Annotated in this window: 54 protein-coding genes, 1 tRNA gene and 1 riboswitch (1 of these 56 cut by a window edge); of the genes, 39 read left to right on the forward strand and 16 right to left on the reverse strand. The window is 73.4% G+C overall.

Going from position 1 to position 56,971, the window contains the following annotated elements:
* The coding region (locus ICW40_RS04440) for a class I SAM-dependent methyltransferase (protein ID WP_308121626.1) at positions 1-388 on the reverse strand (388 nt) is incomplete at its 3' end.
* Between the two features lie 236 nt (positions 389-624).
* Between ICW40_RS04440 and ICW40_RS04445 the strand changes: the two genes are divergently transcribed.
* The 9 genes from ICW40_RS04445 (at position 625) to pcp (ending at position 11,551) form a co-directional block, all read left to right on the forward strand.
* The gene (locus ICW40_RS04445; protein WP_260458779.1) at positions 625-2,253 is read left to right on the forward strand and encodes an ABC transporter substrate-binding protein; all 1,629 of its coding nucleotides are present in this window, start codon (positions 625-627) and stop codon (positions 2,251-2,253) included.
* Positions 2,254-2,256: 3 nt separating this feature from the next.
* Positions 2,257-3,264, forward strand: a complete 1,008-nt coding sequence (locus tag ICW40_RS04450; protein WP_221652630.1) for an ABC transporter permease — start codon at positions 2,257-2,259, stop codon at positions 3,262-3,264.
* Positions 3,261-4,241 (forward strand): ABC transporter permease, encoded by a 981-nt coding sequence (locus ICW40_RS04455; protein WP_221652631.1) that lies wholly within the window; start codon positions 3,261-3,263, stop codon positions 4,239-4,241. The genes ICW40_RS04450 and ICW40_RS04455 overlap by 4 nt, the downstream gene beginning before the upstream one ends.
* Before the next feature lie 5 nt (positions 4,242-4,246).
* Positions 4,247-5,986, forward strand: a complete 1,740-nt coding sequence (locus ICW40_RS04460; RefSeq protein WP_221652632.1) for an ABC transporter ATP-binding protein — start codon at positions 4,247-4,249, stop codon at positions 5,984-5,986.
* A 160-nt stretch (positions 5,987-6,146) separates the two neighbouring features.
* Positions 6,147-7,172, forward strand: coding sequence for a 6-phosphofructokinase (locus ICW40_RS04465; RefSeq protein WP_221652633.1), 1,026 nt, complete (start codon positions 6,147-6,149; stop codon positions 7,170-7,172).
* On the forward strand, positions 7,169-8,368 hold the full coding sequence (locus ICW40_RS04470) for an FAD-dependent oxidoreductase (protein WP_221652683.1): 1,200 nt from the start codon (positions 7,169-7,171) through the stop codon (positions 8,366-8,368). The genes ICW40_RS04465 and ICW40_RS04470 overlap by 4 nt, the downstream gene beginning before the upstream one ends.
* Positions 8,369-8,605: 237 nt before the next feature.
* Positions 8,606-10,087 carry a 30S ribosomal protein S1 gene (gene rpsA, locus ICW40_RS04475; RefSeq protein ID WP_221652634.1) on the forward strand — a complete coding sequence of 494 codons (1,482 nt, stop codon included), beginning with the start codon at positions 8,606-8,608 and terminating at the stop codon, positions 10,085-10,087.
* A 202-nt stretch (positions 10,088-10,289) separates the two neighbouring features.
* Positions 10,290-10,913 (forward strand): dephospho-CoA kinase, encoded by a 624-nt coding sequence (coaE, locus tag ICW40_RS04480; protein ID WP_221652635.1) that lies wholly within the window; start codon positions 10,290-10,292, stop codon positions 10,911-10,913.
* A complete protein-coding gene (gene pcp / locus ICW40_RS04485) occupies positions 10,910-11,551 on the forward strand; it encodes a pyroglutamyl-peptidase I (RefSeq protein ID WP_221652636.1) in 642 nt (213 codons plus the stop codon). Before coaE ends, pcp begins: the two co-directional genes overlap by 4 nt.
* A 94-nt stretch (positions 11,552-11,645) precedes the next feature.
* Here pcp and ICW40_RS04490 read toward each other — a convergent pair whose 3' ends face one another.
* A complete protein-coding gene (locus tag ICW40_RS04490; protein ID WP_221652637.1) occupies positions 11,646-12,320 on the reverse strand; it encodes a phosphotransferase in 675 nt (224 codons plus the stop codon).
* Positions 12,321-12,399: 79 nt separating this feature from the next.
* Positions 12,400-12,606: a BldC family transcriptional regulator gene (locus ICW40_RS04495; RefSeq protein WP_221652638.1), complete on the reverse strand. Its 207-nt coding sequence runs from the start codon at positions 12,604-12,606 to the stop codon at positions 12,400-12,402.
* Positions 12,607-12,620: 14 nt separating this feature from the next.
* A riboswitch (cyclic di-GMP riboswitch) is annotated at positions 12,621-12,694 on the reverse strand.
* Between the two features lie 193 nt (positions 12,695-12,887).
* Here ICW40_RS04495 and uvrB point away from each other — a divergent pair.
* Positions 12,888-14,990 (forward strand): excinuclease ABC subunit UvrB, encoded by a 2,103-nt coding sequence (gene uvrB, locus ICW40_RS04500; RefSeq protein WP_260458777.1) that lies wholly within the window; start codon positions 12,888-12,890, stop codon positions 14,988-14,990.
* Positions 14,991-15,055: 65 nt separating this feature from the next.
* Here uvrB and ICW40_RS04505 read toward each other — a convergent pair whose 3' ends face one another.
* Complete coding sequence (locus tag ICW40_RS04505; protein WP_221652639.1) at positions 15,056-15,367, reverse strand: YciI family protein; 312 nt, start codon at positions 15,365-15,367, stop codon at positions 15,056-15,058.
* A 157-nt stretch (positions 15,368-15,524) separates the two neighbouring features.
* Here ICW40_RS04505 and ICW40_RS04510 point away from each other — a divergent pair, with 157 nt between their 5' ends.
* Complete coding sequence (locus tag ICW40_RS04510) at positions 15,525-16,892, forward strand: serine/threonine-protein kinase (protein ID WP_308121630.1); 1,368 nt, start codon at positions 15,525-15,527, stop codon at positions 16,890-16,892.
* Positions 16,889-17,437 carry a mucin-associated surface protein gene (locus ICW40_RS04515; protein ID WP_221652641.1) on the forward strand — a complete coding sequence of 183 codons (549 nt, stop codon included), beginning with the start codon at positions 16,889-16,891 and terminating at the stop codon, positions 17,435-17,437. Before ICW40_RS04510 ends, ICW40_RS04515 begins: the two co-directional genes overlap by 4 nt.
* A gap of 99 nt (positions 17,438-17,536) precedes the next feature.
* Here ICW40_RS04515 and ICW40_RS04520 read toward each other — a convergent pair whose 3' ends face one another.
* The gene (locus tag ICW40_RS04520; RefSeq protein ID WP_308121631.1) at positions 17,537-18,229 is read right to left on the reverse strand and encodes an MBL fold metallo-hydrolase; all 693 of its coding nucleotides are present in this window, start codon (positions 18,227-18,229) and stop codon (positions 17,537-17,539) included.
* A gap of 2 nt (positions 18,230-18,231) precedes the next feature.
* Positions 18,232-20,112, reverse strand: a complete 1,881-nt coding sequence (locus ICW40_RS04525) for a glycoside hydrolase family 15 protein (protein ID WP_221652642.1) — start codon at positions 20,110-20,112, stop codon at positions 18,232-18,234.
* 131 nt (positions 20,113-20,243) lie between these two features.
* Between ICW40_RS04525 and uvrA the strand changes: the two genes are divergently transcribed.
* The gene (gene uvrA / locus ICW40_RS04530; protein ID WP_221652643.1) at positions 20,244-23,105 is read left to right on the forward strand and encodes an excinuclease ABC subunit UvrA; all 2,862 of its coding nucleotides are present in this window, start codon (positions 20,244-20,246) and stop codon (positions 23,103-23,105) included.
* A gap of 36 nt (positions 23,106-23,141) precedes the next feature.
* On the opposite strand, the gene ICW40_RS04535 is transcribed toward uvrA, so the two are convergent.
* Positions 23,142-23,657 carry an OsmC family protein gene (locus tag ICW40_RS04535; RefSeq protein WP_221652644.1) on the reverse strand — a complete coding sequence of 172 codons (516 nt, stop codon included), beginning with the start codon at positions 23,655-23,657 and terminating at the stop codon, positions 23,142-23,144.
* 104 nt (positions 23,658-23,761) lie between these two features.
* Here ICW40_RS04535 and uvrC point away from each other — a divergent pair, with 104 nt between their 5' ends.
* The 9 genes from uvrC to ICW40_RS04580 all read left to right on the forward strand — a co-directional run bounded on the left by uvrC (position 23,762) and on the right by ICW40_RS04580 (position 33,094).
* Positions 23,762-25,903: an excinuclease ABC subunit UvrC gene (gene uvrC, locus ICW40_RS04540; protein WP_221652645.1), complete on the forward strand. Its 2,142-nt coding sequence runs from the start codon at positions 23,762-23,764 to the stop codon at positions 25,901-25,903.
* Entirely contained in the window at positions 25,900-26,832 is a 933-nt protein-coding gene (gene rapZ, locus ICW40_RS04545; RefSeq protein WP_221652646.1) for an RNase adapter RapZ, read from the forward strand. Before uvrC ends, rapZ begins: the two co-directional genes overlap by 4 nt.
* Positions 26,833-26,921: 89 nt before the next feature.
* Positions 26,922-27,902 (forward strand): gluconeogenesis factor YvcK family protein, encoded by a 981-nt coding sequence (locus ICW40_RS04550; protein WP_260458783.1) that lies wholly within the window; start codon positions 26,922-26,924, stop codon positions 27,900-27,902.
* A gap of 17 nt (positions 27,903-27,919) precedes the next feature.
* The gene (whiA, locus tag ICW40_RS04555; RefSeq protein WP_221652647.1) at positions 27,920-28,900 is read left to right on the forward strand and encodes a DNA-binding protein WhiA; all 981 of its coding nucleotides are present in this window, start codon (positions 27,920-27,922) and stop codon (positions 28,898-28,900) included.
* 241 nt (positions 28,901-29,141) lie between these two features.
* Entirely contained in the window at positions 29,142-30,149 is a 1,008-nt protein-coding gene (gap, locus tag ICW40_RS04560; protein ID WP_221652648.1) for a type I glyceraldehyde-3-phosphate dehydrogenase, read from the forward strand.
* Positions 30,150-30,302: 153 nt separating this feature from the next.
* A complete protein-coding gene (locus ICW40_RS04565) occupies positions 30,303-31,508 on the forward strand; it encodes a phosphoglycerate kinase (RefSeq protein WP_221652649.1) in 1,206 nt (401 codons plus the stop codon).
* A complete protein-coding gene (gene tpiA / locus ICW40_RS04570) occupies positions 31,508-32,308 on the forward strand; it encodes a triose-phosphate isomerase (protein ID WP_221652650.1) in 801 nt (266 codons plus the stop codon). The genes ICW40_RS04565 and tpiA overlap by 1 nt, the downstream gene beginning before the upstream one ends.
* A gap of 180 nt (positions 32,309-32,488) precedes the next feature.
* Complete coding sequence (secG, locus tag ICW40_RS04575) at positions 32,489-32,734, forward strand: preprotein translocase subunit SecG (protein ID WP_221652651.1); 246 nt, start codon at positions 32,489-32,491, stop codon at positions 32,732-32,734.
* Positions 32,735-32,746: 12 nt separating this feature from the next.
* On the forward strand, positions 32,747-33,094 hold the full coding sequence (locus tag ICW40_RS04580) for an RNA polymerase-binding protein RbpA (RefSeq protein WP_221652652.1): 348 nt from the start codon (positions 32,747-32,749) through the stop codon (positions 33,092-33,094).
* 129 nt (positions 33,095-33,223) lie between these two features.
* Here ICW40_RS04580 and ICW40_RS04585 read toward each other — a convergent pair whose 3' ends face one another.
* The 6 genes from ICW40_RS04585 to tkt all read right to left on the reverse strand — a co-directional run bounded on the left by ICW40_RS04585 (position 33,224) and on the right by tkt (position 40,627).
* Entirely contained in the window at positions 33,224-33,880 is a 657-nt protein-coding gene (locus ICW40_RS04585; RefSeq protein ID WP_221652653.1) for an O-methyltransferase, read from the reverse strand.
* A gap of 3 nt (positions 33,881-33,883) precedes the next feature.
* Positions 33,884-34,654, reverse strand: a complete 771-nt coding sequence (pgl, locus tag ICW40_RS04590) for a 6-phosphogluconolactonase (RefSeq protein WP_221652654.1) — start codon at positions 34,652-34,654, stop codon at positions 33,884-33,886.
* The gene (gene opcA / locus ICW40_RS04595; protein WP_221652655.1) at positions 34,651-35,571 is read right to left on the reverse strand and encodes a glucose-6-phosphate dehydrogenase assembly protein OpcA; all 921 of its coding nucleotides are present in this window, start codon (positions 35,569-35,571) and stop codon (positions 34,651-34,653) included. Before opcA ends, pgl begins: the two co-directional genes overlap by 4 nt.
* A 49-nt stretch (positions 35,572-35,620) precedes the next feature.
* Positions 35,621-37,162, reverse strand: coding sequence for a glucose-6-phosphate dehydrogenase (gene zwf / locus ICW40_RS04600; protein ID WP_221652656.1), 1,542 nt, complete (start codon positions 37,160-37,162; stop codon positions 35,621-35,623).
* Between the two features lie 37 nt (positions 37,163-37,199).
* The gene (gene tal / locus ICW40_RS04605) at positions 37,200-38,384 is read right to left on the reverse strand and encodes a transaldolase (RefSeq protein ID WP_221652657.1); all 1,185 of its coding nucleotides are present in this window, start codon (positions 38,382-38,384) and stop codon (positions 37,200-37,202) included.
* A gap of 68 nt (positions 38,385-38,452) precedes the next feature.
* Complete coding sequence (tkt, locus tag ICW40_RS04610; protein WP_221652658.1) at positions 38,453-40,627, reverse strand: transketolase; 2,175 nt, start codon at positions 40,625-40,627, stop codon at positions 38,453-38,455.
* A 296-nt stretch (positions 40,628-40,923) separates the two neighbouring features.
* On the opposite strand from tkt, the gene ICW40_RS04615 reads away from it, so the two are divergent.
* From ICW40_RS04615 to ICW40_RS04670, 12 genes are all read left to right on the forward strand, one after another.
* The gene (locus ICW40_RS04615; RefSeq protein ID WP_374199129.1) at positions 40,924-41,928 is read left to right on the forward strand and encodes a heme o synthase; all 1,005 of its coding nucleotides are present in this window, start codon (positions 40,924-40,926) and stop codon (positions 41,926-41,928) included.
* 4 nt (positions 41,929-41,932) lie between these two features.
* Positions 41,933-42,904, forward strand: a complete 972-nt coding sequence (gene xerD / locus ICW40_RS04620) for a site-specific tyrosine recombinase XerD (protein WP_221652660.1) — start codon at positions 41,933-41,935, stop codon at positions 42,902-42,904.
* A gap of 94 nt (positions 42,905-42,998) precedes the next feature.
* Positions 42,999-43,874 (forward strand): ParA family protein, encoded by an 876-nt coding sequence (locus tag ICW40_RS04625; protein ID WP_374199130.1) that lies wholly within the window; start codon positions 42,999-43,001, stop codon positions 43,872-43,874.
* A complete protein-coding gene (locus tag ICW40_RS04630) occupies positions 43,864-44,886 on the forward strand; it encodes a segregation and condensation protein A (protein WP_221652661.1) in 1,023 nt (340 codons plus the stop codon). The genes ICW40_RS04625 and ICW40_RS04630 overlap by 11 nt, the downstream gene beginning before the upstream one ends.
* Positions 44,883-45,599, forward strand: coding sequence for an SMC-Scp complex subunit ScpB (gene scpB, locus ICW40_RS04635; protein ID WP_221652662.1), 717 nt, complete (start codon positions 44,883-44,885; stop codon positions 45,597-45,599). The genes ICW40_RS04630 and scpB overlap by 4 nt, the downstream gene beginning before the upstream one ends.
* Positions 45,596-46,378 (forward strand): pseudouridine synthase, encoded by a 783-nt coding sequence (locus ICW40_RS04640; protein ID WP_221652663.1) that lies wholly within the window; start codon positions 45,596-45,598, stop codon positions 46,376-46,378. The genes scpB and ICW40_RS04640 overlap by 4 nt, the downstream gene beginning before the upstream one ends.
* A 73-nt stretch (positions 46,379-46,451) precedes the next feature.
* A complete protein-coding gene (gene aroH / locus ICW40_RS04645) occupies positions 46,452-46,814 on the forward strand; it encodes a chorismate mutase (protein WP_221652664.1) in 363 nt (120 codons plus the stop codon).
* Between the two features lie 71 nt (positions 46,815-46,885).
* Positions 46,886-47,965, forward strand: coding sequence for a prephenate dehydrogenase (locus ICW40_RS04650; protein ID WP_308121627.1), 1,080 nt, complete (start codon positions 46,886-46,888; stop codon positions 47,963-47,965).
* Positions 47,962-48,675: a (d)CMP kinase gene (gene cmk, locus ICW40_RS04655; RefSeq protein WP_221652665.1), complete on the forward strand. Its 714-nt coding sequence runs from the start codon at positions 47,962-47,964 to the stop codon at positions 48,673-48,675. Before ICW40_RS04650 ends, cmk begins: the two co-directional genes overlap by 4 nt.
* A gap of 7 nt (positions 48,676-48,682) precedes the next feature.
* Positions 48,683-49,390 (forward strand): lysophospholipid acyltransferase family protein, encoded by a 708-nt coding sequence (locus ICW40_RS04660; RefSeq protein WP_221652666.1) that lies wholly within the window; start codon positions 48,683-48,685, stop codon positions 49,388-49,390.
* Positions 49,391-49,432: 42 nt separating this feature from the next.
* Positions 49,433-51,031 (forward strand): ribosome biogenesis GTPase Der, encoded by a 1,599-nt coding sequence (gene der / locus ICW40_RS04665; protein WP_221652667.1) that lies wholly within the window; start codon positions 49,433-49,435, stop codon positions 51,029-51,031.
* Between the two features lie 16 nt (positions 51,032-51,047).
* On the forward strand, positions 51,048-52,133 hold the full coding sequence (locus ICW40_RS04670) for a hypothetical protein (RefSeq protein ID WP_221652668.1): 1,086 nt from the start codon (positions 51,048-51,050) through the stop codon (positions 52,131-52,133).
* A gap of 27 nt (positions 52,134-52,160) precedes the next feature.
* Here ICW40_RS04670 and ICW40_RS04675 read toward each other — a convergent pair whose 3' ends face one another.
* The gene (locus ICW40_RS04675; protein ID WP_221652669.1) at positions 52,161-52,313 is read right to left on the reverse strand and encodes a hypothetical protein; all 153 of its coding nucleotides are present in this window, start codon (positions 52,311-52,313) and stop codon (positions 52,161-52,163) included.
* Positions 52,314-52,570: 257 nt separating this feature from the next.
* On the opposite strand from ICW40_RS04675, the gene ICW40_RS04680 reads away from it, so the two are divergent.
* Positions 52,571-52,810 carry an acyl carrier protein gene (locus tag ICW40_RS04680; RefSeq protein WP_221652670.1) on the forward strand — a complete coding sequence of 80 codons (240 nt, stop codon included), beginning with the start codon at positions 52,571-52,573 and terminating at the stop codon, positions 52,808-52,810.
* 40 nt (positions 52,811-52,850) lie between these two features.
* On the opposite strand, the gene ICW40_RS04685 is transcribed toward ICW40_RS04680, so the two are convergent.
* Both ICW40_RS04685 and ICW40_RS21425 read right to left on the reverse strand, forming a co-directional pair.
* Positions 52,851-53,411 (reverse strand): arsenic metallochaperone ArsD family protein, encoded by a 561-nt coding sequence (locus tag ICW40_RS04685; protein WP_221652671.1) that lies wholly within the window; start codon positions 53,409-53,411, stop codon positions 52,851-52,853.
* Positions 53,412-53,567: 156 nt separating this feature from the next.
* Complete coding sequence (locus tag ICW40_RS21425) at positions 53,568-54,074, reverse strand: superinfection immunity protein (protein WP_221652672.1); 507 nt, start codon at positions 54,072-54,074, stop codon at positions 53,568-53,570.
* A gap of 184 nt (positions 54,075-54,258) precedes the next feature.
* Here ICW40_RS21425 and ICW40_RS04695 point away from each other — a divergent pair, with 184 nt between their 5' ends.
* The 4 genes from ICW40_RS04695 to ICW40_RS04710 form a co-directional block, all read left to right on the forward strand.
* Positions 54,259-54,786 (forward strand): DUF4262 domain-containing protein, encoded by a 528-nt coding sequence (locus ICW40_RS04695; RefSeq protein ID WP_221652673.1) that lies wholly within the window; start codon positions 54,259-54,261, stop codon positions 54,784-54,786.
* Between the two features lie 160 nt (positions 54,787-54,946).
* Positions 54,947-55,020 (forward strand) — tRNA-Pro (locus ICW40_RS04700).
* 183 nt (positions 55,021-55,203) lie between these two features.
* Positions 55,204-55,890, forward strand: coding sequence for a hypothetical protein (locus tag ICW40_RS04705; RefSeq protein ID WP_221652674.1), 687 nt, complete (start codon positions 55,204-55,206; stop codon positions 55,888-55,890).
* 95 nt (positions 55,891-55,985) lie between these two features.
* Positions 55,986-56,971, forward strand: partial view of a hypothetical protein gene (locus ICW40_RS04710; RefSeq protein WP_221652675.1) — the 5' portion only. It continues 85 nt past the right edge of the window; the window shows 986 of its 1,071 coding nt (coding positions 1-986); it begins with the start codon at positions 55,986-55,988; its stop codon lies off the right edge, out of view.

The raw sequence follows: 56,971 nt of genomic DNA on the forward strand, positions 1-56,971 counted from the left end.
GCGCGGGCTCGGTGTGCCGCGGCGCGGCGTCGGCGGCGTCGGTGGGGCGGTGCGCGCCCTCGTCGTCGAGCCGGCGGCCCGCGGCGAGCATCCCGAAGGACACGTCGGTCGCGACCACGTCGGCCCCACGGCCGCGGAGCCAGCGCGAGCACTGCGCCGCACCGGACCCGACCTCGAGCACGCGACGACCCCCGACGTCGCCCAGCAGGCGCGCCTCCTCCTCGCGCAGGCCCTCGGGGCACCAGCGGAAGTCGGCCGGGCCGAGGAACTCCCCGTGCTCGGCGAGGTACTCCGCGGCGTTCTCGTCCCACCACCCGCGGGCGGCGCCGCCCCCGGCCTCGTCGGGGACCGCGGCGAAACCGGCCTGGTTGGGCAAGAGAGGGTCCATGGCAGTAGTTTCGCCGAGTCCCTGATGTGACCGACCGGTAACAACGGCGTGACACGGTGCGGTTACGTTCGGCGCGTCCGGACGCGAAGGTGGCGCCGGGACGTGCAGGACCGAGGACGAGCAGGACCTGACGCATCAGAGCCCACGACATGCAGTACCCCAAACATGTTGTACCCACGAGAGGTGATCGTGTGAGGACCGTAGTGAGGGTGACGGCGCTGGCCGCCGCAGCCGCGATGGCGCTGACGGCGTGCGCGGCAAGTGAACGAGAGGGCGGGGGCGGCGAGGCCACCGGCAGCGACGAGGGCGGACGGGACACGTTCATCTTCGCGGCGTCGGCGGACCCGGCGTCGCTCGACCCGGCCTTCGCCAACGACGGTGAGTCGTTCCGCGTGGCCCGGCAGATCTTCGAGGGGCTCGTCGGCACGCAGCCGGGCACGGCGGACCCCGCGCCCCTCCTGGCGGAGGACTGGGAGGTCAGCGAGGACGGCCTGACCTACACGTTCGACCTCAAGGAGGACGTGACGTTCCACGACGGCACGCCCTTCGACGGCGAGGCCGTGTGCGCCAACTTCGAGCGCTGGAACAACTTCACCGGGATCCAGCAGTCGGAGAGCCTCTCCTACTACTGGCAGAAGGTGAACGGCGGCTTCGCGTCGAGCGACGTCCCCGAGCTCGACGGCACGGGCAAGTACGACAGCTGCGAGGCGCCCGACGCCTCGACGGCCGTCATCACGATGAAGAGCCCGCTGCCCGAGTTCATCTCGGCGCTGTCGCTGCCGGCGTTCTCCATGCAGTCGCCGACGGCGATGGAGGAGTACGGAGCCGACGACGTCACCGGCGCCGCCGACGCCCCGATCCTGCCCGAGTACGCGACCGCGCACCCGACCGGCACCGGCCCCTACGTCTTCGAGTCGTGGACCTCCGGCCAGGAGGTCGTGCTCGTCGGCAACCCCGACTACTGGGGTGAGCAGGGCCAGATCCAGCGGATCGTCTTCCCCGTGATCTCCGACGCCACGGCGCGCCGCCAGGCGCTCCAGGCCGGCGACATCGATGGCTACGACCTGGTCGGCCCGGCCGACGTCGTCGCGCTCGAGGAGGAGGGCTTCCAGATCGTCAACCGCGAGCCCTTCAACATCCTCTACCTGGGCATGAACCAGGCGAACCCCGAGCTGGCGGACCTCAAGGTGCGTCAGGCGATCGCCCACGCGATCAACAAGGAGGCGCTCGTCGCGCAGACGCTGCCCGAGGGCACCGAGGTCGCGACCAACTTCGTGCCGCCGTCGGTCGCCGGCTGGAGCGACCAGGTCGCGACGTACGAGTACGACCCGGAGAAGGCCAAGGCGCTGCTGGCCGAGGCCGGCAAGTCGAACCTGACCATCGACTTCAACTACCCGACGAACGTGTCGCGCCCGTACATGCCGACGCCGGAGCAGGTGTTCCAGTCGATCAGCGCCGACCTGCAGGAGGTCGGGATCACGATCAACCCGGTCCCCGAGCCGTGGTCGCCCGAGTACCTCGACCGCATGCAGGGCACGCCCGACCACGGCCTGCACCTGCTGGGGTGGACCGGTGACTACAACGACACCTACAACTTCATCGGCGTCTTCTTCGGGGCACCGGCGAACGAGTGGGGCTTCAACGACCCCGAGCTGTTCGAGATGATCGGCGACGCGCGCTACCAGACGAGCGTCGAGGACCAGACCGCGGCCTACGAGGCAGCCAACGAGGCCATCCTCGAGCGCCTCCCCGGGGTCCCGCTCGCGCACCCGGTGCCCTCGCTCGCCTTCAGCCCGAAGGTGCACGAGTACCCGGCGTCGCCCGTGCAGGACGAGGTCTTCAACGTCATCACGCTCGACGACTGATCGATGGCCCGACTCGTCCTGCAGCGGCTCGCGCTGCTGATCCCGACGCTGTTCGGGCTCTCGATCCTGCTGTTCCTGTGGGTGCGCGCTCTCCCGGGAGGCCCGGCAACGGCCCTCCTGGGGGAGCGCGCGACCCCGGAGGCGGTCGAGCGGCTCAACAGGCTGTACGGCTTCGACCAACCGCTGCACGAGCAGTACGTCCGGTGGCTCGGGCAGCTCCTCCAGGGCAACTTCGGGGTCTCGAGCCGCACCCGGCTCCCGGTCCTCGAGGAGTTCCTCAACCGGTTCCCCGCGACCATCGAGCTGACGATCCTCGCGCTGGTCATCGCGGTCGGCGTCGGCATCCCGCTCGGCTACGTCGCCGCCCGGTACCGCGGCAGGTTCCTCGACCACGGGACCGTCGTGGCATCGCTCATCGGGGTCACGATCCCGGTGTTCTTCCTGGCGTTCCTGCTCAAGTACCTGTTCGCGGTCCAGCTCGGCTGGTTCCCGTCGGCGGGCAGGCAGAGCCCCGCGATGATCGCGACCCATCCGACGGGCTTCTACGTCCTGGACGGCCTGCTCACGCGTGAGTGGGACGCGGCGTGGGACGCGCTGCTGCACCTCGTGCTGCCGGCGCTCGCGCTCGGCTCCATCCCGCTCGCGATCATCGCCCGCATCACGCGCGCCTCGGTCATCGAGGTCCAGAGCGCCGACTACGTGCGGACGGCGAAGGCGAAGGGGCTCAAGGCGCCCCGGCTGCGCCGTCGGGTGGTGCTGCGCAACGCGATGCTGCCGGTCGCGACGACGATCGGCCTCCAGGTCGGCCTGCTCCTCTCCGGAGCGGTGCTGACCGAGACGGTCTTCGCGTTCAACGGGATCGGCAGCTTCCTCGCCGACGCGGTGTTCGACCTCGACTACGCGGTGCTCCAGGGCTTCATCCTCTTCATCGCCGTGGTGTACGCGCTGGCCAACCTGGCCGTCGACATCTCCTACGGCATCATCGACCCCCGGATGCGAGCGCGCCGATGACCGACCCGACGAGCGCCGCGGCCGGCCCGACCGGCGTCGCGCTGCCCACCGGCACGGGGACCCCGACGACCGACGCGCCTCGCGGCGGCCCACGCCGCGGTGCGCAGGACGAGGGCGCGAGCATCTGGCGCGTCGCCCTGCGGCGCCTGCGGCGCAACCCCGGCGCGATCATCGGCGCGGTCATCGTGCTGCTCTTCGTGCTGGTCGCGCTCCTCGCACCGGTGCTCGCCCCGTACGCCGAGGGTGCGCTGCCCGGACGTGCGGAGATCCGGCCGACCTTCATCCCCGGGCCGTCCGACGACTACCTGCTCGGGCTGGACCGGTACGGCGGCGACCTGCTGTCGAAGCTCATCTGGGGCGCGCGGGCGTCGCTCCTCGTGGGTGTCCTCTCGACGCTGCTCGGCCTCCTCGGCGGGGCGCTCCTCGGCCTGCTCGCCGGGGCGTTCGGCGGCTGGGTCGACACCGCGACGATGCGCCTGGTCGACCTCATGCTGTCCGTGCCGTCGCTGCTCCTGGCGGTCTCGGTGGCCGCGGTCATCGGCCAGTCGCCGACCGCCGTCGTCATCGCGATCGGCGTCGTGCAGGTGCCGATCTTCGCGCGCCTCCTGCGCGGCACGATGCTCGCCGAGCGCGGCCAGGACTACGTGCTCGCCGCGCGGTCGCTGGGGCTGTCGCGCCGCACGGTCACGATGAGCCACGTGCTGCCCAACAGCCTCGGGCCCGTCATCGTGCAGGCGACGCTCATGCTCGCCACCGCCGTCATCGAGGCGGCCGCCCTGTCCTTCCTCGGCCTCGGCGGCGGCTCGCCGACGACGGCCGAGTGGGGGCGCATGCTCACCGCCGCGCAGAACGAGCTCGAGGTCGCACCGCGGCTCGCGCTGTGGCCCGGCTTCTGCATCGCGGTCACAGCCCTCGGCTTCACGCTGTTCGGCGAGGCCCTTCGCGAGGCGCTCGACCCACGGACGAGGGGACGCTGACCCGCATGACCACCACTTCCGGCCCGGGCGAGGCTCGTCCGGGCGGCACGACGCCGCTCCTGAGCATCCGTGACCTCGAGGTCTCGTTCCGCACGGAGCAGGGGACCACGACGGCCGTCCGCGGCGCGTCGTTCGACGTCCACGCCGGCGAGACCGTCGCGATCGTCGGCGAGTCCGGCTCCGGCAAGTCGACCACCGCGATGGCCGTCATCGGCCTGCTGGCCCAGAACGGCCACGTCAGCGGCGGCCAGATCCTCTTCGAGGGCAAGGACATCACCAGGCTCGGCGGCGCGGGGCTCGCGCGCATGCGTGGGACGGACATCGGCATGGTCCCGCAGGACCCGATGTCCAACCTCAACCCGGTGGTCCGGGTCGGCGCGCAGATCGTCGAGGCGCTCGAGGACAACGGCGTCGCGCGCGGTGCCGAGGCGCGTCGACGCACCGTCGAGCTGCTCGAGGAGGCGGGGCTGCCCGACGCCGAGCGCCGCGCCCAGCAGTACCCGCACGAGTTCTCGGGCGGCATGCGGCAGCGCGCGCTCATCGCGATGGGCCTGTCCTGCCGGCCGCGCCTGCTCATCGCGGACGAGCCGACGTCGGCTCTCGACGTGACCGTGCAGCGGACGATCCTCGACCGCCTCGAGCAGCTGACCGGTGAGCTGGGCACCGCGGTGCTGCTCATCACGCACGACCTCGGCCTCGCGGCCGAGCGCGCGAGCCGGGTCGTCGTCATGTACCGCGGCGAGGTCGTCGAGACCGGGCCGGCGGCCCAGCTCCTCACGGACCCGCAGCACGAGTACACCCGGCGGCTCCTCGCGGCCGCGCCGTCGCTCGCCTCGCGGCGCATCCAGATCGCGAAGCAGTCGGGCGCGACCGAGGCCGTGGCCGACGACCTCCTCGCGGCGTCCGCCGAGGCGCCCCCCGCGGCGGCGGACGACCCGATCGTCGAGGTCGACGACGTCACCAAGGTGTTCCACCTGCGCGGCGAGGGGCTGTTCTCGCGCGGGACGGACTTCACGGCCGTCGACCACGTGAGCTTCACGATCCCGCGCGGGTCGACCATGGCGATCGTGGGCGAGTCCGGCTCGGGGAAGTCGACCGTCGCGCGCATGATGCTCGACCTGCTCCCGCCCACGTCCGGGACCATCCGCTTCAACGGCGAGGTGGTGGGCGGCGAGCGTGCCGACCGCCGGGCGGAGGTGAGGTTCCGGCGGCAGGTCCAGCCGATCTTCCAGGACCCGTACTCGTCCCTCGACCCGCTGTACACGATCTACCGGACCATCGAGGAGCCGCTGCGGGCGCACGGCGAGGGCTCGGCCGCGGACCGCCGCGAACGCGTGCTGCAGCTCATGGACGACGTCGCGCTCTCACCGGACCTGCTGCGCCGGTACCCGGGCGAGCTCTCGGGCGGTCAGCGGCAGCGCGTGGCGATCGCGCGTGCCCTCGCGCTGAACCCCGATCTCGTGGTGTGCGACGAGGCGGTCTCGGCGCTCGACGTCATCGTGCAGTCGCAGATCCTGCACCTGCTCGCGGACCTGCAGCAGCGGCTGGGACTGAGCTATCTGTTCATCAGCCACGACCTCGCGGTGGTCCGGCAGATCGCGGACCAGGTGTGCGTCATGGAGCGCGGCCGCATCGTCGAGCAGGGCTCGGTCGACGACGTCTTCGACAACCCGCAGCAGCCGTACACGCAGGCCCTCCTCGACGCGATCCCCGGGCGCAGCCTGGCCCTCGCGGTCGGCGACTGATCTCACGTCACCGGGCAGGACCGGACCTGGCAGTGCCGGACCTGACAGGACCGGGACGGACGGCCCGGCCGGTCGACCCGTCGCGTCGCTAGGGTGACGGCGCGGGCCGAGCACCGGTGCCGGCCCGCGCCCCCCCACCTCGCGACGAAGGAGCTCGCCCATGCGCGTCGGACTGCTCACCGGAGGCGGGGACTGCCCCGGGCTCAACGCGGCGATCCGCGCCGTCGTCAAGCACGGGGAGGGCACCTACGGGCACTCGATCATCGGCTTCCGCAACGGCTGGAAGGGTGTCGTCGACGGTGACGTGCTCCCGCTCGGGCGGGCGCACATCCGCAACGTCCTGCCCACGGGCGGGACGCTCCTCGGCACCGCGCGGTTCCACCCCCACGCGGACGACGGCGGGATCGACGCCGTGCTCGCGACGCTCGAGGCCGAGCGCATCGAGGCGCTCATCTGCATCGGCGGCGACGGCACGCTCCACGCGGCCAGCAAGGTCGCGGACGCGGGCGTCCGCATCGTCGCCATCCCCAAGACGATCGACAACGACGTCGAGGGGACCGACCTGTCGATCGGTTTCCACACCGCGGTCAACATCGCCACGGAGGCGATCGACCGGGTGCACACGACGGCGGAGAGCCACAACCGCGTCATGGTCGTCGAGGTGATGGGCCGGCACGCGGGCTGGATCGCCGTCAACGCGGGCATGGCCGGCGGCGCGGAGCTCGTGCTCGCGCCCGAGGAGCCGTTCGACATCGACCAGGTGGTCAAGTTCCTCAAGCACCGGCACCGCGCGCACGCGAGCTTCTCGATCGTCGTCGTGGCCGAGGGCGCCATGCCGCGCGAGGGCGGCTCGATGGACTACCGCACGCAGCTCGGGAAGTTCGGCGAGATCGTAGCCGGCGCGATCGGCGAGCGGCTCGCCTCCGAGATCGAGCAGCGCACGGGCTTCGAGACGCGGGTCACGATCCTCGGGCACGTGCAGCGCGGCGGCGCGCCGACGCCGACCGACCGCATCCTGGGCAGCCGCTTCGGCGTCGCGGCGATGGACGCGATCTCGGCAGGGACGACCGGTGTCATGACCGCGCTCCGCGGCGACCGCGTCGAGCTCGTCCCGCTCGCCGACGTGGCCGGACGGGTCAAGCGGGTCCCGGCGGACATGCTGCGCACGGCCAAGGTGCTCGCCTGAGCACGACCGGCGGGCCGGGGCGGCGCGTCGCCGTCGTCGGGGCGGGCGTCAGCGGCCTGGCGCTCGCCACGTTCCTCGCGCGCGACGGGTGGCACGTCACCGTGCTCGAGCGCACGCCCGACCTCGGACCGGTCGGTGCCGGGATCCTGCTGCAGCACCTGGGTCAGCAGGTCGCCCACCGGCTCGGCATCGGCGAGGCGCTGCGCGCGCTGTCCGCGCCGGTCCGGCGGGTCGACGGCGCGACGACGTCGGGCATGACGACGATGAGCTTTGCGTACGCCGACGGCGTGCCGGGCGCGATGGGGTGGGGCGTGCACCGGGGCGACCTCTTCACGCTGCTCCACGAGGCCGCGGTCGACGCGGGGGCCGTCGTGGTGCCGCGCTGCGAGGTCGTCGGCCTGCGCCGGAGCGGCACGGGGTGGTCTGTCGAGGCGGCCGACGGCGTCGTGCACGGACCGTTCGACCTCGTGGTCGGGGCCGACGGTGCCGGCTCGCGGGTCCGCGCGCTCGCCTTCGAGCCGCGCACGGACCGACGGTACGGCTGGGGCGCGGTGTGGGCGATCGTGCCCGACCCCGAGCACCTCGCGGGCGACGCGCTGGTGCAGCGCTGGCGCGACACGCGGACGACGCTCGGCCTGCTGCCGACCGGACGCGACCGCGTCTCGATCTTCTGGTCCGTCCGAGCGCGCGAGGCCGACGCCGTCGTCGCCGCCGGACCGGCGGCGTTCGTCGACCGGGTGGCGCCGCTCGCCGGCCGCTTCGCGCCGCTCGTCGAACGAGTCGCGGACGTGGGGCTGCTCCCGGCCCGCTACCGCGACGTCGTCGTGGGCTCGCCGGTGGGGGACCGGGTCGTCCTCGTCGGCGACGCCGCGCACGCGATGAGCCCGCAGCTCGGCATCGGGGCCAGCATGGGCCTGGCCGACGCGTGGTCGCTCGCGTGGGCCCTGCGTGAGCACCGCGACGTCGGTGCGGCGCTCGCCGCGCACGCGGACCTCCGACGCCGCCACGTCACCGCCTACCGGTGGCTGTCGATGCTGCTGACGCCGGTGTTCCAGTCCGGCCTCGTCCCGATCGGCCCGCCGCGGGACGCCGCGCTCGCCGTCGCGTGCCGCACCGGGTTCGTCCGGCGCCAGGCGGTCTCGCTGCTCATGGGCACCCGGCTCCTGCCGCGGGGGACGTGGTCGCTGCCGGGCTGACGCGGGCTGACGCGGGCGCGGGGGCCGGCGAGGTCCGGCGTGCATGCACCCGCGCGGCAGTCTTTGCCCTCCTTCGTGGCACCGCGTAAGATCGACGGCGGTGTGACGTGCCTTCGTCACGCTGGTCTGCCGGTCCGTCCGCACGTGCCCGCCTCGCGGCCCGTCGCCCCGGTCCCGGCGCATCCCGCACCATCCCTGTCCGCACTACTCCCTGTCCGCATCGGAGCTCGACACTCAATGACCATCTCCACCCCGACGAAGTCGGCCCCTCAGGTCGCGATCAACGACATCGGCTCGGCTGAGGACTTCCTCGCCGCCATCGACGCGACCATCAAGTACTTCAACGACGGCGACATCGTCGAAGGCACCATCGTCAAGGTCGACCGGGACGAGGTCCTCCTCGACATCGGTTACAAGACCGAGGGCGTGATCCCCTCCCGCGAGCTCTCCATCAAGCACGACGTCGACCCCGACGAGGTCGTCAAGGTCGGCGACGCGGTCGAGGCCCTGGTGCTCCAGAAGGAGGACAAGGAGGGTCGCCTGATCCTGTCCAAGAAGCGCGCGCAGTACGAGCGCGCCTGGGGCACGATCGAGAAGATCAAGGAGGAGGACGGCGTCGTCACCGGCACCGTCATCGAGGTCGTCAAGGGTGGCCTCATCCTCGACATCGGCCTGCGCGGCTTCCTCCCCGCGTCGCTCGTCGAGATGCGTCGCGTCCGCGACCTCCAGCCGTACGTCGGCAAGGAGATCGAGGCGAAGATCATCGAGCTCGACAAGAACCGCAACAACGTCGTCCTCTCGCGCCGTGCCTGGCTCGAGCAGACGCAGTCCGAGGTGCGCTCGACCTTCCTGCAGACCCTGCAGAAGGGCCAGGTCCGCCCCGGTGTCGTCTCCTCGATCGTCAACTTCGGTGCGTTCGTGGACCTCGGCGGCGTCGACGGCCTCGTGCACGTCTCCGAGCTGTCCTGGAAGCACATCGACCACCCCTCCGAGGTCGTCGAGGTCGGCCAGGAGGTCACGGTCGAGGTGCTCGACGTCGACTTCGACCGCGAGCGGGTCTCGCTGTCGCTCAAGGCGACGCAGGAGGACCCGTGGCAGGCGTTCGCCCGGACGCACGCCATCGGCCAGGTCGTGCCCGGCAAGGTCACCAAGCTCGTCCCGTTCGGTGCGTTCGTGCGCGTCGAGGACGGCATCGAGGGCCTGGTCCACATCTCGGAGCTGGCCGTGCGCCACGTCGAGCTGCCGGAGCAGGTCGTCAACGTCGGTGACGACACGTTCGTCAAGGTCATCGACATCGACCTCGAGCGTCGCCGCATCTCGCTGTCGCTCAAGCAGGCCAACGAGGGTCTCGACCCCACCAGCGAGGACTTCGACCCCGCGCTGTACGGCATGGCCGCCGAGTACGACGAGAAGGGGAACTACAAGTACCCCGAGGGCTTCGACCCGGAGACCAACGAGTGGCTCGAGGGCTTCGAGGCGCAGCGCGAGGCCTGGGAGGCGCAGTACGCCGCCGCCCACGCCCGCTGGGAGGCGCACAAGAAGCAGGTCGCCGAGGCGGCGCAGGCCGACCTCGACGCCTCGAGCGGCGGCGGCTCGGAGTCGAGCAGCAGCGCCGGCAGCGCGTCGACGTACTCGTCGGCGCCGGTCGAGGAGGCCGCGGGCACGCTCGCGTCCGACGAGGCGCTCGCCGCTCTGCGCGAGAAGCTCACCGGCAACTGACCGCGGTGCCCGGACCCTCGGGTCCGCGGCGCTGCGACGGTCGTCACGACGGGCCGGTCACCTCACGGTGGCCGGCCCGTCGGCGTCTCCGGCCGCGGGGCTGACCGCCCGGCTGCCGCCCGGCTGCCCCGCACGGCTGCCACCCGGCGTGGCGCCCTGAGGACCGCTGCACGCCGTCGGCAGCGCGACCTAGGGTGGGTCCGTGACCGTGCCGTCCCCAGTCCCGCGTCCCCGCCGTCGCGTCGGCCTCACCGGTGGCATCGCCGCCGGGAAGTCGGTCGTCGCCGCGCGCCTCGCCCACCACGGCGCCGCCGTCGTCGACCACGACGTGCTGGCCCGCGAGGTGGTCGCGCGGGGGAGCGCGGGGCTCGCCGCGGTCGCGGAGGCCTTCGGGCAGGAGGTGCTCACGGCCGACGGCGACCTGGACCGTGCGGCGCTCGGCCGCGTCGTGTTCGCGGACGCCGCCGCGCGGGAGCGGCTCAACCACCTGGTCCACCCGCTCGTGCGCGCCGCAGCGCGCCGCGCGGAGGAGGCCGCCGTCGCGGCGGACGCAGGCGTCGTCGTGCACGACATCCCGCTGCTGGTCGAGAGCGGGCAGGCGGGTCACTTCGACGAGCTCGTCGTCGTCGACGCGCCCGCCGAGCTGCGCGTGCGGCGGCTCGTCGAGATGCGCGGGCTGACGGAGGCGGACGCGTGGGCGCGGCTCGCCGCGCAGGCCGACGACGAGGCCCGGCTCGAGGCGGCCGACGTCGTGCTCGACGGGTCGGGCAGCGTCGCCGAGCTCGAGGAGCAGGTGGACCGGCTCTGGTCGCGGTGGGCCGCGTGACGCGCACGATCCTCCTCACCGGCTTCGAGCCGTTCGGGGGCCAGACCGTCAACGCCTCGTGGGAGGCCGTGCGGCGGGTCGAGGCAGCGTGGTCCGGTCCGGGGCGACTCGTCACGGTGCAACTGCCCGTGTCCTTCCGCGGGGCTCGGCAGGCGCTGCGGCTCGCGGTGCGCGACCACGAGCCGGACGTCGTCGTCTGCGTCGGCGAGGCCGGTGGCCGAGCGGCGGTGGGGATCGAGCGCGCCGCGCTCAACGTCATCGACGCACCGATCCCCGACAACGACGGCTCGGCGCCCGTGGACGTGCCCGTGGTGGCGGGCGCCCCGGCGGCCTTCTTCAGCGGGCTCCCGCTGCGCGCGTGCCTCGCCGCGGGCCGCGCGACGGGCGTGCCCGTCGAGGTCTCGAACACCGCCGGCACCTACGTGTGCAACGCGACCTTCTACGCGCTCATGCACCTGCTCGCGTCCCGCCCGGACGTCCTCGGGGGTTTCGTGCACGTGCCGCGGACCCCCGCGCAGGTCGCGCCCGGAGCGCCGTCGCTGAGCACCGAGGCGACCGCGCCGGCCCTCGCAGCCGTGCTGCACGCCGCCCTCGCGCCCGAGGCGATCGCCGAGGTTGCCGCGGGACGGCTGAGCTGATCGCGTCCTCGACGAGGACCCGCGGCTGACGGCGTCCTCGGCGGGAGCCGGCGGCCGTCGCGCGTCGTGCAGGCCTCACGCGCGCCCGGGCGCGTCAGCGCAGGAGGGCGGCGCGGTGCCGGGTCGTCCACCCGGCGAGGCGCTCGAAGACCGCCACGGCGCCGCTGCGTCCCGCGACCGCGTGGTCGGCGCGCGCCCGCTCGAAGCGGTCGGTCAGCTCCGTGAGCACGGCGCCGGGCTCGTTCCCGAGGACCGAGCAGACCAGCCGTAGACGACGCGCCTGGTCCCGTACCGGCACGACGTCGCTCGTCAGGTCCGCGAGACCCCAGGCGGCGTGCGCGACGTCGTCCAGGCGACGGCCTGGTCGCACGTCGTCGTCCCAGTCGATGAGGGCGACGGCTCGGGAGCCGCGGAACACGGTGTTGTGCGGCCCGAGGTCACCGTGCCGGACGACCTCCTGGTCGCCCGCCAGGGCGGTGCCGGCCGTGGCGTCGTGGAACGCCCGGACGAGACCTGCTGCGCTGACGAGCTGGTCGTCGTCGAGCAGGTACGGACCCGTCCGGGGGACGGTGCCCTCGATCCACGTGACGACCTGGCGACCCTCGGCGTCCACGCCCAGCGTCCGCGGGGCGCCGTCGAACCCCACCGCCTCGAGGTGACGGAGGACGGCGTCGACGTACGGCGTCCGGGCGTGAGCGGGCCGGCGCACGGTGTCACCGACGCGTACGACGCCCGTGCGGTCCACGTGGTGCGGTCCCGGCTCGTCCACCACGACATCGTGGCAGGCGCACACGCGCACAGGCGGCGTGCGGAGGGCCGGTGGCCGGGGGAGCGCTGCCGACGGTGTCTCAGCCCTGCTGCGCGGGGACCATCGACAGGAGGCTGCGGATCTCCGTCTCGACGAAGCGGCGGTGGCCGCCGAGCGTCCGGACGGCCGTGATCTTCCCGGCGTTGGCCCACCGGGTGACCGTCTTCGGGTCGACCCGGAACATCGTGGCGACCTCGCCCGGGGTGAGGAGGCTCGTGACGGACGTGGTGGAGGGTGCGCTCTGCATGAGGGTTCCTGTCGTTCGGTGGCTGGGCTGCCCTCGTGGGCCCCTGGCTCTGCGTCCCCGCCTCTCGGCGGGTTTGCCCTTGTCGCTGACCTGAGGTCGGTTCCTGGGGGTCAGGATCGGCCTCTTTCCACCTATCGGGGCGAAACCGGACATGCTTGAGGTGATTGTTGTGTGACCTGCGTCACATGCGAGGCCGGGGTCGAGCGGCCGCGCGTCGTGCGGCCGAGCGCCGGCGCCCGCCCGGGGCGAGTCGTGTCGGAGGGTCGACGTACCGTTGCCCCATGCGTCCCGTGACCGATCTGCAGCGCCGGGTGGCCCCGTTCGAGGTCGTCTCCGACTACACGCCGTCGGGTGACCAGCCGACCGCCATCGCCGACCTGACCCAGCGCGTCCAGGCGGGTGAGAAGGACGTCGTCCTGCTCGGCGCGACCGGCACGGGCAAGTCGGCGACGACGGCGTGGCTCGTGGAGCAGCTCCAGCGGCCGACCCTCGTGATGGCTCCGAACAAGACGCTCGCCGCGCAGCTCGCGACCGAGTTCCGCGAGCTGCTGCCCAACAACGCGGTCGAGTACTTCGTCTCCTACTACGACTACTACCAGCCCGAGGCGTACATCGCGCAGACGGACACCTACATCGAGAAGGACTCGTCGATCAACGACGAGGTCGAGCGCCTGCGCCACTCGGCGACGAACTCGCTGCTGACCCGGCGCGACGTCGTCGTGGTGGCGTCGGTGTCCTGCATCTACGGCCTCGGCACGCCGCAGGAGTACGTCGACCGCATGGTGCGGCTGTCGGTCGGCGACCAGGTCGAGCGCGACCAGCTGCTGCGCAAGTTCGTGATGATGCAGTACACGCGCAACGACATGGCCTTCACGCGTGGCACGTTCCGGGTGCGGGGCGACACGGTCGAGATCATCCCGGTGTACGAGGAGCTCGCGATCAGGATCGAGTTCTTCGGCGACGAGATCGAGGCCATCCACCTGCTGCACCCGCTCACGGGGGACGTCCTGCGGTCGGAGCAGGACGTGCACCTCTTCCCGGCGACCCACTACGTCGCAGGCCCCGAGCGGATGGAACGCGCCATCGCGTCGATCGAGGCGGAGCTCGAGCAGCGCCTCGCCGAGCTCGAGCGGCAGAACAAGCTCCTCGAGGCGCAGCGGCTGCGCATGCGGACCACGTACGACATCGAGATGATGCGCCAGGTCGGCAGCTGCTCGGGCATCGAGAACTACTCGCGGCACATCGACGGGCGCGGCCCGGGGACCCCGCCGCACACGCTCCTCGACTACTTCCCCGAGGACTTCCTGCTCGTCATCGACGAGTCGCACGTGACGGTGCCGCAGATCGGCGCGATGTTCGAGGGCGACATGTCGCGCAAGCGGGCGCTCGTCGACCACGGCTTCCGCCTGCCGAGCGCGATGGACAACCGGCCGCTGCGCTGGGAGGAGTTCGTCGACCGCATCGGCCAGACGGTCTACCTCTCGGCGACCCCCGGCGCGTACGAGCTGGCGCAGTCCGACGGCGTCGTCGAGCAGATCATCCGGCCCACCGGGCTCGTGGACCCCGAGGTCGTCGTGAAGCCGACGACGGGGCAGATCGACGACCTCCTGCACGAGATCCGGCTCCGCACCGAGCGCGACGAGCGGGTGCTCGTCACCACGCTCACCAAGAAGATGGCCGAGGACCTGACGGACTACCTGCTCGAGCGGGGCGTCCGGGTCCAGTACCTCCACTCGGAGGTCGACACGCTGCGGCGCGTGGAGCTGCTGCGCGAGCTCCGGATGGGTCAGTTCGACGTCCTCATCGGCATCAACCTGCTGCGCGAGGGTCTCGACCTGCCCGAGGTGTCGCTCGTCAGCATCCTCGACGCGGACAAGGAGGGGTTCCTCCGGTCGGGCACGTCGCTCATCCAGACCATCGGCCGTGCGGCCCGCAACGTGTCCGGCCAGGTGCACATGTACGCGGACAAGGTGACGCCGGCGATGGCCATGGCCATCGAGGAGACGACGCGACGCCGCGAGAAGCAGGTGGCGTACAACCTCGAGCACGGCATCGACCCCACGCCGCTGCGCAAGAAGATCAGCGACGTCACCGACATGCTCGCGCGCGAGGACCTCGACACCGCCGAGCTGCTCAAGGGTGGCTACCGGAGCCCGGGCAAGGGCAAGGCGCCCGTGCCCGGTCGCAAGGGCGGTGGCGACCAGTCGCCGCGCGCCAAGCTCGCGGCCGTGCCGGCGGCCGAGCTCGCGGAGCTCATCGCCGAGCTGAGCGAGCAGATGCACAGCGCCGCCGCGGAGCTGCAGTTCGAGCTCGCCGCGCGCCTGCGCGACGAGATCTCAGGGCTGAAGCGGGAGCTCCGGCAGATGCACGCGGCGACAGCGTGAGGCGGGGATGGGCCGTCCGCTGACCAGAGGCAGGGGGCAGCTCAGGCGGCAGCTCAGGGGCGAGCTCAGGCGGAGTCGTCCCAGGGACCGAACACGGGCGTCCAGCCGCGGATCGAGCGTTCGGCGACCAGGCCGCTGAGCGCGAACGGGTCGGCGTCGAGCAGCCGCTCGACCTCGGCGGTGTCCGCCGCGCGGACGAGCAGCAGCGCGCCGTCCGGCTCGGCGGCGACCCCGTGGGTCGCGCCGCTGTACGGGCCGCTCATGAGCAGCGTCCCGGCGCTGTGCAGCTCGGCGAGGTACGCCCGGTGCGACCGTCGCACGCGGTCGCGCTCCTCGGCCCGGTCGTCGTAGGTGTACTGGACGGCGAAGACGGTCATGTCCCGATCGTCGCCGACTTTTCACCCGACCGGGTGGCCCACTCGACATGCGGGACGCAGGACCGGCCCCTACGTTCGAACGTGAGGGGACCGGCACGGGCGGCGTCACGCTCGGACATACGGCACCAGGAGGCAGACGGTGACGCCAGGGGCAGATGTGGCCCGAGGTGTCCTCCTCGACGACAGGTACCGCCTGGAGGACGTCCTCGGACAAGGCGGTATGGCGACGGTCTACCGGGCGCACGACCTCGTGCTCGACCGGGACGTCGCGGTGAAGCTCTTCCCACCCGTCGCGGACGACGCGGACGACCTCCTCCGGCACCGGTCGGAGATGCGGGTCCTCGCACAGCTGAGCCACCCGGGGCTCGTCACGCTCCACGACGCGGGCGCCGCCTTCACGGGCGGACCCATGCGCCAGACGTACCTCGTGATGGAGCTCGTCGACGGCCCCACCCTCGCCGACCGCCTCACCGAGGGGCCGCTCAGCCCACGCCACACGGCCCGGCTGGGCCGGCAGGTCGCCGAGGCCCTCGCCGTCGTCCACGCGGCGGACGTGGTCCACCGCGACGTGAAGCCCGCGAACGTGCTGCTCGTCGACCGCGACCGGCTCGCCGCCGCGGCTGCCGAGGACCCGGCCGCCGCCGTCACCACCGGACCGATCGTCAAGCTCGCCGACTTCGGCATCGCCCGGCTCGCCGACGGTGCGCGCCTCACCGTCACGGGGACCACCCTCGGCACGGCGACCTACCTCAGCCCCGAGCAGGCCGCGGGCTCCCCGGTCGGCCCTCCGACGGACGTCTACGCCCTCGGTCTCGTGCTGCTCGAGTGCCTCACCGGCAGGAAGGCCTTCACCGGCACGGTCGTCGAGGTCGCCGCCGCCCGACTCAACTCGGCGCCGCCGATCCCGACGGAGTTCGGCCCCGAGTGGGTGGTCGTCCTCCAGGGGATGACCCGGATGCGCCCGGAGGAGCGGCTCACGGCGTCGGAGGCGGCGAACCGCCTGGCCGCCCTGGCCGAGGACGGCGTGACGACCGGCGAGGTGCCCACGGGCGCTCACGCTCTCCCGGCGTACGCGACCTCCGACGACGGCGCCGCCACGGCGGGGCTCGTCGCGCCGCTCGAGGCGGACGGTCGCGCCTCGGTCGCAGGGCTCCCCGCCAGCATCCCGCCGCGCGTCCCGCCCCCACCGGTGCGTCGGCGCGGCGAGGTCGACGGGGCGCCGGCGGGGCCGGACGCGACGCACCAGTTCTCGCCCGCCGAGATCCGCGAGGCCGCCGAGCGCGCGGCGACCAGCCCTCGCCGTCGTCCGACGATGGCCGAGGTCACGGGCCCGCAGGGCCGCCCGTCGCGGCAGAACCGTCGTGCCGCCCTGGCCGCGCTCGGGGTCGTCGTCGTCGGCGCCGGCGCGCTCGTGGCCGGCCGGCTGGCCGAGCCCGACGCACCGCCGGAGCCGCCGGCCTACCCGGTCGTCGACGGCACGCTCGGCGACGCGCTCGTCGACCTCCAGCAGAGCGTGGAGCCGTGACGGGCACGGGACGCCGGACGCGGTGCGCGGGACTCCTCCTGGCGGGACTCGTGCTCGCGGGGTGCGGCAGCCAGCCGGAGCTGCACGCCGACACGGCGGCCGAGCTGCAGGACGGCGTGCTCGCGGTCACCGAGGCCGCCGCCGCCGGCCGGTACGACGACGCGGCGGCCCAGCTCGCCGAGGTGCGCTCGGGCCTCGAGAGCGCAGTCGACGAGGGGCACGTGAGCGCCACGCGCTACCGCGTGATCGACGACGCGCTCGACCGGGCGAGCACGGAGGTGGCCGCGGCACGCGACGCGGCTGCGGCGGAGCAGGCGGCCGCCGAGCAGGCAGCCGCGGCTGCCGCAGAGCAGGCCGCAGCAGAGCAGGCCGCAGCCGAGCAGGCTGCGGCAGAGCAGGCAGCAGCGGAGCAGGCTGCGGCCGAGCAGGCCGCGGCGGAGCAGGCGGGGCCAGGGCGAGGCCCCGGGGGACCGGGCGATGACGGCCCGGGCCGGGGGAACGGCAAGGGCAACGGCAAGGGGAACGGCGAGGGCGACGACGACTGACGCGGCACGAAGGTCGTCAGCCGGCGTGGGCCTGGGGTAGGTCAGCCGCCGCCGCCGTCGAGCGGGGCAGCCGGTCGCCGTGCGCGTACCGGGCGTCCCTCACCAGCCGCGGGCCCACCACGCGTCGAGGTGCGGGCGCTCCGCGCCGAGGGTGGTGTCGCGGCCGTGCCCCGGGTAGACCCAGGTGGCGTCGTCGAAGACGTCGAAGACGCGCTCGACGAGGTCGGTCATGAGCGACCGGAAGTCGTCGGGCGTCGTCGTGCGGCCCGGGCCGCCGGGGAAGAGGCTGTCGCCGGTGAGCAGGTGGACCCGTCGAGCCACGGCGTCGGGGGACCGGACCGACGCCGGCTCCCGGTAGGCGAGCGCGACCGACCCGGGCGTGTGCCCGCGCAGCGCGATCACCTCGAGGGCGGCGTGGCCGACGAGCAGGACGTCCCCGTGGTCGAGCCGCCGCCGCACCGGGACGGGGAGGGCGTCGGCGTCGGCCGCGCCGGCGGCGGTGACGGCGCCGGTGACCGCGACCACCGACTCGAGGGCACCGTGGTGGTCGGGATGACGGTGCGTCGTGACGACCGTCGTGAGCCTCGCCGAGGACGCGCCCTCGCGGACGAGCTCGAGGAGCCGCTCGGGGTCCGCTGCGGCGTCGACCAGCAGCTGCTCGCCGCTGCGGCGGCACGTGACGAGGTAGGCGTTGTTGTCCATGCCGCCCACCGAGGCCTTGCGGATGACGACCTCGTCGAGCGTCCGCACGTCGCTCGGCCCACCGGGCCGGACCTCGCCCGTGTACGACACGCTCACCCTCGCCTCGCTGCGCCGGCGGTGGCACGGCGCTGCCGGTCGAGCGCGACCGCATGGCTGTGCACCGCCCGGACCAGCGCGAGGTGCGAGAGCGCCTGCGGGAAGTTGCCCGCCATCCGGTCGCCGTCGACGTCGTACTCCTCCGAGAGCAGGCCGAGGTCGTTGGTGAGGCCGACCAGCCGGTCGAGCACCCGTGTCGAGCCCTCGACGTCGCCGCAGCGTGCGAGGGCGTCGGCGAGCCAGAAGCTGCACGCGAGGAAGGGGTGCTCGCCGCCCACGAGGCCGTCGTCGGTGCGCGACGGCAGGTAGCGGTGGACCAGCCCCTCGCTCACCTCGAGCTCCGCGCGGATCGCGGCGAGCGTGCCGAGGAACCGCTCGTAGTCGGGCGGCAGGAACCCCACCTGGACCATCTGCAGCAGCGACGCGTCCGTGTGCTCGCCCCCGTAGAACTGGACGAACGTGCCGCGCGCGGCGTCGTAGCCGTGGGCCAGGACGTCCTCGCGGATCTCGTCGCGGACCGCCCGCCACCGCGCGACGGGTCCCTCGAGGCCGAAGTCCTCGACGGCTCGCACGGCCCGGTCGACGGCCGCCCAGGCCATGATCTTGGAGTGGGTGAAGTGCTGCGGCTCGCCGCGCACCTCCCAGATGCCGCGGTCCGCGTGGCGCCAGGTGCGGGTCAGGTCCTCGACCAGCATGCGCTGGAGCGACCACGACTCCTCGGTGTCCTCGAGGCCCGCCTCCCGAGCCATGTGCAGCGCGCTCATGACCTCGCCGAGCACGTCGAGCTGCATCTGGTCGACGGCCGCGTTCCCGATCCGGACCGGTCGCGAGCCCGAGTGGCCGGGCAGGTGGTCGAGCAGCACCTCCGGCAGGTCCCGGCGTCCGTCCGTGCCGTACATGATCTGCAGGTCGCGCGGGTCGCCGGCGACGGCGCGCAGCAGCCAGTCCCGCCAGTCCGTCGCCTCGCTGCGGTAGCCGTGCTCGAGGAGCGCCTCGAGCGTCAGGGCGGCGTCCCGGAGCCAGCAGTACCGGTAGTCCCAGTTGCGCTCGCCGCCGAAGTCCTCGGGCAGCGACGTCGTCGGTGCGGCGATGATCCCGCCCGTCCGGCCGTCCGTCAGGAGGCGGAGGACCAGGAGCGACCGCACGACGGCGTCGCGGTAGGGGCCGTCGTAGTCGGCCGCGTGCGCCCACTGCGCCCAGAGGATGCGTGTGCCCTCGAGGCGCTCGCCGATCGGCATCCGCGGGGGTACGGGATCCCACGACGGCGTCCACGTGAGCCCGATCTCCATCGACTCGCCGGCCGACATCTCGAACTCGTCGTGATGCCGGTGGTCGACCGCCTGGGGCAGCCGCGGACCGCGCAGCAGGAGGGCGTCGGGCCCTGCGATCGCCCGGATCGCGGGCGCGCCGTGCGGGTCCTGCACGCGCCGCACCCATGGCTCGATCGCGCCGTAGCCGAAGCGGACCACCCACTCGTGCTCGACGACGACGCTGCCCGACGTCACCTCGATGCTGCGGACGAGGTCCGCCCGGCCGTCCGCGAGCGGCATGGCGTCGACCACCACGGCGGTGCCCGTCGGCGTCCGGTACGTCGTCTCGAGGACGAAGGAGTCGTCGACGTAGCGGCGGCTCACGCTCGTCGCGTCCTGCACGGTGAGGAGCCAGCGTCCGTGGTCCGGCGTGCCCAGCAGCGCGGCGAAGCACGCGGGCGAGTCGAAGTGCGGCAGGCACAGCCAGTCCACGGACCCCTCGCGGGAGACGAGCGCGGCGGTGCGGCCGTCGCCGAGCACGGCGTAGTCCGCGATCGGCGTCGACCCGGGCCGCCGCCGGGCGACGTCGGGGGGCGGCGGACCGGGGTCCGGGGGAGGCGTCGTCATCCTGACCAGTGTGGTCCCCGTGACGCGGTCGCGCCTGCGGCACGGTGCGTGGCGTGGTGCGTGCGCGACGTCACAGCCCGCTACGCTTCGAACGTCTGTACGTACCCACGAGCGCCACTTAGGATGATGCGGTGAATGACCGACTTCTCGTGCAGGGTGCGCGCGAGCACAATCTGCGCAACGTCGACCTCGACCTCCCCCGGGACAGCCTCATCGTCTTCACGGGCCTGTCGGGGTCGGGCAAGTCGTCCCTCGCCTTCGACACCATCTTCGCGGAGGGCCAGCGGCGCTACGTCGAGTCGCTCTCCGCGTACGCGCGCCAGTTCCTCGGGCAGATGGACAAGCCCGACGTCGACTTCATCGAGGGCCTGTCGCCCGCCGTGTCGATCGACCAGAAGTCGACCAACCGCAACCCCCGGTCGACGGTCGGCACCATCACCGAGGTCTACGACTACCTGCGCCTCCTGTTCGCGCGCGCCGGCACGCAGTTCTGCCCGATCTGCGGCGAGCAGGTCAGCCGGCAGACGCCGCAGCAGATCGTCGACCGCCTGCTCGAGCTCCCCGAGGGCACCCGCTACCAGGTGCTGGCGCCGATGGTCCGCGGACGCAAGGGCGAGTACGCGGACCTGTTCAAGGAGCTCCAGGCCAAGGGCTTCGCCCGGGCGCGCGTCGACGGCGAGGTCGTCCAGCTCACGAGCCCGCCCGCGCTGGAGAAGAAGCTCAAGCACACGATCGACGTCGTCGTCGACCGGCTCGTCGCGCGCGAGGGCGTGCAGCGGCGCCTCACCGACTCCGTCGAGACGGCTCTCGCGCTCGCGAACGGCCTGCTCGTCGTCGAGATGGTCGACGCCGAGGCGGACGACCCCGGCCGGGAGCGTCGCTTCTCCGAGCACCGCGCGTGCCCCAACGACCACCAGCTGACGCTCGAGGAGATCGAGCCCCGGACGTTCTCGTTCAACGCGCCGTACGGCGCGTGCCCCGAGTGCACCGGCATCGGCAGCCGGCTCGAGGTGGACCCCGACCTCGTCATCCCCGACGAGGAGGCGACGCTGTCCGACGGCGCCGTCGCCCCGTGGGCGCAGACCTCGTCCGAGTACTTCCAGCGGGTGCTCACCGCGCTCGCGGGTGAGCTCGGGTTCTCGATGGACGTCCCGTGGCGGGCCCTCCCGCAGCGTGCGAAGGACGCGATCCTCTACGGCCAGGACCACAAGGTCCACGTCAAGTACCGGAACCGGTGGGGCCGCGAGCGGCAGTACTCGACCGGCTTCGAGGGTGTCGTGACCTTCATCCAGCGACGCCACTCCGAGACCGACTCCGACTGGTCGAAGGAGAAGTACGAGGCGTACATGCGCGAGGTGCCGTGCCCGGTCTGCAAGGGCACGCGTCTCAAGCCCGAGGTGCTGGCCGTGCGCGTCGGCGGCCACTCGATCGCCGAGGTCTGCCGCCTCCCGCTGCGTGAGGCGCGCGACTTCCTGGCGGCGCTCGAGCTCGGCGAGCGCGAGCGTGCCATCGCCACGCAGGTGCTCAAGGAGATCCAGGCGCGGCTCGGCTTCCTGCTCGACGTCGGCCTCGAGTACCTGTCGCTCGACCGTCCCGCCGGGACCCTCTCGGGTGGCGAGGCGCAGCGCATCCGGCTCGCGACGCAGATCGGCTCCGGGCTCGTCGGCGTGCTCTACGTGCTCGACGAGCCCAGCATCGGTCTGCACCAGCGGGACAACCGCCGGCTCATCGACACGCTGACGCGCCTGCGTGACCTGGGCAACACGCTCATCGTCGTCGAGCACGACGAGGACACGATCCGCACCGCGGACTGGATCGTCGACATCGGTCCGGGTGCGGGGGAGCACGGCGGGCGCGTCGTCCACTCGGGCGACCTCGCCGGCCTGCTGTCCTCGAGCGAGTCGGTCACCGGCGCCTACCTCTCGGGACGGCGCGCCATCCCGATGCCGCAGACCCGGCGCCCGGTGGACCCGAGCCGGACGCTGACCGTCGTCGGCGCCCGCGAGCACAACCTCACGGGCATCGACGTGACGTTCCCGCTGGGACTCCTCGTGGCGGTCACCGGCGTCTCGGGCTCGGGCAAGTCGACGCTCGTCAACTCCATCCTCTACACGGTCATGGCGAACGAGCTCAACGGTGCGCGGCAGGTGCCCGGACGGCACACGCGCGTCACCGGGCTCGACCACCTCGACAAGGTCGTGCACGTGGACCAGGGCCCGATCGGCCGCACGCCGCGGTCCAACCCGGCGACCTACACCGGGGTGTGGGACCACGTCCGCAAGCTGTTCGCCGAGACGACCGAGGCCAAGGTCCGGGGCTACACGCCCGGCCGGTTCTCGTTCAACGTCAAGGGCGGGCGCTGCGAGGGCTGCTCGGGCGACGGCACGATCAAGATCGAGATGAACTTCCTCCCGGACGTCTACGTGCCGTGCGAGGTGTGCCACGGCGCGCGCTACAACCGCGAGACGCTCGAGGTGCACTTCAAGGGCAAGACGGTCGCGGACGTGCTCGACATGCCCATCGAGGAGGCGGCCGACTTCTTCGCGGCGGTGCCCGCGATCTCGCGCTACCTGCGCACGCTGGTCGACGTCGGTCTCGGCTACGTGCGGCTGGGTCAGCCCGCTCCGACGCTCTCGGGCGGCGAGGCGCAGCGCGTCAAGCTGGCCAGCGAGCTGCAGAAGCGGTCGAGCGGACGGACCGCCTACGTGCTCGACGAGCCGACCACGGGCCTGCACTTCGAGGACATCCGCAAGCTCCTCGGCGTGCTGCAGTCGCTCGCGGACAAGGGCAACACGGTGATCGTCATCGAGCACAACCTCGACGTCATCAAGAACGCCGACTGGGTGATCGACATGGGGCCCGAGGGCGGTTCGGGGGGTGGCCGGGTCATCGCCGAGGGCACGCCCGAGCACGTCGCGCGGGTCCCCGGGAGCCACACCGGCCAGTTCCTGGCCGAGGTGCTCGAGCCCGAGGCGCAGCTCGCGAGCGCGTGACGGACGCCGGGCCGACCGCGTCGCGGCTCGCGCCCGTCACACCTCCACGGGAGTGGCGACGAGGTCGTCGGGGCGCTCGACGACGACCGGTCCGGGCTCGGTCCGTACCGGGAAGTTGACCGACCGCTTGATGAAGCAGTGCTCGCCGGCGCTGCGGTGCACGGCCGCCAGGGTCTCGTCGTCGACCGGGCTGGTCGCGCGGACGGTGACCCGGGGGCGGAGCACCACGGTCGTGAACTGGCCTGCGCCCGCCGCCTCGACCCGCATGGTGCCGAACGGCTCGTCGACGTAGCCCGTGACGACGACCCCCGCGCGCGAGGCGAGGTGGAGGAACCACAGCATGTGGCACTGCGCCAGGGCCGCCACGAGGAGCTCCTCGGGGCTCCACCGGGTGGGGTCGCCCCGGAACGCGGCGTCCGAGGAGCCCAGGAGGGGCGGCTTGCCGTCCGCGCGGATCTCGTGGTCACGGCCGTACGCCGTGTAGCTCGTGGTCCCGTGCTCGCCGGCGCCGGTCCAGCGGACGGTCGCCTCGTACGTGTGCATGATGCCCATGCCTCAACCTAGCGACGTCGGCGTCCGAGGAGGAGGCGCCGCGCGCACCGCGAGGGGCTGGGGCTGGTCCGAGGCTGTCGGCGGGCTGGCTTAGGCTCGTCACCATGGCAGACCCGGCGACGTATCGTCCCCGGCCCGGCGAGATCCCGGACTCCCCGGGGGTCTACCGCTTCCGCGACAACCACGGGCGCGTCGTCTACGTCGGCAAGGCCAAGAGCCTGCGCTCCCGGCTCAACAGCTACTTCCAGGACCTCTCGGCCCTGCACCCGCGCACCCAGCAGATGGTGACCACCGCGGCGTCGGTCGAGTGGACCGTCGTCGGCACCGAGGTCGAGGCGCTGGCGCTCGAGTACTCCTGGATCAAGGAGTTCGACCCGCGGTTCAACGTCAAGTACCGCGACGACAAGTCCTACCCCTACCTCGCGGTCACGCTGGGGGAGGAGTACCCGCGCGTGCAGGTGATGCGCGGCGCGAAGCGGCCCGGCACCCGGTACTTCGGTCCCTACGGCCACGCGTGGGCGATCCGCGAGACCGTCGACCTCCTGCTGCGCGTCTTCCCCGTCCGCACGTGCTCGGCAGGCGTCTTCAAGCGCGCGGCGCAGGCCGGCCGCCCGTGCCTCCTCGGCTACATCGACAAGTGCTCGGCCCCGTGCGTGGGCCGCATCTCCGCGGAGGACCACCGCTCGCTCGCGGAGGACTTCTGCGACTTCATGGCGGGCGACACGGCGCGGTTCGTCAGGCGACTCGAGAAGCGCATGCAGGAGGCGTCGGCCGAGCTCGACTTCGAGAACGCCGCGCGGCTGCGCGACGACATCGGCGCCCTGCAGCGCGCGACCGAGAAGAACGCCGTCGTGCTCGCGGACGGCACCGACGCCGACGTCTTCGCCCTCGTGGGCGACGAGCTCGAGGCGGCCGTGCAGGTCTTCCACGTGCGCGGCGGACGCATCCGTGGTCAGCGCGGCTGGATCGTCGAGAAGGTCGAGGACGTCACCGACGCCGAGCTGGTCGAGCACCTGCTCCAGCAGGTCTACGGCGACGGCGACGCACCGCAGACGCCACCGCCGAGCCCGACGGCGAGCGCGGCACGACCCGAGCGCACCGTCGCCGCGACGAGCGCGGTGCCGCGCGAGGTGCTCGTGCCGGTGCTCCCGCCGGACCCCGCGCAGGTCGCGGACTGGCTCTCGGGGCTGCGGGGGGCCCGCGTCGACGTCCGCGTGCCGCAGCGCGGCGACAAGCGCGCGCTGGCCGACACCGTCCGCCGCAACGCCGAGCAGGCGCTCGTGCTGCACCGGACCAAGCGGGCGTCCGACCTCACGACGCGCAGCCAGGCGCTGCGCGAGATCCAGGAGGCGCTGGGTCTCGACAGCGCGCCCCTGCGGATCGAGTGCTACGACATCTCCACGACGCAGGGCACGCACCAGGTCGGGTCGATGGTGGTGTTCGAGGACGGCCTCGCGCGCAAGTCGGAGTACCGGCAGTTCGTCGTCCGCGGCCCCGACGGGCAGGGCGCGCGGGACGACACGGCCGCGATGCACGAGGTCATCACGCGGCGCTTCCGTCGCTACCTCGAGGACCAGGCGCGTTCGGGTGCGCCGGACCTCGGCGACCTCGAGGACGCCACGGCCGAGGGCCACCCGTTCGCACCTGACGGCGCGGACCCGGGCGCGGGGCCGACCCCCGACGACGCGGCGTCGCCGCCCTCGGCGCCACCGGCACGACGGCGTCACGAGCCCCGGTCGGGCGCTGTCGCCCGCGAGGCCGAGCCGGCGCGCGGACGTTTCGCCTACCCGCCGAACCTCGTCGTCGTGGACGGCGGCCCGCCCCAGGTCGCGGCCGCCGCCCGTGCCCTGGCGGAGCTCGGCATCGACGACGTCGCCCTGTGCGGGCTCGCGAAGCGGCTCGAGGAGGTCTGGCTGCCGGGGGAGGACTACCCCGTGATCCTCCAGCGCAGCTCGGAGGGCCTGTACCTGCTCCAGCGCGTGCGCGACGAGGCGCACCGCTTCGCCATCCGCCACCACCGCGCGCGCCGCAGCAAGGGGATGACCGTCTCCGCGCTCGACAGCGTGCCGGGGCTCGGACCGAGCCGGACGGCCGCCCTCCTCAAGCACTTCGGCTCCGTCGCGCGGCTCAAGGCCGCGAGCGTCGAGGACATCGCGGCGGTCAAGGGCATGGGCCCGCGGACCGCCCAGGCGGTCCTGGCGGCCCTCGGGAACGATCCAGCATCCGCTGGCATGCTGGAGCCATGACCGGAGAGCCGCCCCCCACGACCGTGCCGACCGGCATCCCCGCACTCGAGGCAGCCACGCCGGCGCCGCGCACCGAGCTGCCGGAGGTGCTCCTCATCACCGGCATGTCGGGTGCGGGGCGCACGCGCGCGGCGGCGGTGCTCGAGGACCTCGGCTGGTACGTCGTCGACAACCTGCCCGCCCAGCTGCTCCCGCAGCTCGTGGGGATGATGACCCCGGGCGGCGTGCAGCGCCTCGCGGCCGTGGTCGACGTCCGCGGGCGCGAGTTCTTCGCCGACCTCTCGGCGGTCGCGGACTCGCTGCGCAGCGCGAGCATCACCTACCGCACGATGTTCCTCGACGCGTCGGACCAGGTGCTCGTGCAGCGGTTCGAGACGGTCCGCCGCCCGCACCCGCTCCAGGGCGACGGCCGGATCCTCGACGGGATCGCGCAGGAGCGCGCCCTGCTGACCTCGATCCGCGAGCGTGCGGACGTCGTCATCGACACGACCGACCTCAACGTCCACGAGCTGGCCCACACGGTCCGGAGCGCGGTGACCGGCGGCGACGAGGACGCGCTGCGCATCAACGTCGTGTCGTTCGGCTTCAAGTACGGCCTGCCGCTCGACGCGGACCACGTCGCCGACGTGAGGTTCCTCGCGAACCCCTACTGGGTGACCGAGCTGCGCCACCTGACCGGCAGGGACGAGCCCGTCCGCGACTACGTGCTGGGCCTCGACGGGGCGCAGACCTTCGTCGGCCGCTACGCCGACGCGCTCGAGCCCGTCCTCGCCGGGTACGTCCAGGAGGACAAGCGCTACGCGACGCTCGCCGTCGGCTGCACCGGTGGCAAGCACCGCTCCGTCGCGCTGTCGGAGGCCCTCGCGGCCGAGCTCCGCGGCCGTGGGCACCGCGTCGTCGTCTCGCACCGCGACCTGGGGCGGGAGTGACGTCCGGAGGGACCGGCGGGGTCCACGACCCCGCCGGGCGCATCGCGCGTCCGGCCGGTGCCGGCGCGCCCGCGGACACCGCGTCGCGCCTGGTCGCGCCGGTCCGCGCCGGCGGAGTCGGCCCGGCGGTGGTGGCCCTCGGCGGTGGTCACGGGCTGTACGCGAGCCTCTCGGCCTTGCGCCTGATGTCGGACCGGCTGACCGCCGTCGTGACCGTCGCCGACGACGGCGGCTCGTCCGGCCGGCTGCGGCAGGAGATGGACGTGCTCCCGCCGGGCGACCTGCGGATGGCGCTGTCCGCGCTGTGCGACGACTCGGACTGGGGCCGGACGTGGCGCGACGTGCTGCAGCACCGCTTCAGCTCCGAGGGCACGCTCGACCGGCACGCCGTGGGCAACCTCCTCATCGTGGCGCTCTGGGAGCTCCTCGGGGACACCGTGGGCGGCCTCGACTGGGTCGGACGCCTGCTCGGGGCGCGCGGGCGCGTGCTGCCGATGGCGTCGGTGCCCCTGGCGATCGAGGCGGACATCGAGGACGCCGCGGGCGAGGTCCGCGTCGTGCGCGGTCAGAGCCAGGTCGCCGTCGCCGACGGGCGCGTGCGCCGCGTCCGGCTTCTCCCGGACGACCCGCCCGCGTGCGTCGAGGCGGTGGAGGCGGTCGACGCCGCCGACTGGGTGGTTCTCGGCCCCGGCTCGTGGTTCACGTCGGTCATGCCGCACCTGCTCGTCCCCGGCCTGTCCGACGCGCTGCACCGCACGCGCGCCCGGCGGTGCGTGACGCTCAACCTGCACCCGGCGGGCGACGAGGGCGGGATGACGTGCTTCGAGCACCTGGCGGCGCTCCAGGCGCACGCTCCCGACCTGCGGATCGACGTCGTCGTGGCCGATCCCGCCGCGATCGAGGACATCGGCGGGCTGCAGGACAAGGCCCGCGAGATGGGCGCGCAGGTGCTCCTGCGCCAGGTGCAGGTGGGGGACGGCAGCCCGCGCCACGACGCGCTGCGGCTCGCCGCCGCGTACCGCGACGCCTTCGAGGGCGTCCTCGGCGACGTCGGGGGGAGCCCCTCGTGAATGGCAGGATGACGCCCATGGCACTGACGGCACAGGTGAAGGACGAGCTCGCCCGGTTGACCGTCGACAAGACGTCGTGCCGCAAGGCGGAGGTCTCCGCGACCCTGCGCTTCGCGGGCGGCCTGCACATCATCTCGGGCCGCATCGTCATCGAGGCCGAGCTCGACACGGGCGTCGCGGCCCGCCGCCTGCGCCAGTTCATCTCCGAGGTCTACGGCCACACGAGCGACGTCGTCGTCGTCAGCGGGGGTGGCCTGCGCCGGGGCACCCGGTACGTCGTCCGGGTCGTCAAGGACGGCGAGTCGCTCGCGCGTCAGACGGGCCTGCTCGACGGGCGCGGCCGGCCGGTCCGCGGGCTCCCGCCCCAGGTGGTCTCGGCGGGCCTCGGGGAGGCGGAGGCCGCCTGGCGCGGCGCGTTCCTGGCCCACGGCTCGCTGACCGAGCCCGGCCGCTCGGCCGCGCTCGAGGTCACGTGTCCCGGCCCCGAGGCCGCGCTCGCACTCGTGGGCGCCGCCCGCCGGCTCGGGATCGCGGCCAAGGCCCGCGAGGTGCGTGGCGTGGACCGGGTCGTGATCCGCGACGGCGACGCGATCGGCGCCATGCTCACGCGCCTCGGCGCGCACGACGCCGTCCTCGTCTGGGAGGAGCGCCGCATGCGGCGCGAGGTGCGGGGGACCGCCAACCGCCTGGCGAACTTCGACGACGCGAACCTCCGCAGGTCCGCGCGCGCCGCCGTCGCGGCCGGCGCACGGGTCGAGCGGGCGTTCGAGATCCTCGGCGAGGACCTGCCGGAGCACCTGCGCGAGGCCGGTGAGCTGCGGCTCGCCCACAAGCAGGCGTCACTCGAGGAGCTCGGCCAGCTGGCCGACCCGCCGCTGACCAAGGACGCCGTCGCCGGGCGCATCCGCCGCCTCCTCGCGACGGCCGACAAGAAGGCCGCCGAGCTGGGCATCCCCGACACCGAGGCCGGCCTCACGGCCGACATGCTCGACGTCTGAGCCGGCACCCTCCACGCACCTCCGAGCGGGCCCCGTACCGGGTTCCGCCCGCGGCCAGCACGGCACGGCGCGCCGTCCCAAGGACGGACGTCCCGACGCACCGGATGTGTCGTCCGTGTAACCTGGGCCCCATCTGGGGATCGAGGTTCAGTCACGGTCCGGCCAGGCGCGTACAGCGCCGTACGCATCCGATAGTGACCCATCGCGTGTCGGCGGAACCGGCGCGCCCCGAGGAGGCATAGTGACCATCCGCGTCGGAATCAACGGCTTCGGCCGTATCGGACGTAACTTCTTCCGCGCCGTGCTCGAGTCGGGCGCCGACATCGAGATCGTCGGCGTGAACGACCTGACGGACAACAAGTCCCTCGCGCACCTGCTGAAGTACGACTCCATCCTCGGCCGCCTTCCCCAGGAGGTGACCTACGACGAGACGTCGATCACCGTCGGCGGCAAGTCGTTCAAGGCCCTCGCCGAGCGCGACCCCTCCGCCCTGCCCTGGGGCGAGCTGGGTGCCGACATCGTCATCGAGTCGACCGGCATCTTCACGGACGCGACCAAGGCCAAGGCGCACATCGACGCCGGCGCCAAGAAGGTCATCATCTCGGCGCCCGCCAAGAACGAGGACGCCACGTTCGTCGTCGGTGTGAACCACACCGAGTACGACCCGGCGAACCACAACATCATCTCGAACGCGTCGTGCACGACGAACTGCCTCGCGCCGCTCGCGAAGGTCCTCGACGAGAACTTCGGCATCGTCCGCGGCCTCATGACGACCATCCACGCGTACACGCAGGACCAGAACCTGCAGGACGGCCCCCACAAGGACCTCCGCCGTGCGCGCGCCGCCGCCCTCAACATGGTCCCGACCTCGACGGGTGCGGCCAAGGCCGTCTCGCTCGTGCTCCCGCACCTCAAGGGCAAGCTCGACGGCTACGCCATGCGCGTCCCGACGCCCACGGGCTCGGCCACGGACCTCACGTTCACGGCGAGCCGCGAGGTCACCGTCGAGGAGGTCAACGCCGCGATCAAGGCCGCGTCGGAGTCCCCGGAGCTCAAGGGCATCCTCACGTACACCGAGGACCCGATCGTCTCCAAGGACATCGAGACGGACCCGGCCTCGAGCATCTTCGACGCCGGCCTCACGAAGGTCACGGGCGACCTGGTCAAGGTCGTCTCCTGGTACGACAACGAGTGGGGCTACTCCAACTCGCTCGTCAAGCTGACGACGTACGTCGGCGAGCGTCTCTGACCTCGTCCCGCACGGACTGAACGACAGCTGCACGACCATGCGTCCGCGTGCGCACCGCGGCCCCCGGGTCACGGTGCGCACGCGGACGTCGTCATGTCCGGGGTCCCGGTGCGTCCGGGGGACCCCACCGCTCTTCAACCAGGAATGAGGACCATGAAGACCATCGAGGACCTCGGGGACCTGCGCGGCAAGCGCGTCCTCGTGCGGTCGGACTTCAACGTGCCGCTCGACGGCTCGACGATCACCGACGACGGCCGCGTGCGCGCGGCGCTCCCGACCCTGACGGCGCTGCTCGACGCGGGTGCCCGCGTCGTCGTCACCGCGCACCTCGGCCGCCCGAAGGGCGCACCCGAGGCGAAGTACTCGCTCGCGCCCGTCGCGGCGCGCCTCGGCGAGCTGCTCGGCCGTCCGGTCGCGCTGGCCGAGGACACGGTGGGCGAGTCCGCGAAGGCGACCGTCGCCGGGCTCGGCGACGGCGAGATCGCGCTGCTCGAGAACATCCGGTTCGACCCGCGCGAGACGTCGAAGGTGGACGCCGAGCGCGAGGAGCTGGCCGAGGAGCTCGCCTCCCTCGCGGACGTCTTCGTCTCCGACGGCTTCGGCGTGGTCCACCGCAAGCAGGCGTCGGTGTACGACGTCGCCCGGCGCCTCCCGTCCGCGGTCGGCTCGCTGGTGCTCAAGGAGGTCGCCTCGCTGCGCAAGGCGACCGAGGACCCGGAGCGCCCCTACGTCGTCGTGCTCGGCGGCTCGAAGGTCTCGGACAAGCTCGGCGTCATCGCGAACCTGCTGACCAAGGCGGACCGGCTCCTCATCGGCGGCGGCATGGTCTTCACGTTCCTCGCGGCCAAGGGCCACTCCGTGGGCAGCTCGCTGCTCGAGGAGGACCAGATCGAGACCGTCAAGGGCTACCTGGCCGACGCCGAGCAGCGTGGCGTCGAGATCGTCCTGCCGACGGACATCGTCGTGGCGGACGCGTTCGCGGCGGACTCCCCGCACGACGTCGTCGCCGCGGACGCGATCCCGGACGGCCGCATCGGCCTCGACATCGGCCCGGAGTCGGGCGAGCTCTTCCGCAGCAAGATCCTCGACGCGAAGACCGTCGTGTGGAACGGCCCCGCGGGCGTGTTCGAGTTCGAGGCGTTCTCGGCCGGCACGCGTGCCGTCGCCCAGGCGCTCGTCGACGCGGGCAGCGCGGGCGCGTTCACGATCGTCGGCGGCGGCGACTCCGCCGCGGCCGTGCGGATGCTCGGCTTCGACGAGGCCGGGTTCGGCCACATCTCGACCGGTGGCGGCGCGAGCCTCGAGCTCCTCGAGGGCAAGACGCTCCCCGGCATCGCCGTCCTGGAGGAGGAGGCCTGATGGCCACGCAGAACCGCACGCCGCTCATGGCGGGCAACTGGAAGATGAACCTCGACCACCACCAGGCGACGCACCTCGCGCAGAAGCTCGCGTGGTCGCTCAAGGACGCCAAGCACGACTACTCGGCCGTCGAGGTCGCCGTGCTGGTGCCGTTCACGGACCTGCGCTCGGTGCAGACGCTCGTGGACGCGGACAAGTACGAGCTCAAGTACGGCGCCCAGGACGTCTCTGCGCACACCGAGGGCGCGTACACGGGGGAGATCTCCCCGGTCATGCTCGCGAAGCTCGGTGTCTCCTACGTGGCCGTCGGGCACTCGGAGCGACGCCAGTACCACGGCGAGGACGACGCGCTCTGCGCGGCGAAGGTCGCCTCGGCGTTCGGCCAGGGCATCGTCCCGATCCTGTGCGTCGGCGAGGGCCTCGACGTGCGCAAGGCGGGCGACCAGGTGGCGTTCACGCTCGCGCAGGTCGAGGGCGGCCTGGCCGGGCTCCCGGAGGACAAGGCCAAGGACGTCGTCATCGCGTACGAGCCCGTCTGGGCCATCGGCACCGGTGAGGTCGCGACGCCCGAGGACGCGCAGGAGGTCTGCGGCGCGATCCGCGAGAAGCTCGCCGAGCTCTACTCGCCCGAGCTCGCCGCGGGCGTGCGCGTCCTGTACGGCGGCTCGGTGAAGTCCGGCAACATCGCGGCAATCATGGACAAGCCCGACGTCGACGGCGCGCTCGTCGGCGGGGCCAGCCTCGACGCCGAGGAGTTCGCCAAGATCGTCCGGTACCAGTCCCACCAGACGGGCCTCTGAGCCCCGTCGCACCCGTTTGACCCGCGCCCGAGCGGGTGGGCCGACCCTTGTCGGCCGACCTGCTCGGGCCGCGGCGCGACACTCACCCGCCCGGCATGTCGTCCTGGCGCGTGGACGTCGCCTATCCTTGTCCGGGCGCCCGCCGGCGCCGCACTTCCGACGCGAGGGACGTACGAGCACGTGGACACTCTGCGCATCATCCTGCAGGTCCTGCTGGTCCTGACCTCCTTCCTGGTCGTCGTCCTGGTGCTGCTGCACAAGGGCAAGGGCGGCGGTCTCTCCGACATGTTCGGCGGCGGCGTCTCCAGCGGCGCGGGCAGCTCGGGCGTCGCGGAGCGCAACCTGAACCGGCTCACGATCGGCCTGGCCCTCCTGTGGACCCTCGTCGTCGTGCTGCTCGGCCTGATCCAGCGCGTCAGCGCGTAAGGGAGAGTTTCGATGGCGAGCGGTAGCGCGATCCGAGGGTCCCGTGTCGGGGCCGGCCCGATGGGCGAAGCCGAGCGCGGCGAGCAGGCACCCCGGTTCTGGGTGTCCTACTGGTGCGCGAACGGGCACGAGACGAAGCCGAGCTTCTCGGAGGAGGGCGGCGCTGAGGCGCCCGAGACCTGGGACTGCCCGCGCTGCGGCTTCCCCGCGGGGCAGGACAAGGACAACCCGCCGTCGCCCTCGCGCAACGAGCCGTACAAGACGCACCTCGCGTACGTGAAGGAGCGCCGGTCCGACGAGGACGGCGCCGCGATCCTCGACGAGGCGCTCGCCGCGCTCCGCGCCCGCCGCGGCGGCTGAGCAGCCCCCCCGCACCACCCACGAGGCCCCTGTCGCGATCCGCGGCGGGGGCCTCGTCGTGCATGCGCCGCGGATGTGCGCGCCACGGATGCACGCGCCGCGTGTGCGTGCGGTGCTCGTGCAGGCGCGCTAGGGGAGCCGGCGGACGAGGAGGAAGCCGTCGTAGCCCTTGTCGCCGACCGTCTGGATCGCGGTCGCCATGAGCGCGGGGTCGCCCGCGACACGTTCGAGCACGGCGCGCGCGCCCTCGGCGCGGTCGTCGAACGGCGGGCGCACGATCGCGCCACCGCGCACGACGTTGTCGACGACGATCACCGCACCGGGACGCGTGAGCTCGAGGGAGAGCTCGAGGTAGCGCACGTTGGAGGGCTTGTCCGCGTCGACGAAGACGAGGTCGAAGGGCTCGACGCGCTCCTCGACCAGGCGTGCCGCCGTCTCTGCGGCCGGTCCGACGCGGACGTCCACGACGTCGGCCAGGCCGGCCGCCTCCACGTTGCGCACGGCGACAGCGGCGTGGGCGGGGTCGATCTCGAGCGTCGTGACGTGCCGCGCACCCGTGAGCCCGCGCGCGAGGCAGATGGTGCTGTAGCCGGCCAGCGTGCCGAACTCCAGCACCCGGCAGGCGCCGTGCACCTGCGCGAGCAGCGTCAGCAGCCGGCCCTGCGCCGCCGAGACCTGGATCGCGGGAAGCCCGGCCTCGTGCGCCGCGCGGTTGGCGCCGAGCAGCACGTCGTCCGGCGGGAACAGCTGCTCGAGGTAGGCGTCGACGTCGGCCCACTCGCGCACGGGTCAGCCCGCCGCGGCCGCGTCGAGGAGCCAGAGGGTCCGGCCGCGCGCGACGGCTCGGGCCGCGGGCGTCGCGTCGTCGCCGGCGAGCGCACGCCCGACGGCGTCGGCCTTCTCCGCTCCTGCCGCGACGACCCAGATCTCGTCCGCGGCCTCGAGGGCCGCGTACGTGAGGCTCACGCGCTCCGGCGGCGGCTTGGGCGAGCCGTGCACGCCCACGACGGTCCGGTCCACCACGTCGAGCTCCGGGTGGCCCGGGAAGAGGGACGCGACGTGACCGTCCGGACCCATGCCGAGGAGCACGACGTCGAACGGCGGCACCTGCGGACCGGCGTCGTCGGAGGGGGCGATGGCGTCCGGCGACGCCGACGTCGCGGCGCGCGCGAGCTCGGCTGCGTACGCCTCGGCCGACTCCTCCGGCGACGCGGACCGGTCCGGTCCGGGCATCGGGTGGACGTTCTCCCCGGGGACGGCCAGGGCGTCCAGCAGCGCCTCGCGGGCCTGCGTCTCGTTGCGCTCAGGGTCACCCGTGGGCAGGAAGCGCTCGTCGCCCCACCACAGGTGCACGCCCGTCCAGTCGACCGCGTCGCGGAGCGGCGACGCGGCGACCTCGGCCAGCGTGCGGATGCCGACGGTGCCGCCGGTCAGCGCGACGTGCAGCGGGCGGTGCGTGCTCTGGGCGTCGATCAGGTGCAGCAGGAGCCGGGCGGCCGTCGCCTGCGCGAGCGTCGTGGCGTCGGGGTGGACGACGACGACGCGGGCCGGGCCGGTCACGCCGCCCCCACCCGCTCGAGGCCGTCGACCAGGACCTCGCCGTACACCTCGTCGGGATCCAGGCGGCGCAGCTCCTCCGACAGGCACTCGCGCAGCGAGCGCATCGGCATCGCGATGGTCCGCTCGGGCTGCCCCGGCTGCTGCACGGTGGCGACGAGGCCGTCCGGGCGGGTCACCACGACCGGGCCCGAGGCCCGCTCGAGCACGACCCGCGTGATGCCCTGCACGTCCTTCTCGCGCACGACGTCGACCGGGCAGCGCAGCGCGTGCGCGAGCCAGGCCGCGAGCAGCGGCACCGACGGGTGCGTCTCGTGGCCGGACACCTCGACCCGCGTGACGGGCTCGTAGGGCGGCTGGTCGAGCGCCGCGGCCAGCAGCCCCCGCCAGGCCGTGAGCCGGGTCCACGCGAGGTCGGTGTCACCGGCTCGGTGGCCGTCGCGGAGGCGGCGGAGCGTGCTCAGCGGGTCCGAGCAGGCGAGGGAGTCGGTGATGCGCCGCTGGGCCATCGCGCCGAGCGGGTGCTCGGCCGGGTGCTCGGGCAGCTCGGCCGGCCACCACGCGACGATCGGCGCGTCCGGCAGGAGCAGCGGCATGACGAGGGTGTCGCTGTGGGCGAGCATCTCCCCGGAGGCGCGCAGCACGACCACCTCGCTCGCGCCCGCGTCACCGCCGACGCGGATCTCGGCGTCGAGCCGCGCCGTCGTCCGGCTCGCGTCGCGCGCCAGCACGATGACGCGGCACGGGTGCTCGCGGCTCGCGTCGTTGGCGGCCTCGATGGCCTGCTCGACGTCCTCCGCCTCGGCGTCGATGACGAGCGTGAGCACGCGGCCGAGGGCGACCGCACCACCCTCGTCGCGCAGGCGGACGAGCGTCTTGGTGACCGCCGTCGTGGTCGTGTCGGGCAGGTCGATGATCATGAGGACACCCCTCGGGTCGGACGGGCCGATCGGGTCAGGTCACGAGGCGTCACGGCCGGCGCCAGGCCCGACCGTCACGCGCCATCATCTCGTCGGCGGACGCGGGGCCCCACGTGCCCGACCGGTAGGCCTCAGGCGTCCCGTGCCGCGCCCAGTAGGCGGTGATCGGGTCGAGGATCTTCCACGAGAGCTCGACCTCCTCGTGCCGCGGGAACAGCGGCGGGTCGCCCAGCAGGACGTCGAGGATGAGGCGCTCGTACGCCTCGGGGGAGGACTCGGTGAAGGCGTGGCCGTAGCCGAAGTCCATCGTGACGTCGCGGACCTCCATCGCCGTCCCGGGCACCTTCGAGCCGAACCGGATCGTCACGCCCTCGTCCGGCTGCACGCGGATGACGAGCGCGTTCTTGCCGAGCTCCTCGGTCGCGGTGGACTCGAACGGCAGGTGCGGCGCCTTCTTGAAGACCACGGCGATCTCGGTGACGCGGCGGCCGAGGCGCTTGCCGGCGCGCAGGTAGAACGGGACGCCCGCCCAGCGCCGGGTGTCGATGTCCACGCGGATGGCCGCGTAGGTCTCCGTCGCCGAGTCGGGCGCGATGCCGTCCTCGTCGAGGTACCCGACGACCTCCTCGCCGCCCTGCCAGCCGGCCGCGTACTGGCCGCGCGCGGTGTGCCGCGCCAGGTCGGCGGGCACCCGCACGGCCGAGAGCACCTTCTCCTTCTCGGCCCGGAGGTCCTGCGCGTCGAAGGAGACCGGCTCCTCCATCGCGGTGAGCGCGAGCAGCTGGAGCAGGTGGTTCTGGATGACGTCCCGGGCTGCGCCGATGCCGTCGTAGTACCCGGCGCGACCGCCGATGCCGATGTCCTCGGCCATGGTGATCTGCACGTGGTCGACGTAGTTGGCGTTCCAGATCGGCTCGAACAGCTGGTTGGCGAACCGCAGCGCCAGCATGTTCTGGACCGTCTCCTTGCCCAGGTAGTGGTCGATGCGGAACACCGACTCGGGCTCGAAGACCTCCGAGACGACGTCGTTCAGCTCGCGCGCGCTGGCCAGGTCGTGGCCGAACGGCTTCTCGATGACGACCCGGCGCCAGGCGCCCTCCTGCTGCTTGGAGAGCCCGGACCGCGCGAGCTGGCGGCACACGAGCGGGAACGCCCCCGGCGGCACGGACAGGTAGAACGCGTGGTTGCCGCCCGTGCCCTGCTCGGCGTCGAGCTCCTTGACCGTCTGGCTCAGGCGGTCGAAGGCGGCGTCGTCGTCGAACTCGCCCTGGACGAAGCGGATGCCCTTGAGCAGCTGCTCCCACGTGCTCTCGCGGAACGGCGTCCGGGCGTTCTTCTTCACGGCGTCGTACACGACCTCGGCGAAGTCCTGCGTCGCCCAGTCCCGCCGCGCGAACCCGGTGAGCGCGAAGCCCGGCGGCAGGAGCCCGCGGTTGGCGAGGTCGTACACGGCGGGCATGAGCTTGCGCTTGGCCAGGTCCCCCGTCACGCCGAAGATCACCAGGCCGCAGGGCCCGGCGATGCGGGGCAGGCGCCGGTCACGCGGGTCGCGCAGGGGGTTGACCTGCTGCGCGGAGCGCGAGGGGCTCACCGGGCGCCCGCCGGCGCGAGGGCGGTCGTCGGAGCGGTCACTGGCCGGCCTCCTGGTTGCTCGACGAGACGGCGCTGCGCGCCAGACCTGCGGAGACGGTCGTGAGCAGCTCGTCCCAGCTCTTCTCGAACTTCTCGACGCCCTCGACCTCGAGCGCCTCCGTGACCTCGCCGAGGTCGATGCCGAGCCCCGCGAGCGCCTCGACCTGCGCCGCCGCGTCGTCGTAGGCGCCCGTGACGGTGTCGCCGCGCACGTCCCCGTGGTCGGCCACGGCCTCGAGGGTCCCGCCGGGCATCGTGTTGACCACGCCGGGGGCGACGAGCTCGTCGACGTACCGGGTGTCGGGGTACGCAGGGTCCTTGACCCCGGTCGACGCCCACAGCGGCCGCTGCGCGTTGGCGCCGGCCGACGCGAGGGCCTGCCAGCGCTCGGCTGCGACGACCTCCTCGTAGAGGCGGTAGGCGAGTCGCGCGTTGGCGATCGCGATCGAGCCGCGCAGCGCGGCGGCCTCCGACGAGCCGATCGCGTCGAGCTTCTTGTCCACCGCGGCGTCGACCCGGGAGACGAAGAAGGAGGCGACCGAGTGGATGCCCGAGAGGTCCCGGCCCGCGTCCCGCGCCTGCTCGAGGCCGGCCTGGTAGGCGTCGAGCACGGCCTGGTAGCGCTCGAGCGAGAAGATCAGCGTGACGTTGACGCTGATGCCCTGCGCGATGACCGCGGTGATCGCCGGCAGGCCCTCGAGCGTCGCGGGGATCTTGATGTAGAGGTTCGGCCGGTCGACGGTGCGCCACAGGCGCTCGGCCGTCGCGACGGTCGCGTCCGTGTCCTTCGCCAGGCGCGGGTCGACCTCGATCGAGACCCGGCCGTCGAGGCCGCCCGTCGCGGCGTGCACGTCCGCGAGCGCGTCGCACGCGTCGCGCACGTCGTCGGTCGTGATCGTGAAGACCGCTTCGTCCACGTCGGCGCCCGCCGCGGCGAGCTCGGACAGCTGCGCGTCGTAGGCGCTGCCCTTCGCGAGGGCCGACGCGAAGATCGTCGGGTTGGTCGTGACGCCCACGACGCCGCGCCCGCTGACGAGCTCGGCGAGCCCGCCGCCGCGCAGCAGCTCACGCGAGAGGTCGTCCAGCCAGATCGCGACACCCGCGTCGCGCAGCGCCGCGATCGGTGCCGGTACGGAGGTCGAGGTGCCGGAGGTCGAGGTGCCGGTGCCTGCTTCGGTCATGACGTGCTCCTTCGATCGGGGTGGGGCCCCGGCCGAGACCGGCCGGGGCCTTCCACGTGGGACGTCGGTCAGAGGTCGCCGGTGCCGCTCTCGGTCGGGACGGCCGCGCTGCCCGGGTCCGCGTCGCCGCGGGCCGCCGTGAGGGACTCGCGTGCCGCCTCGACGACGGCCTCGGGCGTCAGGCCGAACTCGCGGTAGAGCGTCTCGTAGTCCGCGGACGCGCCGTAGTGCTCGAGCGAGACGGTCCGGCCCGCGTCCCCGACGATCTTGTGCCACGACATCGCGATGCCGGCCTCGACCGAGACGCGCGCCTTCACGGCCGCGGGGAGGACCTCCTCGCGGTACGCCTCGTCCTGCTCGGCGAACCACTCCAGGCTCGGGGCGGACACGACGCGCGTCGCGATGCCGTCGGCCTCGAGCCGCTCGCGTGCCGCGACGGCGATCTGCACCTCCGAGCCGGTCCCGATGAGGATGACGTCGGGCGTCCCGGTGCTCGCCTCGAGCAGCACGTACGCGCCGCGAGCGACGCCCTCGGCCGACGCGTAGCCGTCCTCGCCGCGCGGGAACGTGGGCACGTTCTGCCGCGTCAGGACGAGGCCGACGGGGTGGTCGGTGCGCTCGAGGATCGCCTTCCAGGCCTGCGCCGTCTCGTTCGCGTCGGCCGGACGCACGACGACGAGCCCGGGGATGGCGCGGACGGCGGTGAGGTGCTCGACCGGCTGGTGGGTCGGTCCGTCCTCGCCGAGGCCGATCGAGTCGTGCGTCCAGACGTAGATCGCGGGGACGCCCATGAGCGCGGCGAGCCGCACGGCACCACGCATGTAGTCGCTGAACGTGAAGAACGTGCCGCCGTACGGCCGCGTCAGCCCGTGCAGCGCGATGCCGGAGAGGATCGCGCCCATGCCGTGCTCGCGGATGCCGAAGTGGAGCGTCCGGCCGTACTCGTGGCCCTCGAACTCGTGGGTCGAGCGCTCGGGCGGCAGGAAGGACGGCTCGCCCTTCATCGTGGTGTTGTTCGAGCCGGCGAGGTCGGCGGAGCCGCCCCACAGCTCGGGCAGCACCGGGGCGAGCGCGGAGAGCACCTCGCCCGACGCGGCGCGGGTCGCTACGGCCTTGCCGGCCGGGAACGTGGGGAGCGCGTCGGCCCAGCCGTCGGGCAGCGACCGCTCGACGAGCCGGTCCAGCAGCGCCGCGCGGTCCGGGTTCGCGGCACGCCACGCGTCGTAGCCCTCCTGCCACTGCGCCTGGGCCTGCGCACCGCGCTCGAGGGCCTGACGCGTGTGCTCGATGACCTCGGGCTCGACCGCGAAGGTCGCCTCGGCGTCGAAGCCCAAGAGCTCCTTGAGCGCGCGGACCTCGTCGCCGCCCAGCTTGGAGCCGTGCGAGCCGTGCGTGTTCTGCTTCGTCGGCGAGGGCCAGGCGATGATCGTGCGGAGGCGGATGAACGACGGCCGGTCCGTGACGGCCTTGGCCGCCTCGATCGCGGCGGCGAGGGCCTCGACGTCCTCCGAGTAGGGGCTGCCGTCCGACGTCTGCGTCCAGTCCACCGACTGCACGTGCCAGCCGTACGCCTCGTAGCGCCCGAGGACGTCCTCGGTGAACGCGATCTCGGTGTCGCCCTCGATCGAGATGTGGTTGTCGTCCCACAGCACGACGAGGTTGCCGAGCTTCTGGGTGCCCGCGAGCGACGACGCCTCCGACGTCACGCCCTCCTGGAGGTCGCCGTCGGACGCGATCACGTACACGTGGTGGTCGAACGGGCTGGTGCCCGGTGCGGCGTCGGGGTCGAGGAGCCCGCGCTCGCGCCGCGCCGCCATCGCGAAGCCGACCGCGCTGGCGAGCCCCTGGCCGAGCGGCCCGGTGGTGATCTCGACGCCCTCGGTGTGCTTGTACTCGGGGTGACCCGGGGTCTTCGAGCCCCACGTGCGGAGCGCCGCGATGTCCTCGATCTCGAGGCCGTAGCCGGCGAGGTAGAGCTGGATGTACTGCGTCAGGCTCGAGTGCCCGGCCGACAGGACGAACCGGTCTCGGCCCAGCCAGTGCGGGTCCGCCGGGTCGTGGCGCATCGTCCGCTGGAAGAGCAGGTACGCCGCGGGGGCGAGGCTCATCGCCGTGCCGGGGTGGCCGTTGCCCACCTTCTCGACCGCATCGGCCGCGAGGACACGGACCGTGTCGACGGCGCGGCGGTCGAGGTCCGTCCACTCGAGCTGGAGCTCGTCGGTCGGGCTGGGGGACGCGTTCACGGAGCCTCTTTCCTGCCCGGACGGTCGCCCGGGTCGTGTCGCCTGGTGCGTTCGGCGCACGCCGTCAGGGGCCGTGAGCGGCCGGTGACGTGCGCCGGTAGGGGGTCCGGCGGTGTGCGCCGGATCACGCGTCGAGCCTACCCGCGGGCGCCCCGATGCGATTGTTGTGCCGTCAGGTGGACGCGGTGCCTGTGGGGTCGGTCACGTCCGGGCGCCCGACGCGCGGGGCGACCCGCTCACGGCGGCGGCGGGCCTACCATGGTCGTCAGCAACCCCGCAGAACGGAGCCCTCGCGCGTGCGCACTGCCAGTGGACGCCTCGACGCCGGACCGGGCGCAGCCGTCCCCCCGGTCGACCTCCCCGCGGCGGTGCCCGCAGGGGCGGAGGGGACGACCCGGCAGGGCGCCCTGGCACGGGCGCTGTCCCGGGCCGGGGCCTACGTCGCGCTCACGAAGCCGCGGATCATCGAGCTGCTCCTCATCACCACGGTGCCGACCATGATCCTCGCCGAGCGCGGGTTCCCGTCGGTGGGTCTGGTGCTCGCGACCCTCGTGGGCGGCGCAGCGGCGGCCGCCTCGGCCAACACGCTCAACTGCTACCTCGACCGTGACATCGACAAGCTCATGCACCGCACGAAGCGGCGCCCGCTCGTCACGGGCGAGGTGACCCCGCGGGCCGCCCTGGTGTTCGGCTACGCGCTCGGCCTGTTCGCGGTCGTGTGGTTCGTGGCGCTCGTCAACGTGCTGTCCGCGGTCCTCGCGCTCTCGGCGATCCTGCTCTACGTCGTCGGCTACACGATGATCCTCAAGCGCCGCACGCCGCAGAACATCGTGTGGGGCGGGGTGGCCGGCTGCATGCCGGTGCTGATCGGGTGGTCGGCCGTCACGGACTCCGTGGCGTGGGCGCCCGTCGCGCTCTTCGGCGTCATCTTCTTCTGGACGCCGCCGCACTACTGGCCGCTGTCGATGAAGTTCCGGGGCGACTACGCCGCGGCCGGCGTCCCGATGCTGCCGGTCGTGGCGAACGACGTGCGCGTCACGTGGGAGATGGTCGGCTACACCCTCGGCATGGTCGCGTGCTCGCTCGTGCTGGTCCCGCTCGCCGGCATGACGTGGGTCTACGCGGTCGTCGCAGCCGTCCTCGGCGCCTGGTTCCTCGCGTCGACGGTGGCGCTGCTGCGCCGCGCACGCACGCCGCGCCAGGGCGTCCGGCTGGGCGAGATGCGCGTCTTCCACGGCTCGATCACCTACCTGACGCTGCTCTTCGTCGCCATCGCGGTCGACCCCTTCCTGCCGGTCTGACGACGTGGGCACCGCAGCCCAGGCCGCCGGCGCGGAGCCGTCGTCCGAGCTGCTCCGCGCCGTCGGCGCCTACCTCGACCACCTCGCCGTCGAGCGCGGGCTCGCGGCCAACACCCTGAGCGCGTACCGGCGCGACCTCACGCGGTACACGGCCCACCTCGCGGCACTCGGCCGCACGTCGGTGACCGAGGTCACCGAGGCCGACGTCCGCGACTTCGTCACCGCCGTCCGGACCGGACGCGACGGCGCGTCGACCCTCTCGGCGGCGTCGACCGCGCGCGTCGTCGCAGCCGTGCACGGCTGGCACCGGTTCTGCGCCCTTGAGGGCATGACGCCCGACGACCCGTCCCGCGGCGTGCGGCCGCCGGCGCAGCCCAAGCGGCTCCCCAAGGCGCTCTCGACGGACGACGTCGAGCGCCTCCTCGCCGCGTCCGCGCTCGGCGACGGCCCGGTGCCGCTGCGGGACCGGGCGCTGCTCGAGCTGCTCTACTCGACCGGGGCGCGGATCAGCGAGGTCGTCGGGCTCGACGTCGACGACCTGGAGCTCGAGCCCTCCGCCGCCGCAGCACGGCTCTTCGGGAAGGGCAGCAAGGAGCGCGTCGTGCCCGTGGGCTCGTACGCGCGCGAGGCCGTCGAGGCCTACCTGGTGCGCGCCCGGCCCGTGCTGGCCGCGTCGGGGCGCGGGACGCCCGCCGTGTTCCTCAACACGCGGGGCGAGCGGCTGAGCCGCCAGAGCGCGTGGGCGGTGCTGCGGCAGGCCGCGCAGCGCGCCGGCATCGCGCGCGCGGACGACGTCTCGCCGCACACGCTGCGCCACTCGTTCGCGACCCACCTGCTCGCGGGCGGTGCCGACGTCCGCGTGGTGCAGGAGCTCCTCGGCCACGCGTCGGTGACCACGACGCAGATCTACACGCAGGTGACGCCGGACACGCTGCGCGAGGTCTACGCGGCGGCGCACCCGCGCGCGCTGGGCTGACGGCGAGTGCGGTGACGACGGCGGCCGACCGGACGACGGCCCCGCCGGGCGTTGCTGCCCGGCCCGCGGCGGTCGCTGCGGTAGCCTCGGGGCCGTGACCAGCCTGGACCCGGACGCCCCCGCGACGACGGCGACCGACCCGGTCGGACGGCCTCTCCCGGTGTTCCCCGAGCCCGCGCCCCTCGCCTCCCACGGCCCGGCGCGGATCATCGCCCTGTGCAACCAGAAGGGCGGCGTCGGGAAGACCACGACCACCATCAACCTGGGTGCCGCCCTGGCCGACTACGGCCGCCGCGTCCTCGTCGTCGACTTCGACCCGCAGGGTGCCGCCTCGGTGGGCCTGGGGACCAGCCCGCACGAGCTCGAGCGCACGGTCTACAACCTGCTCATGGAGCGCAACGCGACGCTGGCCGAGGTGGTGCGCCCCACGTCGGTCGAGGGGCTGGACCTGCTGCCGGCGAACATCGACCTCTCGGCCGCCGAGGTCCAGCTCGTGGGCGAGGTCGCGCGCGAGTCGATCCTCTCGCGCGTGCTGCGGCCCGCGGAGGAGGAGTACGACGTCATCCTCGTCGACTGCCAGCCGTCGCTCGGGCTGCTGACCGTCAACGCCCTCACCGCCGCCCACGGGGTCCTCATCCCGCTCGAGTGCGAGTTCTTCGCGCTGCGCGGCGTCGCCCTGCTCGTGGAGACGGTCGAGAAGGTCCGGGACCGGCTCAACCCGCGCCTCCAGGTCGACGGGATCCTCGCGACGATGCACGACCCGCGGACGCTGCACTCGCGCGAGGTGCTCGCGCGCGTGCACGAGGCTTTCGGCGACCAGCTGCTGCACACCGTCATCGGGCGCACGGTGAAGTTCCCCGACTCGTCCGTGGCCGCCGAGCCGATCACGAGCTACGCCCCGACGCACCCCGGTGCGACGGCGTACCGCCAGCTCGCACGCGAGCTGGTGGCCCGCGGCGATGCCGCCTGAGGTCGCGGTCGCGACCGGACCCACGCCCGCCGCGGCGGTGACGGCCGAGAGGCCGGACCAGGTCGCGCCGCCCGGACGCGCGGACGACGGCGCGCCGGCCGGTGCCGGGAGGGCCGTGCAGGGCGGTGGCTTCGAGGTCCACCTCGAGAACTTCACCGGACCGTTCGACCTGCTGCTGGGCCTCATCGCCAAGCACAAGCTCGACATCACCGAGGTCGCGCTGGCGCAGGTCACCGACGAGTTCATCGCGGCCGTCCGGGCGGCCGAGCGCACCGACGCGCCCTGGGAGCTCGGCCGGATCAGCGAGTTCCTCGTGGTCGCCGCGACGCTGCTCGACCTCAAGGCCGCCAGGCTGCTGCCCTCGGGGGTCGTCGAGGACGCCGAGGACCTCGAGATGCTCGAGGCGCGGGACCTGCTCTTCGCGCGGCTGCTGCAGTACCGCGCGTACAAGGAGATGGCCGCGGCCCTGGGTGACCGTCTCGCGACGCAGGCGCGCAGCCTGCCGCGTGCCGTCGCGATGGAGCCGGAGCTCGCGGCGCTCCTGCCCGAGCTCGTGCTCGAGATCGGGCCGTCCGAGCTCGCGATCCTCGCGGCCCACGCGCTGCGCCCCAAGGAGGCGCCCGCGGGCGTCGACCTCTCGCACCTGCACGCCCCCGCCGTGAGCGTCCGCGAGCAGGCGGCCGTGCTCGTCGACCGGCTGCGCCGCACCGGTTCGGGCTCGTTCCGTGCGCTCGTGCAGGACGCCGACTCGACCCTGGTCGTCGTCGTGCGGTTCCTCGCGCTCCTCGAGCTCTTCCGCGAGGGCGTCGTCGCCTTCGACCAGATCGACCCGCTCGGCGAGCTGACCGTGCGGTGGACGGGCTCGGAGGACGGCGACGTCGAGGTGGTCGACGACTACGACGGCGACGCGCCGGAGCCCGCGCCGCCGGCGCCCGCAGAGGCCGCAGCCCCGGTGCCCGCAAGACCGGAGACCACGCCGGCCGACGCCGGTGACCAGGAGGGACCCGCATGAGCGAGACGGGGCACGTCGCGACCGACGAGGGCGCGGAGCCGGAGGTCGAGGCGGTGGACGAGCCGGGAGACGCCGCACCGGCAGCCTCCCCAGGAGCACCCGCCTCCGTCGACGAGCTCGCGTTCGACGTCGCGGACCTCCCGGGCGGGGCGGCGGCGGCGATCGAGGCCGTCCTCATGGTCGCGGACACGCCCGTGAGCGCCGTGCAGCTCGCGACGGTGCTCGGCCTGCCGACGGCCGAGGTCGAGGAGACGCTCGTCGCGCTCGCCGAGGAGTACCGGGGCACCGGCGGAGGCCGGCCGCGCGGGTTCGAGCTGCGGCACGTCGCGGGCGGCTGGCGCATCTACTCGGCGTCCGCGCACGCCGACGTCGTCGGCCGCTTCGTGCTCGACGGGCAGACGGCGCGCCTGACGCAGGCCGCGCTCGAGACGCTTGCCGTGATCGCCTACCGCCAGCCCGTCACGCGCGGGCAGGTGTCCGCCGTCCGCGGCGTGAACGTGGACTCCGTGGTCCGCACCCTGACCGCACGCGGCCTCGTGGCGGAGCTCGGCACGGAGCCCAGCGGCGCGGTGCTCTACGGCACGACGTCGTACTTCCTCGAGCGGCTCGGCATGACGAGCCTCGACCAGCTGCCGCCGCTCGCGCCGTACCTGCCCGACATCGAGTCGCTCGGCCTCGACGACCAGCGCACGACCGAAGGGGTGGACGCATGAGCCCGCGCAACGACGGAAGGGCCGGGCGCGCCCCGGTCCGTGACGTGCACGACCCGGACGGCACCCGGCTGCAGAAGGTGCTCGCCACCGCCGGCCTCGGTTCGCGCCGGGCGTGCGAGAACCTCATCGCCGCCGGTCGCGTCGAGGTCGACGGCGTGGTGGTGCGCGAGCTCGGCGTGCGCGTGGACCCGCGCCGCGCGGTCGTGCACGTCGACGGCATGCGCCTGCAGCTCGACACCTCGCTCGTGACGCTCGCCCTGAACAAGCCGCTCGGCGTGGTCTCGACGATGCACGACCCCCAGGGCCGCCGGTCCCTGTCCGAGTTCGTCGCGGACCGCCAGGAGCGCCTGTTCCACGTCGGCCGGCTCGACGCCGAGACCGAGGGCCTGCTCCTCATGACGAACGACGGCGAGCTGGCCAACCGGCTCTCGCACCCGTCGCACGGCGTGCAGAAGACCTACCTCGCGACCGTCGAGGGTCGCGTCAAGGGCGCCGTCGGCGTGAAGCTGCGGGCCGGCGTGCGGCTCGAGGACGGTCCCGCGGCCGTGGACGAGTTCCGCGTCGTCGACACGGCGCCCGACGCCACGCTCGTCGAGCTCGTCCTGCACGAGGGGCGCAACCACATCGTGCGCCGCCTCATGGAGGAGGTCGGGCACCCGGTCACGCGGCTCGTGCGGACCCAGGTCGGGCCGATCCGCCTGGGCGACCTCCGGCCCGGTCGCACGCGCGTGCTCGGCCGGGAGGAGCTCGGCGCCCTCATGACGGCGGTGGGCCTGTGAGCGCGCCGCGCGGGGCGCTGGGTACGCTGCCCGGCGGCCGGCCGCCCGGGGCGCGGCCGGACGGGGGTGCACGATGACGGTCCGCGCGATCCGCGGCGCGACGCAGCTCGAGGGCGACGAGCGCGAGCACCTCTTCGAGCGCACGACGGAGCTCGTGCAGGCGGTGCTCGCCGCGAACGACCTGGGCATCGACGAGCTCATCTCGATCTTCTTCACGTGCACGCCCGACCTGCGCAGCGACTTCCCCGCCACGGCCGCGCGCGAGATGGGCCTCGGCGCCGTGCCGCTCATGTGCGCGGTCGAGATCGACGTGCCGCACGCGCTGCCGCGCGTCGTCCGGCTCATGGCGCACGCGAACCTCGACCGCCCGCGGGACGACGTGCGGCACGTGTACCTCCACGGCGCGACGGTGCTGCGCCGCGACCTGGCCCAGTGAGCGGCCCTGCGGACCGGCCCGTGAACGGGCCGGCGGGCGCACCGGTGGCGGCGACGCGCGGACCTGTCCGCGTGGTCGGCACCGGCCTCCTGGGGACGAGCATCGGCCTCGGCCTGCGTGGGCTCGGCGTGGACGTCGTGCTCCACGACCCGTCGCTGACGACCGTGCTCCTCGCGCAGGACGTCGGCGCGGGCCGGGTCGCGACCCCGGACGACCAGGACGTCCGCCTCGTCGTCGTGGCCGCGCCGCCCGACGTGACGCACGACGTCGTCCTCGCCGAGCTCGAGGCGTTCCCGGACGCCGTCGTCACGGACGTCGCGAGCGTCAAGGGCGCCGTGCTCGACGCGCTGCGCGACGCGGGCGCGGACCTCAGCCGGTACGTCGGCTCGCACCCGATGGCGGGCTCCGAGCGCAGCGGCCCGACCGCCGCGCGCGGCGACCTCTTCACGGGCCGGCCGTGGGTCGTCGTCGGCTCGGGGGAGTCGTCGAGCGTCGCCGTGCTGGCGGTGCGAGACCTGGTGTCCGACCTGGGCGCGACCCCCGTGATGCTCGACGCGTCGACGCACGACGCGGCCGTCGCGCTCGTCTCGCACGTCCCGCAGATCGCGGCGTCGCTCGTCGCGGCGCGCCTGCGCGAGGCGGACCCCGCGGCGCTCGACCTGGCGGGCCAGGGGCTGCGTGACGTCACGCGCATCGCCGCGAGCGACCCGGCGCTGTGGACGTCGATCCTCGCCGCCAACGCGGACGCGGTGGCACCGGTGCTGCGCGCGTTGCGGGACGACCTCGACGCCGTCGTCACCGCGCTCGACGGCGCGGCGTCGACCGGTCCGTGGAGCGCGCCGCCCCGCGGCGCCCTCGGCTCGGTCGCGGCGGCCATCGCCGCCGGCAACGCGGGCGTCGCCCGCATCCCCGGCAAGCACGGCGGCGTGCGGACGACGTACGACGTCGTCACGGTGCTCGTGCCCGACCAGCCGGGGGAGCTCGCACGGCTCCTCGTCGAGGTCGGCTCGGCGGGGATCAACCTGGAGGAGCTGCAGCTCGAGCACGCGCCGCACCGGGCGGTGGGCCTCGCGTCGATCTCCGTGCTGCGCGGGCTCGGCGGCCGGCTCGAGGACGAGCTGCGCGGACGTGGATGGAGGCTGGCCGGATGAATGGGCTCGTCATCGCGGTCGACGGGCCCTCGGGCTCGGGCAAGTCGAGCGTGTGCCGGCAGGTCGCCGCGCGTCTCGGCCTCGCGTACCTCGACACCGGGGCGATGTACCGCGCGGCGACGTGGTGGTGCCTCGCGCAGGGCGTCGACCTCGCCGACGGCCCCGCCGTGACGGCGGCGGTCCACGCCATGGTCCTCGAGCTCGACCTCAACCCGCGGCTGCCGGTGTTCCGCGTGGAGGGCACGGACGTCGGGACGGCGATCCGCGCGGGTGAGATCTCGGCCGTCGTGAGCGCCGTGGCGACCAACCTCGACGTGCGCGCCGACCTCGGGGCGCGTCAGCGCCGGGTCATCGAGGTCGAGCGCGGTGGGGAGGGCTTCAGCGAGGGGCGCGGCGTGGTCGTCGAGGGGCGCGACATCACGACGGTCATCGCGCCGGACGCCGACGTGCGCATCCTGCTGACCGCGAGCGAGGAGGCGCGGCTCGCGCGCCGGGCCCGCGAGCTGCACGGGTCCGACGACGCCCGCAGCGTCGCTGCCACGCGGGACCAGGTGGTCCGCCGCGACGAGCAGGACTCGACCGTCGTGGAGTTCCGCACGGCCGCGGACGGCGTCGTCACCGTCGACTCCTCCGAGCTCGACCTCGAGCAGACGGTCCAGGCCGTGCTCGCCGTCGTCGCGCGCGAGACGGGCGCGGCGGCCGACCGGTGACCGCGCGGTGAGCGACGCCGTCCGGGTGCCCGGAGCGGCCGGGCCGCGGTGGTCGCGGTGGGTCGGGCGCTTCCTCGCGCGCGTCGTGTGGGACACCCGGGTGGTCGGCCGCGAGCACGTGCCGCGGACGGGTCCGGTCATCCTCGCCGCGAACCACCTCGGCGTCGTGGACGGTCCGCTGGTCCACGGCGTCGTGCCGCGCGGTACGCACATCCTCGTCAAGGAGGAGATGTTCCGCGGCCCCGTCGGTGCCGTGCTGCGCGCCGCCGGCCAGATCCCGGTGGACCGCACGGGCGGACGGCCGGCACTGGCCGCCGCCCTTGCCGTGCTGCGCCGGGGCGACGCCGTCGGGATCTTCCCCGAGGGCAACCGCGGACGCGGCGACGCGTCGACGGCCCGCGCGGGCGTGGCCTGGCTCGCCGTCAACTCGGGAGCGCCCGTGGTGCCCGTGGCGGTGCTCGGCACGCGGCGCACGGGGGAGTCGGTGGGGCACGTGCCCGGCGCGCGGCGTCGTCTGCACATCGAGTTCGGACCGCCCGTCGTCATCGAGCGCCCCGCGGGCGCCTCGGGCCGCGCCGCCGTGGCGCACGCCAACGACGTGCTCCGTACGGCTCTCGCCGCGCACGTGCTCGACGTCAGCCGGCGCAGCGGGTTCGCGCTGCCGGACGACGTCCCCGACGACCGCGGTGAGGGTGGCGCGCACCGCGGCACGTGAGCGGGTTCGTCGCGGACCCGTCCGGCAGGGGAGGATGGGCCCATGACCGACCAGCACCGCGACGACAGCGCCCTCGACCACAGCGCCCTCGACGACAGCGCCCTGGAGGAGAGCGCGCTCGACGACGGCGCGTCGGACGACAGCGCCTTCGCCACAGGTGCGGCCGACGCCATCACCGCCCCCGACGCCTCTCTCCCGCAGACGCCCGAGGAGCTCGCCCGCGAGCAGGCGCTGCGCGCCGGGCTCACCGAGTTCGAGCTCGGCGAGGAGGACCTCGCGCTGCTCGACGGCGAGGCCCGCGACGACGCCGACGCGCCCGCGGCCGGTCCGGTGCCGGTGCTCGCCGTCGTCGGTCGCCCGAACGTCGGCAAGTCGACGCTCGTGAACCGCATCCTCGGCCGGCGTGAGGCCGTGGTCGAGGACACGCCGGGCGTCACGCGCGACCGCGTGAGCTACCCGGCCGAGTGGGCCGGCCGCAACTTCACGCTCGTCGACACCGGCGGCTGGGAGGTCGACGTCGCCGGCATCCACGCGCGCGTCGCCGAGCAGGCCGAGGTCGCGATCGACCTGGCCGACGTCGTGCTGTTCGTCGTCGACGCGACCGTCGGTGCGACGTCGACCGACGAGCAGGTCGTGCGGCTGCTCCGCAAGGCCGGCAAGCCGGTCGTGCTCGCCGCGAACAAGGTCGACGGGCCGCGCAGCGAGTCCGACGCGGCCGAGCTGTGGAGCCTCGGGCTCGGCGAGCCGCACCCCATCTCGGCGCTGCACGGGCGCGGCACCGGCGACCTGCTCGACGCCGTCGTCGAGAAGATGCCCGAGGTGTCCGCGAAGGGCACCCTGCGGCCCGGTGGGCCGCGGCGCGTGGCGCTCGTCGGTCGCCCGAACGTCGGCAAGTCGAGCCTGCTGAACAAGATCCTCGGCGAGGACCGCGTGGTCGTCGACGCCGAGGCCGGCACGACGCGCGACCCCGTCGACGAGCTCGTCGAGCTCGGCGGCAAGGCGTGGTGGTTCGTCGACACGGCCGGCATCCGGCGGCGCGTGCACCAGACGTCCGGCGCGGACTTCTACGCGTCGCTGCGCACGCAGGCCGCGATCGAGAAGGCCGAGGTCGCCGTCGTGCTCGTCGACGCGAGCGTGAAGATGACCGAGCAGGACACGCGCGTCATCTCGCAGGTCGTCGAGGCGGGGCGTGCGCTCGTCATCGCCTACAACAAGTGGGACCTCATGGACGAGGACCGTCGCCCGTTCCTCGAGCGCGAGATCGAGCAGGACCTCGTGCAGGTCCAGTGGGCACCGCGGGTCAACGTGTCCGCGAAGACGGGCTGGCACAAGGACCGCCTGGTGCCCGCGATCGAGCGCTCGCTCGCCTCGTGGGACATGCGCATCCCGACCGGCCGGCTCAACGCCTTCCTGGGCGAGCTCGTGGCCGCGCACCCGCACCCGCTGAGGGGCGGCAAGCAGCCGCGCATCCTCTTCGCGACCCAGGCCGACACGCGCCCGCCGCGCTTCGTCATCTTCGCCACGGGGTTCCTCGAGGCGGGCTACCGGCGCTTCATCGAGCGGCGCCTGCGCGAGACGTTCGGCTTCGAGGGCTCGCCCATCTCGATCTCGGTGCGCGTGCGGGAGAAGCGCAAGCGGTGAGCCCGTCGCTGATCCCATGAGCGCCTCGACCGACCGTCCCGTGCAGCGTGCCCGGCACCCCGGGCCGCTGCTGCGGTGGGGCCTGCCCCGCGACCCGGCGGCGTCGTCGCACCTCGCGGCGTTCGTCGTCGGGGCGGTCGTCACCGTGCTCCTCACGCGTGGCCTCCTCGCAGCCGCGGACTACCCGCAGGTCGGCGGGGACGGGCTGCACGTCGCGCACGTGCTGTGGGGCGGGCTGCTCATGGCCGTCGCGTTCGTCGTGCTCCTGTCCTTCGCCGGTCCGGTCGTCCGGCCGATCGGCGCGGTGCTGGGCGGCATCGGCTTCGGGCTGTTCGTCGACGAGGTCGGCAAGTTCGTGACGTCGGACAACGACTACTTCTACGAACCGACGGCGGCGCTGATCTACCTCGTGGTCGTCGCGCTCGTCCTGCTCGGCGAGGCGCTGCACGGGCGCACGCGGCACCACCCGACCGAGCACCTGGCGGCAGCCGCGGACCACGCCGTCGCGGGGCTGGTCGGCGGCTTCACGCCGCACGCGCGGCAGGACGCGCGGGAGGCGGTGGAGCGGGCCGAGTCCGAGGCGGACGGTCCCGTGCGCGGGGCGGCGGAGGTCCGCGCGCTGCTCGACGTCGTCGACGACGACCCCAGCGAGCTGCCCAACCCGGCCGACGTCGTGGGCCGCGCGGTCGTCCGCACGCTGCGGCGCCTGGTGAGCGCGCGGTGGGTGCCGCGGGTCACGGTGGCCGTGCTGCTCCTCACGTCGCTCGGCACCGTGGTGCGCGGGCTGATGGCGTGGCGCGCGGGCACGGACGTGCCGGACTGGATGATCGTCGCGATGCTCGCGAGTGCGGCCGTCTCGGCGGGATTCGCGGTCTCGGGTCTCGTCGTGGCACGTCGCGACCGGCTGCGGGCCTACCGCCGGTTCCGTCGGGCGGTGCTCGTCAGCCTCCTGGTGACGCAGGTGTTCGTGTTCCGGCTCGAGGAGTGGGCCGCCACGACGGGCCTGGTGATCGACCTGCTGGTCCTGGGGCTCGTCGCCGCCGAGATCGCGCAGATGCACGACCAGCACGACCGCCGTCGGGCCGGACGCGCGCGGCCCTGACGTCCCGCCCGCGCCAGGTCACGGGGGTCACCCGGCGTCGAAGCGCTCCTCGTCGTCGTCCTCGCCGAGGACCGGCGACGACGGCGTCGGGTCGGACTCGTCAGGGCCCGTCCCCGCGTCGAGCGGTGCGTCGGAGGTGGTGGTGTCGTCGTCGTCGCCCGGACGTCGCTCGTCGGTCATGGCCGTCCCTTCGTCACCCGCCGCCCGGTCGGACGGCTGCGACCAGCAGACCACGCGCCTCCGCCACCCGCAGGTGGGCGCGGAGGTGGGCACGGAGGTGGGCACGGAGGTGGGCACGGAGGTGGGCACGGAGGTGGGCACGGAGGTGGGCGCAGAGGTGGGCGCGGTTGCCGGTCCATCGCGGCGGACGGACAGTGGTCTCGTCCGCACCATCCACCCCGTACGACGCACTGCGTACGACCGACGAGGGAGCAGCCATGGCCACCGGGGAGACCGGCTTCGACGACGTCACGTTCGACCTGATCTCGGTGCAGTACCACTCGCTCAAGGCGGGGCACGACTACGGCCAGTACGTCCGCGACGCCCGCAACGCGGGCAAGGAGGACATCGCGCAGTTCTTCGAGGAGGTCATGGCCGAGGACGCGCGCCGCGCGCACCGGTGCCACGAGTTCCTGCGCGAGCTGGGCGGGACCGACAACACGAGCCCCCAGGGCTGAGTCACCCCTGGCCGGCTCGGCCTGCGCGCTCCTGGCCGGCTCAGCCTGCGCGCTGGAGCACCGGCTCCGCGCCCTCCCGCGCAGGTCCGCGGGTGGCGAGGGGCACCGCTCCGCGGGTGTCGAGGGGCACCGACGAGTCCCGATCCGTCACGCCGGCCACGAAGGCGCCGAGGGCGGCGATCGCCACACGCGGGTCGCCCTCGACGTCGGCCGGCGCGAGCGTCTCGGCACCGGTGTCCGGGCGGGTCGGGTGCAGGTCGACGGCCAGCGCCGTCTCCGCCCGCTCGCGGGCGAGCTGCTCCTGGACCCCGCCCCACTCGGCCAGCTGCTCGCGCGTGGGGTAGCTGCCGTGCCATCGCATCCGGCCGTCGACCAGGACGACCGGCAGCACCGCCGGTCCGAGCACGTTCATGAGGAACCGCACGGCGTCGTGCTCGACGAACCGCCCCGGCTGGCCGGACAGCGTCGCGCGGACGACGTCCACCCCGTGCGCGGCGAGCCACTCGACGTCGGCGGCGAAGTGGCAGGCCTCGGGCTCGTCGTCGTGCTCGACGTAGGCGGCGGGGCACCAGGTAGGGGCGAAGACCTCGACGGTCGTCATGACGGGCCTCCAGCGACGTCGGCGGATGACCTGTCAAATATGGCACCGATCCGAGGTGTCGGCTCGGCGAGAGATGACGGTTCGGCGGCGCGCTGACCTGCGGCTCCGTCGCGGAGCGCCCTGCGGCTCCGCCACCGAGCGGCGGGCGGCGCCCCCTCAGGGAGCGCGGTGCGTGGTCCAGGTGGTCCCGTCCCAGTACTGCTGCCCGGCGCCGTCCGGTGCCGGGTACCAGCCGGCCGGCGGGCCGTCCTGGACGGAGGGGACCGGGGGGACCGGGCCCGCGAAGTGCGCGTTCGGGAACTGCTGCGCCAGCACGACGTTGACGTTCCCCGGCGCCGCGACGACCTGGTGCGCCTGGCACGCCATGACGAGCGACGCGATCCAGCCGATGACGCTCCACCCGAGCAGCACGTTGATCAGCGCGATCGACCCGTGGTTCGCCCTGCCGCGCGACGCGGCGATCGCCCACGGCAGCATGTACCCCGCCGTCACGACGGCGAGGACCCACGCGACCACCTGCACGCCCGCACCGGGGTCGCGCTGGTCGGTCAGCAGGGCCGGGGCGGGCGACCAGCCGTGCGCCTGGGCGACGGGCTGCGCCACCGGCTGGAGGTGGGCGGGCGCGCCGTGGGGCTGCGTGCCGTAGGGCTGGAGGTCGCTCACGGGCTCGTCCTGTCGTCGTCGTGCACCGGCGTCGGGGCGCGACCAGCGTGGCACGCCGGTCGGACGGACACGCCGCCGACGACGCCCGGGCACGGGTGAATCTGCTCGGTGCCGGCCCGCCGTCGTGTCGGTGGGCGCCCCTACGTTCTGGCCGACGGCAGGTCGGACGACGGAGGGAAGGCGCATGTGCCGGGAGTGCGATGCGGAGGCGTGGGCGTGGGGAGCGGACCAGGAGGACGAGTGGGCGTGGCTCGACGTGGCCGGGGTCGGGGTGCGTACGGCGGACCGCCATCGGCACCGGATCGCGGAGGTCGGCTGGTCCGTCTGCACGGTGCCGGGTGATCGGTTCGACCTGCCGTACGCGTACACGGTCGGGCTGACGAGGTACCACGGCCATCCCGAGGTGATCGTGAGCGGCGTCGACGCGTGCGGCGCGATGGACTACCTCGATGCGATCGGCGAGCGCATCCGGGCGAGGGAGCGGTTCGGGTTCGGGGACACCCTGACGCTCGGCCGTGAGAGGGCCGTGCTGCTCGCGGTCGACAACCCGGAGCGGCTCGAGCGCGCACAGGCCACCTACGGTCGACCCGGCGGTCCGGCCGTGCCCGCCCTGCAGCTCGTGGTGGGCGACGGCGCGGGGCGCATGCCGTGGGAACCCGGGTGGAGCGGCTGGGCGCAGGTCCTCTACGGGACCCCGCGCTCGGCGGCGTGACGGCGCACCTGCCACGGGTGCCGTGACCTCGGCGGCCTCGCGCACGGCTCCGACCGGCGAGCCGTGCGCGAGTGGCGCGACGTCGGCGTGCGGGTGTGTGGAACCCGATCGCGGCTGCGGTAGAGTTCTCACGGCCCTTCCGCCCAGCGGCGGGGCCGATCGGGATGTGGCGCAGCTTGGTAGCGCACTTGACTGGGGGTCAAGGGGTCGCAGGTTCAAATCCTGTCATCCCGACAGTGAAAGAGCAGGTCAGAAGGGCCGCACCGCTTCGGCGGGGCGGCCCTTCTGCGAATCGGGGGAGCCTAGGGGGCGCCCAAGTTGCGTCAAGGGGTCACTGCGGGACTCCACTCGTGGTGACGATGGCGAAACGACGCGAGGAGCTCGTCGCGCTGGTGGAGTGCGTGTCGCGGAGCATCGGTGCGCGACATTGTCGCCGCGACACTCGAGGGCAGATGGATCGACACGGGCATCATCGCCGTCTCCTTCGTCCCCGCCGTCGGCGACATTGCGGGAGCGGCCGCAAAGTTCGCGAAAGCGCTGCCGCGCATGGCCGAACCGGCTGCCGCAGCTGCGCGCCGTTGGCTGATGAACCTGTGGTCGTACGCGGACGACGCCGGGATGGCCGGTCACCGGAGCATCGACGACGTCGTCGCCGATTTCCGGCCGGCCTACCCGGACGTCGTGAGTCGCCTCGAGAACCCGGACATCCCCGCCGAGCGTATCGCTGCGATCCTCAATAAGAACTTGCCGGCGAGAATTCAGAACTACCCCGTTCTCGCCGACGAGGGCAAGGTGATCCTCCGGTTCGACTACCCGAACGAGAATCTCAGGCCGGGCTCCTACTTCTCGGGCCGCTCCGCCGAAAACTGGATTCGGGAGGTGATCGGCTCGTCTCCTCGTCCATCAATGCAGACCTTCCCCGACTTCGTGCACAACGGTAGAACTCTCGGCCATGTGGGTCGGGTGCACGACGCGGCCTACCGAGTCGGGGTCCGGAACGTCCTGGTCGAGATAAAGATGGGGGTCGGGGCAAGGTCTGGGCGCCAGATCGCCATGGACGCCAGCTTGTTGCGAACGGTGTGTCTGTGCAGTGGCACTACGTGATGTCGGCATGGACGGGGCGAACTGGACCCTCAAATGCGAATCTCTCGAGACTGACGGAGGCTGGAATCCGTCGTGATACACTTCCCGGTCTCGTGATGCAAATCGTCGAATTGCGGTTGGAGTCGCCGGAGCGGGCGGCGGAGTTCTGCGCGTACACGATCGCACGGGAGCCGTGGTTCTTGGCGGAGCTGGCCCGGTGGATGGCTGACACGGGTGGTCCGCTGGAGCAGATGGACGCCACGGCGGAGTCGCTGGTGCCCTTGTGGGAGTGGTTTATCAGCTTCGTCGACGCGGATCTTCCCGGGTTGCCGGCGGACGCGGTGTGGGCGCTGTCACCGGTGGTCGACCACCGATTGCCCGTCCGTGCCTGTGCGGCGGGGGAGCGGGTGATGCACTACGTGCGCCTGGTGCTGGAGCACTACGAGCCGGAGGCGCAGTGGACAGTGTTGGGCGGGACGGCGGACTACGCCCACTTTCAGGACACTGGTCTCCCGTGGCCGCAGAGGGCTGATGGCATTCAACCGTGGGAGTTCGTGCTGAACCTGGCCTCGCACGTCGGTGAGGGAACGGCGCGGTTCCGGCAGGCGACGGCGCTGGCAGAGGTGGTGCGGTCGGTAACCGGCACGACCCTTTCCGCCACGAGTGGTGATGAGCGGGGCGCTTCGGTGCTGGCGTCGTATCTGAGCGCTGATCTCGGGCCGATGCCGGAGTTCGCGCGGGTGTCGCCGGTGGTGCGGTGGTGGGCCGAGGACGACGCCGGCCACGCGCCGGCACGGACGGCACCGGAGCCTCTTCAGGGGGGGTTCTTCGAGCGGGAGGACCGGGTGCTGGCGGCCGGTTCGGGGCGGGCGATCGCAGAGGAGCGGGACGACCGGTTGCGCCCGCTGGACGTCGAGCAGGTCGCCGCCGCGCTGACAGCCATCGGTTTCACCGCCGGGGACGGCGCGGTAGGGGCCCAGCACCTGCTCGACGAGCAGCCGGTGAGCGTACACACCGAGGATCTGCAGGCGACGGCCGAGCCGGCATGCCACAGGGGTTCTCTGCGCCGTCTGGACATCGCGGGACCGCTGGCGACCGACCA

This window comes from Actinotalea ferrariae (assembly GCF_019733465.1).
GTDB classification, from domain to species: Bacteria; Actinomycetota; Actinomycetes; order Actinomycetales; family Cellulomonadaceae; genus Actinotalea; species Actinotalea ferrariae_A.

Coding starts and splice junctions, on each gene's coding strand:
- ICW40_RS04450 (WP_221652630.1), top strand. CDS start 2,257: ATGGCCCGACTCGTCCTGCAGCGGCTCGCGCTGCTGATCCCGACGCTG.
- ICW40_RS04525 (WP_221652642.1), bottom strand. CDS start 20,112: ATGACGACGCCTCCCCCGGACCCCGGTCCGCCGCCCCCCGACGTCGCC.
- ICW40_RS04630 (WP_221652661.1), top strand. CDS start 43,864: ATGCCGCCTGAGGTCGCGGTCGCGACCGGACCCACGCCCGCCGCGGCG.
- ICW40_RS04640 (WP_221652663.1), top strand. CDS start 45,596: ATGAGCCCGCGCAACGACGGAAGGGCCGGGCGCGCCCCGGTCCGTGAC.
- rpsA (WP_221652634.1), top strand. CDS start 8,606: ATGACCATCTCCACCCCGACGAAGTCGGCCCCTCAGGTCGCGATCAAC.
- ICW40_RS04685 (WP_221652671.1), bottom strand. CDS start 53,411: ATGACGACCGTCGAGGTCTTCGCCCCTACCTGGTGCCCCGCCGCCTAC.
- aroH (WP_221652664.1), top strand. CDS start 46,452: ATGACGGTCCGCGCGATCCGCGGCGCGACGCAGCTCGAGGGCGACGAG.
- ICW40_RS04675 (WP_221652669.1), bottom strand. CDS start 52,313: ATGACCGACGAGCGACGTCCGGGCGACGACGACGACACCACCACCTCC.
- ICW40_RS04445 (WP_260458779.1), top strand. CDS start 625: ATGGCGCTGACGGCGTGCGCGGCAAGTGAACGAGAGGGCGGGGGCGGC.
- ICW40_RS04680 (WP_221652670.1), top strand. CDS start 52,571: ATGGCCACCGGGGAGACCGGCTTCGACGACGTCACGTTCGACCTGATC.
- ICW40_RS04670 (WP_221652668.1), top strand. CDS start 51,048: ATGAGCGCCTCGACCGACCGTCCCGTGCAGCGTGCCCGGCACCCCGGG.
- ICW40_RS04565 (WP_221652649.1), top strand. CDS start 30,303: ATGAAGACCATCGAGGACCTCGGGGACCTGCGCGGCAAGCGCGTCCTC.
- ICW40_RS04580 (WP_221652652.1), top strand. CDS start 32,747: ATGGCGAGCGGTAGCGCGATCCGAGGGTCCCGTGTCGGGGCCGGCCCG.
- ICW40_RS04460 (WP_221652632.1), top strand. CDS start 4,247: ATGACCACCACTTCCGGCCCGGGCGAGGCTCGTCCGGGCGGCACGACG.
- tal (WP_221652657.1), bottom strand. CDS start 38,384: ATGACCGAAGCAGGCACCGGCACCTCGACCTCCGGCACCTCGACCTCC.
- uvrC (WP_221652645.1), top strand. CDS start 23,762: ATGGCAGACCCGGCGACGTATCGTCCCCGGCCCGGCGAGATCCCGGAC.
- whiA (WP_221652647.1), top strand. CDS start 27,920: ATGGCACTGACGGCACAGGTGAAGGACGAGCTCGCCCGGTTGACCGTC.
- der (WP_221652667.1), top strand. CDS start 49,433: ATGACCGACCAGCACCGCGACGACAGCGCCCTCGACCACAGCGCCCTC.
- ICW40_RS04465 (WP_221652633.1), top strand. CDS start 6,147: ATGCGCGTCGGACTGCTCACCGGAGGCGGGGACTGCCCCGGGCTCAAC.
- uvrB (WP_260458777.1), top strand. CDS start 12,888: ATGCGTCCCGTGACCGATCTGCAGCGCCGGGTGGCCCCGTTCGAGGTC.
- ICW40_RS04535 (WP_221652644.1), bottom strand. CDS start 23,657: ATGGGCATCATGCACACGTACGAGGCGACCGTCCGCTGGACCGGCGCC.
- ICW40_RS04495 (WP_221652638.1), bottom strand. CDS start 12,606: ATGCAGAGCGCACCCTCCACCACGTCCGTCACGAGCCTCCTCACCCCG.
- ICW40_RS04695 (WP_221652673.1), top strand. CDS start 54,259: ATGTGCCGGGAGTGCGATGCGGAGGCGTGGGCGTGGGGAGCGGACCAG.
- opcA (WP_221652655.1), bottom strand. CDS start 35,571: ATGATCATCGACCTGCCCGACACGACCACGACGGCGGTCACCAAGACG.
- ICW40_RS04455 (WP_221652631.1), top strand. CDS start 3,261: ATGACCGACCCGACGAGCGCCGCGGCCGGCCCGACCGGCGTCGCGCTG.
- ICW40_RS04505 (WP_221652639.1), bottom strand. CDS start 15,367: ATGACCGTCTTCGCCGTCCAGTACACCTACGACGACCGGGCCGAGGAG.
- rapZ (WP_221652646.1), top strand. CDS start 25,900: ATGACCGGAGAGCCGCCCCCCACGACCGTGCCGACCGGCATCCCCGCA.
- cmk (WP_221652665.1), top strand. CDS start 47,962: ATGAATGGGCTCGTCATCGCGGTCGACGGGCCCTCGGGCTCGGGCAAG.
- tpiA (WP_221652650.1), top strand. CDS start 31,508: ATGGCCACGCAGAACCGCACGCCGCTCATGGCGGGCAACTGGAAGATG.
- scpB (WP_221652662.1), top strand. CDS start 44,883: ATGAGCGAGACGGGGCACGTCGCGACCGACGAGGGCGCGGAGCCGGAG.